At 38.9% G+C, this 44347-nt stretch carries 41 protein-coding genes, 2 tRNA genes and 1 rRNA gene (1 of these 44 running past the window's edge); 6 read left to right on the plus strand and 38 right to left on the minus strand.

Going from position 1 to position 44347, the window contains the following annotated elements:
* Window positions 1-404, plus strand: the 3' end of a protein-coding gene (locus ACFQ19_RS12645; protein WP_379592610.1) for an MFS transporter. Its footprint begins 790 nt before the window's first position; only the last 404 of its 1194 coding nucleotides appear in the window; its start codon lies off the left edge, out of view; the stop codon is at window positions 402-404.
* 244 nt (window positions 405-648) lie between these two features.
* On the opposite strand, the gene ACFQ19_RS12650 is transcribed toward ACFQ19_RS12645, so the two are convergent.
* The 24 genes from ACFQ19_RS12650 to ACFQ19_RS12765 form a co-directional block, all read right to left on the minus strand.
* Entirely contained in the window at window positions 649-1428 is a 780-nt protein-coding gene (locus tag ACFQ19_RS12650; protein ID WP_379592612.1) for a hypothetical protein, read from the minus strand.
* 217 nt (window positions 1429-1645) lie between these two features.
* Entirely contained in the window at window positions 1646-3004 is a 1359-nt protein-coding gene (locus ACFQ19_RS12655) for a GntP family permease (protein ID WP_379592614.1), read from the minus strand.
* Between the two features lie 28 nt (window positions 3005-3032).
* Complete coding sequence (gene dgoD / locus ACFQ19_RS12660; RefSeq protein WP_379592616.1) at window positions 3033-4181, minus strand: galactonate dehydratase; 1149 nt, start codon at window positions 4179-4181, stop codon at window positions 3033-3035.
* A gap of 45 nt (window positions 4182-4226) precedes the next feature.
* Window positions 4227-4856, minus strand: a complete 630-nt coding sequence (locus ACFQ19_RS12665; RefSeq protein WP_379592618.1) for a bifunctional 4-hydroxy-2-oxoglutarate aldolase/2-dehydro-3-deoxy-phosphogluconate aldolase — start codon at window positions 4854-4856, stop codon at window positions 4227-4229.
* A 12-nt stretch (window positions 4857-4868) separates the two neighbouring features.
* Entirely contained in the window at window positions 4869-5822 is a 954-nt protein-coding gene (locus ACFQ19_RS12670) for a sugar kinase (RefSeq protein ID WP_379592620.1), read from the minus strand.
* Window positions 5823-6584, minus strand: a complete 762-nt coding sequence (locus ACFQ19_RS12675; protein WP_379592622.1) for an IclR family transcriptional regulator — start codon at window positions 6582-6584, stop codon at window positions 5823-5825.
* A gap of 1336 nt (window positions 6585-7920) precedes the next feature.
* Complete coding sequence (locus tag ACFQ19_RS12680; RefSeq protein ID WP_379592624.1) at window positions 7921-8901, minus strand: C-terminal binding protein; 981 nt, start codon at window positions 8899-8901, stop codon at window positions 7921-7923.
* A gap of 190 nt (window positions 8902-9091) precedes the next feature.
* The gene (locus ACFQ19_RS12685; protein WP_379592626.1) at window positions 9092-10114 is read right to left on the minus strand and encodes a GNAT family N-acetyltransferase; all 1023 of its coding nucleotides are present in this window, start codon (window positions 10112-10114) and stop codon (window positions 9092-9094) included.
* A complete protein-coding gene (locus ACFQ19_RS12690; RefSeq protein WP_379592628.1) occupies window positions 10111-10986 on the minus strand; it encodes a MurR/RpiR family transcriptional regulator in 876 nt (291 codons plus the stop codon). Before ACFQ19_RS12690 ends, ACFQ19_RS12685 begins: the two co-directional genes overlap by 4 nt.
* 136 nt (window positions 10987-11122) lie before the next feature.
* Window positions 11123-12274 carry an exo-beta-N-acetylmuramidase NamZ family protein gene (locus tag ACFQ19_RS12695; protein WP_379592630.1) on the minus strand — a complete coding sequence of 384 codons (1152 nt, stop codon included), beginning with the start codon at window positions 12272-12274 and terminating at the stop codon, window positions 11123-11125.
* Between the two features lie 18 nt (window positions 12275-12292).
* Window positions 12293-12910 carry a YesL family protein gene (locus tag ACFQ19_RS12700; RefSeq protein ID WP_379592632.1) on the minus strand — a complete coding sequence of 206 codons (618 nt, stop codon included), beginning with the start codon at window positions 12908-12910 and terminating at the stop codon, window positions 12293-12295.
* Between the two features lie 43 nt (window positions 12911-12953).
* Window positions 12954-13841: a carbohydrate ABC transporter permease gene (locus ACFQ19_RS12705; RefSeq protein WP_379592634.1), complete on the minus strand. Its 888-nt coding sequence runs from the start codon at window positions 13839-13841 to the stop codon at window positions 12954-12956.
* Window positions 13842-13854: 13 nt separating this feature from the next.
* Window positions 13855-14802 (minus strand): ABC transporter permease, encoded by a 948-nt coding sequence (locus ACFQ19_RS12710; RefSeq protein ID WP_379592636.1) that lies wholly within the window; start codon window positions 14800-14802, stop codon window positions 13855-13857.
* 78 nt (window positions 14803-14880) lie between these two features.
* Window positions 14881-16500 carry an extracellular solute-binding protein gene (locus tag ACFQ19_RS12715; RefSeq protein ID WP_379592638.1) on the minus strand — a complete coding sequence of 540 codons (1620 nt, stop codon included), beginning with the start codon at window positions 16498-16500 and terminating at the stop codon, window positions 14881-14883.
* A 72-nt stretch (window positions 16501-16572) separates the two neighbouring features.
* A complete protein-coding gene (locus tag ACFQ19_RS12720) occupies window positions 16573-18186 on the minus strand; it encodes an extracellular solute-binding protein (protein ID WP_379592639.1) in 1614 nt (537 codons plus the stop codon).
* A 207-nt stretch (window positions 18187-18393) separates the two neighbouring features.
* Entirely contained in the window at window positions 18394-19983 is a 1590-nt protein-coding gene (gene nagZ / locus ACFQ19_RS12725) for a beta-N-acetylhexosaminidase (protein WP_379592641.1), read from the minus strand.
* Window positions 19984-20015: 32 nt separating this feature from the next.
* The gene (locus ACFQ19_RS12730) at window positions 20016-21893 is read right to left on the minus strand and encodes a beta-N-acetylhexosaminidase (protein ID WP_379592643.1); all 1878 of its coding nucleotides are present in this window, start codon (window positions 21891-21893) and stop codon (window positions 20016-20018) included.
* A 397-nt stretch (window positions 21894-22290) separates the two neighbouring features.
* A complete protein-coding gene (locus ACFQ19_RS12735) occupies window positions 22291-23019 on the minus strand; it encodes a YqjF family protein (RefSeq protein ID WP_379592645.1) in 729 nt (242 codons plus the stop codon).
* Window positions 23020-23133: 114 nt separating this feature from the next.
* Window positions 23134-24042: a DMT family transporter gene (locus ACFQ19_RS12740; protein ID WP_379592647.1), complete on the minus strand. Its 909-nt coding sequence runs from the start codon at window positions 24040-24042 to the stop codon at window positions 23134-23136.
* A 591-nt stretch (window positions 24043-24633) separates the two neighbouring features.
* The gene (locus tag ACFQ19_RS12745) at window positions 24634-25467 is read right to left on the minus strand and encodes a sulfurtransferase (RefSeq protein ID WP_379592649.1); all 834 of its coding nucleotides are present in this window, start codon (window positions 25465-25467) and stop codon (window positions 24634-24636) included.
* Window positions 25468-26264: 797 nt separating this feature from the next.
* On the minus strand, window positions 26265-26468 hold the full coding sequence (locus ACFQ19_RS12750) for a hypothetical protein (protein ID WP_379592651.1): 204 nt from the start codon (window positions 26466-26468) through the stop codon (window positions 26265-26267).
* A 554-nt stretch (window positions 26469-27022) separates the two neighbouring features.
* Complete coding sequence (locus ACFQ19_RS12755) at window positions 27023-27403, minus strand: retropepsin-like aspartic protease (protein WP_379592653.1); 381 nt, start codon at window positions 27401-27403, stop codon at window positions 27023-27025.
* Window position 27404: 1 nt separating this feature from the next.
* Complete coding sequence (locus ACFQ19_RS12760; protein ID WP_379592655.1) at window positions 27405-27653, minus strand: hypothetical protein; 249 nt, start codon at window positions 27651-27653, stop codon at window positions 27405-27407.
* A gap of 130 nt (window positions 27654-27783) precedes the next feature.
* The gene (locus tag ACFQ19_RS12765; protein WP_379592657.1) at window positions 27784-28146 is read right to left on the minus strand and encodes a hypothetical protein; all 363 of its coding nucleotides are present in this window, start codon (window positions 28144-28146) and stop codon (window positions 27784-27786) included.
* A gap of 876 nt (window positions 28147-29022) precedes the next feature.
* Between ACFQ19_RS12765 and ACFQ19_RS12770 the strand changes: the two genes are divergently transcribed.
* Window positions 29023-29190: a transposase gene (locus ACFQ19_RS12770; RefSeq protein WP_379592659.1), complete on the plus strand. Its 168-nt coding sequence runs from the start codon at window positions 29023-29025 to the stop codon at window positions 29188-29190.
* Window positions 29191-29598: 408 nt separating this feature from the next.
* On the opposite strand, the gene groL is transcribed toward ACFQ19_RS12770, so the two are convergent.
* A complete protein-coding gene (gene groL, locus ACFQ19_RS12775; protein ID WP_379592661.1) occupies window positions 29599-31236 on the minus strand; it encodes a chaperonin GroEL in 1638 nt (545 codons plus the stop codon).
* Window positions 31237-31318: 82 nt separating this feature from the next.
* A complete protein-coding gene (gene groES, locus ACFQ19_RS12780; protein ID WP_379592663.1) occupies window positions 31319-31600 on the minus strand; it encodes a co-chaperone GroES in 282 nt (93 codons plus the stop codon).
* A 253-nt stretch (window positions 31601-31853) separates the two neighbouring features.
* Here groES and ACFQ19_RS12785 point away from each other — a divergent pair, with 253 nt between their 5' ends.
* Together ACFQ19_RS12785 and ACFQ19_RS12790 are read left to right on the plus strand one after the other, a co-directional pair.
* Entirely contained in the window at window positions 31854-32558 is a 705-nt protein-coding gene (locus tag ACFQ19_RS12785; RefSeq protein ID WP_379592665.1) for a CPBP family intramembrane glutamic endopeptidase, read from the plus strand.
* 1 nt (window position 32559) lies between these two features.
* Complete coding sequence (locus tag ACFQ19_RS12790) at window positions 32560-32754, plus strand: YdiK family protein (RefSeq protein ID WP_379592667.1); 195 nt, start codon at window positions 32560-32562, stop codon at window positions 32752-32754.
* An 80-nt stretch (window positions 32755-32834) separates the two neighbouring features.
* On the opposite strand, the gene ACFQ19_RS12795 is transcribed toward ACFQ19_RS12790, so the two are convergent.
* Window positions 32835-33470 (minus strand): redox-sensing transcriptional repressor Rex, encoded by a 636-nt coding sequence (locus ACFQ19_RS12795; protein WP_379592669.1) that lies wholly within the window; start codon window positions 33468-33470, stop codon window positions 32835-32837.
* 290 nt (window positions 33471-33760) lie between these two features.
* Between ACFQ19_RS12795 and ACFQ19_RS12800 the strand changes: the two genes are divergently transcribed.
* Window positions 33761-35695: an ABC-F family ATP-binding cassette domain-containing protein gene (locus ACFQ19_RS12800; RefSeq protein WP_379592670.1), complete on the plus strand. Its 1935-nt coding sequence runs from the start codon at window positions 33761-33763 to the stop codon at window positions 35693-35695.
* Between the two features lie 110 nt (window positions 35696-35805).
* Window positions 35806-36960 (plus strand): CBS domain-containing protein, encoded by a 1155-nt coding sequence (locus ACFQ19_RS12805; protein ID WP_379592671.1) that lies wholly within the window; start codon window positions 35806-35808, stop codon window positions 36958-36960.
* Window positions 36961-37056: 96 nt separating this feature from the next.
* Here the strand turns inward: ACFQ19_RS12805 and ACFQ19_RS12810 are convergent, their stop codons facing one another.
* The 11 genes from ACFQ19_RS12810 to rrf form a co-directional block, all read right to left on the minus strand.
* Window positions 37057-38229 carry an FtsW/RodA/SpoVE family cell cycle protein gene (locus ACFQ19_RS12810; RefSeq protein ID WP_379592673.1) on the minus strand — a complete coding sequence of 391 codons (1173 nt, stop codon included), beginning with the start codon at window positions 38227-38229 and terminating at the stop codon, window positions 37057-37059.
* Window positions 38230-38381: 152 nt separating this feature from the next.
* Window positions 38382-39392 (minus strand): tRNA (adenosine(37)-N6)-threonylcarbamoyltransferase complex transferase subunit TsaD, encoded by a 1011-nt coding sequence (gene tsaD / locus ACFQ19_RS12815; RefSeq protein WP_379592675.1) that lies wholly within the window; start codon window positions 39390-39392, stop codon window positions 38382-38384.
* A complete protein-coding gene (rimI, locus tag ACFQ19_RS12820; RefSeq protein ID WP_379592677.1) occupies window positions 39389-39871 on the minus strand; it encodes a ribosomal protein S18-alanine N-acetyltransferase in 483 nt (160 codons plus the stop codon). The genes tsaD and rimI overlap by 4 nt, the downstream gene beginning before the upstream one ends.
* A complete protein-coding gene (gene tsaB, locus ACFQ19_RS12825) occupies window positions 39835-40539 on the minus strand; it encodes a tRNA (adenosine(37)-N6)-threonylcarbamoyltransferase complex dimerization subunit type 1 TsaB (RefSeq protein ID WP_379592679.1) in 705 nt (234 codons plus the stop codon). The genes rimI and tsaB overlap by 37 nt, the downstream gene beginning before the upstream one ends.
* Window positions 40540-40549: 10 nt before the next feature.
* Window positions 40550-40996, minus strand: coding sequence for a tRNA (adenosine(37)-N6)-threonylcarbamoyltransferase complex ATPase subunit type 1 TsaE (gene tsaE, locus ACFQ19_RS12830; protein WP_379592681.1), 447 nt, complete (start codon window positions 40994-40996; stop codon window positions 40550-40552).
* 12 nt (window positions 40997-41008) lie between these two features.
* Window positions 41009-41968 carry a thiamine-phosphate kinase gene (gene thiL, locus ACFQ19_RS12835; protein WP_379592683.1) on the minus strand — a complete coding sequence of 320 codons (960 nt, stop codon included), beginning with the start codon at window positions 41966-41968 and terminating at the stop codon, window positions 41009-41011.
* Between the two features lie 288 nt (window positions 41969-42256).
* Window positions 42257-42333 (minus strand) — tRNA-Asp (locus ACFQ19_RS12840).
* 54 nt (window positions 42334-42387) lie between these two features.
* Window positions 42388-42464 (minus strand) — tRNA-Met (locus ACFQ19_RS12845).
* A 219-nt stretch (window positions 42465-42683) separates the two neighbouring features.
* Entirely contained in the window at window positions 42684-43283 is a 600-nt protein-coding gene (yidC, locus tag ACFQ19_RS12850; RefSeq protein WP_379592685.1) for a membrane protein insertase YidC, read from the minus strand.
* 128 nt (window positions 43284-43411) lie between these two features.
* Complete coding sequence (locus tag ACFQ19_RS12855; protein WP_379592687.1) at window positions 43412-43786, minus strand: hypothetical protein; 375 nt, start codon at window positions 43784-43786, stop codon at window positions 43412-43414.
* Window positions 43787-44008: 222 nt separating this feature from the next.
* Window positions 44009-44124, minus strand: a 5S ribosomal RNA gene (gene rrf / locus ACFQ19_RS12860).
* Window positions 44125-44347 lie beyond the last annotated feature (223 nt).

The following is a 44347-nucleotide window of genomic DNA, read 5'->3' on the forward strand; positions in this document are numbered from 1 at the left end:
TTCAACCAGAAGTGCTGACAGAACGCTTGATTTTAGCTATGGCTATTTTAGGAACTGTACTGATCAGTTTTACGTTCTTGCTGGCAAACCCATTTTTCACTTATATTGCCTGCTTTTTATTTGGCGCTGGAACATTCGGAACAACTCCTATACTGAATGCCAAGATTATTCTGGCAGCAACCGAAGCACCTGCTTTGTCCGGCACCATTGCTGCGTCCGTGTTTAACTTAGCAAACTCTATTGGTGCGACTTTAGGCAGCATCTTATTGACAAATCATTTTTCATACAGAGAAATTACTTTTGTGGCGGGCGGTATGATTTTCTTTGGAGTTATTCTTATGTTTGTTACGCATAAAATTGAAGATAAATCTTTATTTCGAGCTGCCGAAAATGCATATGATTAATACATTCTGTTAACCCCTCGAATGCAATTGGCAAGCAAATGCTCTTATTTAGGGATGAAACAAAGGACAAAGCTTTTACGCAACTCACTCAAAAGCTTTGTCCTTATTTTTCCCTTGAAAATAGTGTAAAAAAACAGCTGTACTTAACTTTATTCGTTCAAATGTGTATACTTTCTTTAAGTGAAAAAAAAGACGATTTCCTAAGATCGTCTTTTTTTCATAAAGAAATGCGGGTTAAATTGTATTACCAATCAAAAAAGTATTTTAACATCAAAACAATCAGTGAATATCCTATTGCCCCTGTTAAAAACCATTTAAAGTGCGCTTCTCTTTCCGCCGGCATTTCATATTTTATCACGTTTAAAATCATTGCACCTGAAATAAAGGAGAAAATAATAGCAAGAATAAGTGTATCAAATGTTACAAATGAGCCTACCAGCCAGCCAATAACGATTCCTGCCGCTAGAACATACCGCCCGTATTTATTATACATTTCTGAATTTTCTCTCCACATATCATGAGCTACTGCAAAAAAGTGAAGGCCGATAGCTGAAGAATAAAAAGCAACTTGAATTCCTTGTACCTGAGACTGAATAACCACAAATGAAATTAACATATTATAAATGCTGAAAAAGAAAATTTGCACCCAAAAAACGCGTCTTTCTATCACTTCTATCTCAGATTCATCTGATTTTTTCTCTGATCTATTCAACGAACGATTGACTACATTTTGAATACCAAAAAAAAGCAGCATACCAATTAACCCGACGAAATATAACTCGGATTCCATGGCCAATCCGTCTGTATCTTCCAAACTTGCCTGTTCTTCATGGAAAGCTGGAAGCACATAGACAAATATATATGCAGCTGCAATCCCTCCAGAAAACGATAGCCAACGATCTCTTTTTATCCGGTCAGAAGGAAGAATCTGGTTTGTTAATAAATGAATTGTAATCAATATAACCCCAACAATAAACGCTCCTAAAGTCACCTTACACACTCCTACACCTTTAAAAGTCTTCATTTCCTTCTATCACCTATACCCTTATTTATTTGCTGAAAAACTAAGGAGAGCCGGGAAGTATGCTTTGTAATCAGTGGGAGTTTTACAAAAATCCTTCGATGAGACGAGTAAACACAGTGCCAGTCCCAGCTAGTTATTCTGCGATAAAAAAAAGCACTCTCCCTAATTACAAAGGAGAGTACTCTATAAATTGATAACCTTTTATTTATGTTGTTGTTTATGAAATAAAAAAGCTTATAATGAATACAACGAGGAAACCGATTCCTCCAACAAGCGTTTCCATCACGGTCCATGACTTGAGCGTATCCTTTTCAGACATTTCGAACAAACGGTTAACAAGCCAGAAGCCGGAATCGTTCACATGGGAAAGAACCGTTGAGCCAGATGCAATAGCGATTGTAATTAATGCCAACATTGGTTGAGATGGGTTAGCCATTTCCAGGATAGGTGATACTAATCCTGCTGCTGTAATCATTGCGACAGTTGCAGACCCTTGAGCGACACGGACAAATGTCGCAATAAGAAACGCAAGCAGTACAAGCGGGAATCCGGATGCGGCCATGATTTCTCCCATTACATCACCGACACCGCTTTCAATCAACACTTCTTTGAAAACACCGCCTGCTCCCGTAATCAAAATAACAATTCCTGCAGGTTCAAGCGCTTTTGTTGTCATGGATTGCATTTCATTTTTCGTCATACCGCGCCGTTTACCAAGGAAATACATCGATAAAAGTGTAGCTATGATTAAGGCAACAAATGGATGTCCAATAAACGTAATGACTTCTTTGAAAATACTATCATCCAGTAAAACATCGCCTGCTGTGTTGAATAAAATCAAAACTAACGGCGAAAGGACTAAGAAACAAATTAAACCAAAGCTGGGGAGAGACCTCTTCTCTTCACCGGCTTCTTTTCTTGCTGCTTCTTCCTTTGCAATGTGTTCAGGAACGTTAACGTGAACTCTTTTTCCAATATAACGACCAAATAACGGCCCGGCTATAATCATAGATGGAATACCGGCAATAATCCCAAATAACATTACCCAACCTAAGTCGACACCAAGTACAGAGGCCACTGCAATCGGGCCAGGCGTCGGCGGGATAAATGCATGGGCTACTGCCAATCCGGCTAAAAGCGGAATTCCGTAGTAAAGCAATGACTTTTTTGTACGCATTGCCAAACTATAAAGAATAGGAATCAAAATAACCAGGGCAACATCTAAAAATACGGGTATAGCTACAATAAATCCTGTTAACCCCAGCGCCCACTGAGATCGTTTTTCACCAAATTTATCAACAAGGGTAAAAGCGAGACGCTCTGCACCTCCGGAGGCTCGGAGTACTTCTCCGAACATAGCACCAAGACCGACTACGATAGCTATAAATCCTAAAGTGCCTCCCATTCCGTCTTCCATTACTTCTAGCAGGAAACTCGGTTCCATTCCTGTAAAAATACCAATGAAGATACTAGCAATTAGCAGCGCTAAAAAAGCCTGCATTTTAGAGTGCATAATTAAATATAGTAGAACAGCAATACCTAAAATGGTTATTAATATTAAACCGGTTGAAGACATTTATTTTCCTCCCTTTTGTATTTGCTCCTTACCACTCCGCTACACTATTATCTGGATGACGCCAAATCGGATTTTTCCAATTATGTCCTTGTTCCGCCATCTCACGTACATGCTCCTCGTTGATTTCAATTCCTAAACCAGGTCGGTCGGGAATATCAACATAGCCATCTTTATATTTGAATACGCTGTCATCTTTTAAATAATCTAATAAGTCAGAGCCCTGATTATAATGAATACCCAAACTTTGCTCCTGAATAAATGCATTGTGACAAGTTGCATCTACCTGTAAACATGCCGCTAAGGCAATCGGACCTAAAGGACAATGCGGTGCAGCCGCTACATCAAACGCTTCTGCCATCGATAAGATTTTTTTGTTTTCTGTAATGCCGCCAGCATGCGATAGATCCGGCTGAATAATGTCTGCATACCCATCTTTTAATAGATTTTTAAAATCCCATTTTGAATACATTCTTTCTCCCGTAGCTATCGGAATGACGGTGTGATTAGCAATATCACGCAATGCTTCATTATTTTCTGGTAAAACTGGTTCTTCAATAAACATCGGGCGGAATGATTCCAACTCTTTTGCCAATACTTTTGCCATAGGCTTATGAACGCGTCCATGAAAATCAATCCCTATTCCAATATATGGGCCAACTGCTTCACGAATAGCGGAAACATTTGCTAGGACACGATCTATTTTTTCATAAGAGTCAATATATTGCAGTTCATCTGTGCCGTTCATTTTAATAGCAGTAAATCCTTTATCAACTACTTCTTTGGCAGCTGCTCCCACGTCAGATGGACGGTCTCCGCCGATCCAAGAATATACTTTAATAGACTCTCTCGCCTTTCCTCCAAGCAACTGATGGATCGGGACATTCAAATATTTTCCCTTGATATCCCAAAGTGCTTGATCAATACCTGAAATAGCACTCATTAATATCGGTCCGCCCCGATAAAAGCCACCACGATACATCACATTCCAATGATCTTCAATCTGCAACGGATCTTTTCCAATTAAATACTCCATGAGTTCCATGACTGCTGTTTTAACAGTAGCAGCTCGTCCTTCAATCACCGGCTCTCCCCAACCAGTGATTCCTTCATCTGTCTCTATCTTTAAAAATAGCCATCTTGGTTGTACTTGAAACAATTCATAGTTTGTCATTTTCATAACTGTCTACCATCCTTTTGTGATTATCTGTATGACAAAAATCTTTTATTCTGCAGATACTTCCTGAACAAATACTTTGGCTTTTTCGGTCAGTTTCTGCACATATGCTTCATTTACTTCCGCTTTTGTATTCACAAGAGAGCTGCCAATTCCAAACGCAACTGCTCCAGCCTTTTGAAAGTCACTAATATTATTTTCATCCACTCCTCCAGTTGGTACTAAGGGGATATGGGAAAGCGGCCCGCGGATATCCTTTATATAACCCGCTCCAATACTTGCTGGAAACACCTTTACTAAATCTGCTCCTGTTTCATAAGCTGTTAAAATTTCTGTCGGTGTAAATGCCCCGGGTATACTTACTTTTCCATAGCGTTTTGTTATTTTTATGGTTTCTTTACTGACTGTTGGTGATAAGATAAAATCTGCTCCTGCATCGATAGCAGCCTTCGCAGACTCCGGATCTAAGACCGTTCCAGCACCGACTTTCATTTCTGCTCCAAATGTTTCCTTCAACTGTTGAATTCCTTCGATTGCACCCGGGGAGTTTAATGTTACCTCAATCAGACGCACACCTCCTTCTTTTAGAGCTGCTCCAATTTGTAACAAATCTTCTTTCTTAGCTCCGCGAATAATCGCAATAATTTTATGATGATAGATTGTCTCAAGCGTATTCATAAAGATTCCTCCCTATCGATTGACATCATCCTGTAAATTAGCTCCCATAAATTCCTGTAATTGTTTTCTAGTCGGCAACCCTTCAATATCACCATCAACCTGCGTTACTAAAGCACCCATAGCACAAGCTCGTTTCACTGCATCTTTCCAGGATAATTCGTCTAATAACCCTGATAACAATCCTGCTGCAAAACCATCTCCTGCTCCAACCGGATCAACGACATAAGGAACGGCATAAGCATCTACCAATCCATTTTTGTCTTTTGTTTCATAGTATGCGCCTTTTTCTCCCAACTTGACGACGACTGATCCAGCTCCAAGCTCTCTGCATCTTTGACTAATTTCTGCCGTCTCCGTTGTGTTAAATAAAAAATCACCTTCTGATTTTCCTGGAAGCACAATATCCGATAAGCCGATAATTTTTTTAATTTGTTCTGCGCCACTCGTTTTACTGTGTAATTTTTTCCTGATATTCGGATCGAAAACAATGGTTACTTTTTCTTGCTTCGCCTTATGGAGAAGTGCAAAAACCGCTTCTTCACAAGACTGGCTCAAAGCAGGAGTAATCCCTGTTAAATAAAGATACTTTGTATTGGAAACATGGATGTTTTCCATATCCTCCGATGTCATGTTGCTGGCAGCAGAGTCTTTTCTATAATAAAAAATCGAACTTGTTTGCGCATTTGTTTTTTCTTTTAGGAAAAGTCCAGTAGACGCTTCCTTATCTTGTTTGACATACGTTGTATCTACACCTTCTCCTCTTACAGCGCTTACAATTTTCGCGCCGAGTTCATCATCCCCTACTCGGCTGATCCAGCTGGTCTGATGACCAAGCTTTGCCAGACCTATTAACGTATTTGTTTCTGCACCAGCAATTCGTGCAGAAAAGTCATTTGCATAGCGCAATTGTCCACTTGTTTTTGGAGAAAACAATACCATTGTTTCCCCAATGCTTAAAACATCCATTTACACACCTTCCTTACTCACATATCCAAGCTTTGCTGAAATAGCTGCTGCTTTTTGTTTTAAATGCTTTATAATTCTCTCTTTCTGTCTTAGCATTCTTTCTTTTGGTCCAGCCACGCTAACCGCTGCCTGGATTTCACCATTCATATCAAATATTGGAGCTGCTAAACAGTAAAGACCATCCTCATTCTCCTCGTTATCAATGGCGTACCCTTGCTGTTTATATGCTTGCAGTTTTTTTTCTAATTCTTCTTTATCTGTAATGGTTTGATCGGTAATCGTTTTCAATTCAACAGTATTTAAATAATTTACCCGATCAGCTTCATTCATAAATGCAAGGTAAGTCTTTCCAAGCCCTGTGCAATATAGCGGCTTCTGCCCGCCCGGATAAGCAGAGGTTTTAATGGAGCGATTGCTGTCAATCTTCGCAACATAAACCAATTCTTTATCTGCTAATACTGCCATAAACACTGTCTCTTCTACTAATTCCATTAATTCTTTTAAAGATGGATAGCCTAAAGAAGATATATCTAAAGATTCCATTGCTGCATTACCAATCGGAATCAGTTTCGGTCCTAAAGTAAAACGATTTTGCTGATTAACAGATAAGTAATTTTCATGAAGCAGTGTTTTAATTAATCCTGATGTACTACTTTGTGGCAACTGCAGCATTTCACTAATTTCTTTAATTGTCATTCCATCCATATTTGCACTTAATAATTCAAAAATCCGTAAAACACGTTCTGCCGATTTCACTGACATACATTCACCTCTAATCACATATGTGATTTTAAATCTTGTATATGATTTTTATAACTAAACTTTAACACGTCTTTTTTTAAATAACAACTATAAAATGAAACTTCATACAGTGGGAGTTTTTCGAAACACAGCTCTTTATTTTGAGACGGGAGTTTTACGGACGGTTCTCCATAATAAATTTATTTCCATCTGTCATACAATCTAAAAAGTGGCTTTCTACTTCAAAATGTAGAAAGCCACTTTTTTATCATTCTAGTGCGTGTTCAAAACCCCCATGACTTACCAGACACCGCAATGAATGAAAATCCCATTTTCGTATAAAAGTTCGATAAAAAGGACCAAGTCGGCTAAGTGCGCAACGTCCTGGAGCCTTAGATTACTCACCCCACCGAAGTGCGTTGTCTCAGGCGCCGACACTAGCACGTCGTGTGCGTCGGAAGTTCAAGGCGACTAGCAAATTCTAAACGGACTTACGCGTGTTGTGATGACTTCTGTTTTGTCCACAGGACTTGGACGTTCTTAACAGAAGTTCCTTCGTGCTTTATAATACGTGAGTAACGGTTTTAGTGGGGCGAGTAATCGCAAAAGCTCTTCGATGGGACGAGTAACCGCAGCAGCGGTTTTAATAGACCGAGTAATCGCAGGTCTCAATGTTGTCAGGTTAATGAATTTTGTGAAATTTACTCAAATTATGCGCTTAAGAATAAGCATATAATCCTTGCTGTTTTAGGATAAACATGCTCTCTATTATTATGCTTGCTTTTGGTTAGAGCCCCCTTCTATTTTTTGAACAAGATATGGTGTATAGCTTCCGCTCCGGCCAACCACTACGCTTTCCATGGGGACGGCTTCAGCTAACTTGAAAAGAAACCCGCTTTTCAAGTGGATCTTCAGCTCGCCCTGTTCCCATAGGAGTCTACGTGGTTGGCCTGCGCTCTGATGGGATGCTACAGCTTTTGGAAGAAATAACATCCTAATGGAGTTAAATGATTTTATTTGTTCAACTATTTCATGTATAGAACATCCCACTAGCGGAGGCGGACCGTTTTGACTCCTGAGGGATCAGCACCATCTGAAGATCCACTTTTGCCAAGCGATCTTCTTGGCAAAAGTTAGCTGAAGAGCGTGCCCCTAGGAAAGCAAAACGGTCCGCCGCAGCGGTTATACTAACCTGACAACATTGGTAACCGCAGTCCCAGCCCCATTGGAATTTGCTAGTCAACGCACTTCCGCAGGATGCGGTGGTTTCTACGCCCGCCACACCGACGTGGGCGTTCTTAGTAGAAGTTCCTTTTCCTGCCGCGTCATTTTTATTGGAATTTTTGAACATCCTCTTCTAGGTATTTTTATTTTTTCGGGGAAGAACAACGTATTTAGGTTCAATCCCTATTAAAACATCTGCCACATTCTGAGCTGTTTTGATTTTTAATTCTTCCTGCGCCTCAACAGAATGCCATGCAGCATGCGGATTAATAAGTACTTGATCCATTTTCAGTAATGGATTATCAGCTGAGATGGGTTCCACTTCTAGTACATCTAATCCTGCTCCGGCTATTTCATTATTATGTAAAGTTTGAATCAAGGCTTTTTCATCAATTAATGCACCTCTGGAAGTATTCACAATAAATGCTTCTTCTTTCATTAATTTCAATTGTTCTTCACCAATCATATGGTACGTCTCGTCTGTTAACGGTGTATGAACAGAAATAAAATCACTTTGGTGTAATAAATCATCTAACTCTACCAATTCAACATTGTATGCTCTTGCTACTTCTTCCGATATAAATGGATCATAGGCAATGACTTTCACACCAAAAGCCTGGCTTTTCTCTGCTACTCTTCGTGCGATATTCCCAAAACTTAATAATCCCAGCACACGATCTCTCAAGCGAAAAATCGGCAGGCCAGCTTTAAAATCCCACTCTCCACCTTTTACTTGTTGATTAAATAAAGGTACTTTTCTAGCTAGCGATAATAGTAATGTCATCGCATGGTCCGATACTTCGTCTAAACAGTAATCGGTTACATTACAAACGGTAATATTTTTCTCAGCAGCTGCATCTATATCAATTGTGTTAAAACCTACTCCATATCTAGCTATAACCTTACAGTTTGATAATCTCTCAATCACTTTGTGGCTAATCGGAGCATACTGATTAATAATCGCATCTACATCTTTTGCTACCTCGATAACCTCCTCTTCTGTTTTACATTGTGCATGAATAAATTCAACATCAGGAATAAATTTTCGAATAATCTTTTCCTCTATTTCTACGGAAGCGTATTCATAATCTGAAAATAAAACTTTGTATATCATTCTATTGAAACCTCCTTAGTAAATCCGATTTATACATATAACTATCACTTATATAATATAATAAAAATGCTTTTTCAAGAAGCAATTTTAGCTGGAATGCATTTTAAGGTTAACTATTTAACAGTAAAAAACTGATTTTCAGACATCTCTTCCTTTATATCTAAGAAGAGGTGCCTGAATAAACACGTACTTACATCTCTTTCTTATAAGCAGCATATGTTTTCCAAATGTCATATCCCAACTTATTATAAAACGCAACCAGCCCTGTCCAATCGATCACAATACGGGAAATACCCCGTCTTCTTAAAAAATAAATTCCTGCTTCAACAACAGCTAAGCCATATCTTTGTCCGCGTTCTTTTTCATCTACCCCTAAAGGTCCAACCCCGCCTAACTTATCCTGAAACAAAGGAGCCCAGTACACATTTTGAGCGATTATATTTGATTCTGCATCATTTATTCGGCAAAACGCAATTATTTTTTGCTCTTTCTTCAGAATCGCAAATTCTCTTCCTGTTCCGCCCTGTTGAAAGTAATGAATCGCTTCATACTCCCATCTTCCCGGGAAACAGCGATGTAAAAATTCAAGAAATAATTCCTTATCCCCTAGCTCTAGAATACTCCATTCTGCACCATCTATATTTGGGTTTTCTATTTCATCATTAATACGATATTTTCGAATCATATCATGTTCTGTACCATTGTTTTTATATCCTTTGCGTTCAAACCAGGCTTTTGTTTCTTCCATTTCCATTGGAATGCCGGGAAAGTAATGCCACGGATCGCGTCCCAGCAGGATTTGATTTACACCCGCCTTTTTTAATTGCGCCTCGGCATTTGCTAATAATGTTGAACCAATTCCTTGATTTCTCTGACCTTGTTTTACAAGAAGCACTTGAATCCATCCGATTTTCTTATTTATACCAACGTCCAGGTTTTCTTGATATCTTTTGGCAACAATAAATCCGACAACATGATCGTTATCATCCACGGCAATAGCTGAAGCTTGTTTACATATATTTTCATCTTTGAAACTATTTTGTTTAAATAACTCTTTTCGCATTGGAAAGTCGTTTCCAATTTCCTGGTTCCATAATTCAACAAGCGCATCTATTCGGTTGTCACGCCACGCCTCTAACTTCAACATCGATTGCTCCCTTCTTTTTAATGATATTGGTATCACAATGATTACAACTGCTACAACACTCTTCATTTTTTTATTTTCTCATTTCCTTTTTTAAAGAAATCAACCGCATCTCTTGTTTCATCCAGGTACTTCACTGTAACAGGATACTGTAATGTAGCGACACTCATAAACACAATATCCATGACCTGCAGCTGCGCTATTCGGGAAGACGTGGCTCCGCTTCGGAAAATCGGTTCTCTTGTCGTCGATGTATATAGTTTGATGTCCGCGTGTTCCGTAACGGGCCATCTTCCGTATTTTGTTAAGCTGATTGTTTTTACTCCTCTTTTTTTAGCAAGATGAAGCATATTAGCAATTTCAATGGTTTCGCCAGAAAAAGAAATGCCGAAAACAACATCGTTTTTGTCCATATTGGCAATGACCGTCGCCGCCATATGCATGTCTTCAAATACATAAGCCTTTTTATTAATTCGAATAAACTTTTGGACCGCATCCCGCGCAATCATGCCGGATGCACCCACCCCAATGAATAAAATATTTGAAGCATCATTTATCAATTGTACTCCTGTCTGCAATTGATCCATATCGATTAAATGCGCTGTTTCTCTGATTGTCTGAATACTGTTATTGGTCATTTTATCAATAATAGATAAAGGTGTTTCATTTGGATCAATATCACGAAAACCGTCCTTTTCATTTCTTTGTAAATCCCCCGCGATGCGGATTTTTAAATCATGGAAACCTTTCAGATTCAATGACTTACATAAACGAATCACAGCTGCTCCGCTTGTTTTGCTGCGTTCCCCAAGCTCCTTTGCAGTCAATGAAATCACTTTTTCCGGGTTTGTTAAAATATAATCGGCTATCTTTTTTTCTGATGGCGGGAGACTTGAAATCATTTCATTAATTCTCGTTATTCCACCGTTTACAAAAGGCAATCGGATCAACTCATTTCTTTTTCTCGCTTCTTGGAAAAATGGCTTTTTATCAAGTATTTAAGAAAAGCAACGAATGCTTCTTATTTATCAGCCAAATCTGTTGGCAAATAGAATCGTTTAGTCCTCATCATCGTTCTTAACGATACAATAAATACTTTTCTCTCGTTTGTTGAAATGCTTCCAATTCGTGTTGACTTTCTTCTAAATAACAAGCCGCTTCTCCTGCTGCAATATATTGTCTTAAACGCTTGGTGCCTGCCAGTAAGTCAAAGAAATACTTGCCATTTTCATTTTGAGTAAACTGGAATTGGTTGGGATAGGCAGTTGCAATTGTTTCAACTAAGGTAACACCTGCTTGTAAAGCATGAAGTGCATCGCGATTTTCAATATGAAGCTGCACACCTCCACAGACTTCCCCTTCATATTTTTGATAGGCAGGAACAAAAGATATTGGCCGGGCAAGCACCCCGGGTATATTTTTATCATTGTATACTTTCGCAAGCTTCTGCCCGTCTATAAAAGGTGCTCCAATCCATTCAAATGGTTTGGTTGTCCCTCTCCCCTCTGATATATTCGTCCCTTCGATAAGACAGGTTCCTGGATATAAGATAGCCATGTCAATGGTAGGGGTATTCGGGGATGGCGGGACCCAGTATAGATTCGTCTCATCAAAATACATCCTGCGTTTCCATCCTTCCATCGGTATGACAGAAAGGTCGCAGAAGTAAGCGAACTCCTTTTGAAATAATAATGCCAATTCTCCAACCGTCATGCCGTGACGATTTGGAATTGGGAGTAAGCCGACAAAGGAACGCACATCTGGTTCTACCAAATTCCCCTCTATGTTCACCCCGGAAACCGGGTTGGGCCGGTCAAGAACAATCAGCTTCTTTCCATATTCCTTACATGCCTCCATGACACTGGCCATCGTATAAATATACGTATAATATCTGGAGCCAATATCCTGTAAATCAAATACAAGCACATCCACATTTTCTACCATTTCTGCACTTGGTTTTCTCGTTTCTCCATACAAACTGTATACTGGCAGTCCCGTTACGTTATCAATAGAAGAGGATACTTTCTCTCCTTCTTTTGCATCTCCGCGAATACCATGTTCCGGAGCATATAAAGCAACCAGGTTCATTGCCGGATGTTCCGCAAACAAATCAATAGATGGTTGAAGCATTTCGTTTACACCTGTCATATTCGTAACCAGGCCAACTCGCAGGCCTTCCACCTGTTTATATCCTTTTTCTAAAAATACATCCAGACCTAAACGTACCAATATGGACACCTCCATTTTTTATGCAAGACTTTCTTCCATTTTCGCAAATGTTAAATGGACTCCCCACATGAGAATATATGCAATCACGCTGCCGCCAAAGAAAAAGAGTAAAACAGGAATAGTTATCAACGAAAGGTAGATAAGCGCAATGACGATGCCAAGAAGAAATACCGTTAATAAAGGATGCCCGATTCCAATAAGCAGTGCCCATTTGATATAGTCCAGCGGTCGTAATTGAAAATGGGCAAAAAGCGGAAAAAGATAAAGCGCAATCACAGCTAATAACAAAAATAAACCAACAACTGCAAAGCTTGCCATCGTATACGCGATATGTTCCTGTGTCCGTAAAATTTGAAATTCCATTGTCATGAGATAACCCGTTCCAGCCAGCATATAACCCAACACATTAATTTTCAAAAACTCTTTTTTATAAGACTTCCAAAAAACCTGGAAGACAGGAATATCTTTCTCCCCTTGAACCCACTTGCGCACCACAGCAAACATCGCTGCCGTAGCCGGAAAGAATCCAAACAGACCCAATCCAAGCAGGGAGAATGCAATCCATAATAAATTGAGATAAGCAAATCTTGTAATCCATAAAGCAAAACGATAATATCCGGCAACAAAACCATTCATCGCTATCCCTCCCGTCTATCTCAAAAATTATTTCCAGTTTCATTTATTCTTTAATAGAGCCTATTAACACACCCTGTACAAAAAAGCGTTGCACAAATGGATAAATTAATAATAATGGCAGCGACGATACAATAATTACTGCATATTTGATCAGACCGGCTGTTTTCACCTGATCCACCAGCGATTCGGCTGACCCGCCCGGATCATTCAATTGCATTTGGTTTACAACAAGAATCTCTCTTAAAATCAATTGCAATGGATACTTATCCCGATCTGATAAATAAATCAAAGCGTTAAAATACTGGTTCCATAAATTAACGGCATGAAACAGTGCCATAACCGCAATAATCGGCAAAGACAGCGGTAATACAACTCGCATAAAAATATAGAAATCCGAAGCGCCGTCAATTTTAGATGCTTCTACTAATTGATCCGGTATGCTTTGCTGGAAAAAAGCTCTTGCAACTAGAATGGACCAGGCTCCTACTACGTTCGGAATAATAATTGCCCACATCGTATCGAGCATCCCCAGTGATTGGACAACAAGGTAAGTAGGAATTAAACCACCGTTAAACAACATCGTAAATAAAATAAACCAGAGGATAAGTTTTTTAGCCATTAATTCTTTACGTGACAATGCATAGGCACAAGGCAATAAAACAAATAAGTGAATAGCCGTACCTACCGCCGTGTAAATAATAGTGTTTTTATAGCCGAGCCAGATGGCATCATTAGCAAAAACACGTTCATATCCTTTAAACGTAATATCGACCGGCCAAAGCCACATTTTTCCAGAACTGACTGCTTGCGGATCACTGATAGAGGCACTTAGAACAAAGATTAAGGGATAGACAATCAATACTAAAATAATCAGAAGAAATATCGTATTGATTAGATCAAACCCTCTATCTGACAGCGTAAATCTTTTCATTTTCTACACCTCCTTACCATAGACTGTTGCCGCTTACCTTTCTGGCTGTATAATTAAACACGACTAACAATGCAATATTGATTGCTGAATCGAACAGCCCGATTGCCGCCGCAAAGCTGTATTGTCCTTCCAGCAGACCTGTTTGATACACAAATGTCTGGATGACATCGGATGTCTTGGCATTTAAATCATTTTGCATCAGCAGCACTTTTTCAAAGCCGACGGTCATAAAGCTGCCGATGTTTAAAATGAATAACACAACGATTGTCGGCAAAATGCTTGGGATATTAATATGGAAAATACGCTGCAGCCTCGATGCACCATCTACCTTAGCCGCTTCATGTAATTCCGGATTAACACCGGATAATGCTGCCAGATAAATAATCGAACCCCATCCGAGCGTTTGCCAGACACCAGACCATGTGAAAATGTGTCGGAACCAGCTTGGGCTCGTCAGAAAATCAATCGGATTTCCGCCAAAAACAACAATAAGGCGATTGACTAATCCTGTAGTCGGATCTAAAAAGATAACAATCATCCCTACAACTACGACGACGGAAATAAAGTGCGGCGCATAGGTTAATGTCTGGGCCCACTTTTTAAATACAGTATTCCTAACCTCGTGCAGAGAGAGTGCCAGAATAATAGGCAATGGAAATAAGATTAACTGATACGCACTTAAAACCAATGTATTTTTAAGCAGTCTCCAAAAATAATACGAATTAAAAAAACGCTCAAAGTGATCGAATCCTATCCAAGGGCTTCCCCAGATTCCAAGGTTGGCAAAAAAGTTTTTGAATGCAATCTGTACACCGTACATCGGTATATAATGCAATATGATAAAATACGTAACCGCCGGAAGCAGGAAGACATATATTTGCCAATTGCGGGCGAAGTTCTTTTTCACTTGATAAAATTTACTTTGGGCTGGGACCGAAACGTCATTTTTAACTCCCTTCATTCTTTAACCCCCTATTTATCGGTGTTTGAACTCCCCCAAACACCGATAAATTCAACTTCTGTTCAGGATGATAACCCGTTAATTTTCTTTATAGCGCTCATAGGCAGCCTGCTGGATTTCCATATATTCGTCATAGCCCATCTCTTGAATGGTTTCTACATAAGCATCCCATTCAGAGAAATCATTTTCTCCCGTAATAAAACCAGCCTGCATCTCTTCTACATATTTTTGTAAATCGGTTTCTAATACAGCGATACGATCATTTTCTTCTGCTGTATACGTAAATGCCGGCCAAATTTCATCAATCAAATACGGATCCAGCTGTTCCGCAGCTTCGACATCTGCCGGCGCATTTTCTGAACCGGTAAAGTATTCATCTGTAACGATGACCGGGTGATTACCGCCGGGATTGATAATATAGTTGGCAAGTGCCTGGGTCAGCGTTAAGCCGTCGGGATTATTTGTTATTTCTTCTGTTAATTCCGGTCCATCCGCTGTTTCTTCATAGGTTTCTCCTTCGATACCCATAAAGAACATCTTTTGGCCTTCTTCACTCCAGAAATAATCAATCCATCTTAACGTCGCTTCTGGATTTTCGTTTTCACTTGTGATTAGAAAGTTTCCTAATGAAAGAACCGGAGATGTTATTCCTGTATACATTTTTGTACCGTCTGGACCTTCTAATGCATTACCGGGGATAAACTGTTCCCCTACTTCTGTCCCGTATAATTCCATCGGGTTATAGAATTGTACAGCACCATAACGGTCATCTGCCGCACTTGCTAAATGTTGATCAACCTCTAAGGAATAAATATTTTGTTCAATCAGCTCTTCTTCGTAAAGTTTATTCAGATACTTCAACATTTCTTTATATTGGTCATCAATGGGATAGAAACGGATATCGTCTGTATCTGGATCGCTATCAATTAAGGTATGCAGCTGTCCGCGATTTTGAACGCCAAATGCTCCAGAAATCCAGTGAATGATACGGGACATTTCCGCTACACTGCTTAATGGAATTTCATCATTTTCTCCATTTCCATTTAAATCGGTTTCTTTCACCGCTTTTAAATATTCATAGAATTCTTCCGTTGTTTCTGGATTATCCATATCTAACTGTTCCAACCAGTCTCCATTTACCCAGCCTTTAGCACCAATTAATAAGGATGAAAAATCTGGTGAATATACAGTCGGAATGGAATAAATATTTCCATCCGGGAACGTTATTCCTTTTCGGATATCCGGGTTTTCATCCAACACTTTTTTAACGTTCGGTGCATACTCTTCAATCAAATCATTCAAAGGGATAAATGTACCTTGACTCCCATAGGTTTGAACATCGGAAATAGGCAAGTTGGCAGCATAGAAAACATCCGGCAAATCGCCGCTGGCAAGCGCCAGATTCCTTCTTTCTTCCAACCCATCTGCCGGCACCATATTCCATGTGATATCCATATTTGTCATTTCTTCATATTCATTCAAAAGTAAAACATCATTCCAATCATCCGCTGTTGTTGCTGCTTTTCCGGCAAATATTTCTAATTCAACCGCATCTTCCACAATGGGCATGCCATCTGTATTTAAGTTTTTTAACGCTTCTTCACTGCCGCCGACATCTTCCTTATCATCGTTATTACAAGCTGATAAAGCAATTAGTGGCACAGCCGCTAAGACAATGAATTTCTTTTTGATTTCCACAGGAAATACCTCCTTTTAATAAGGCGGAAAGAGGGAAGATTTCTTCCCTTTTCCACTTGTGAGGCTATTTATTTACTGTCCCTCTTCATAACGTTGAAGCGCTTTCTTTTGAATTTCCATATATTCATCGAGGCCCATTTCTTCCAGTGTTTTTACATAATTGTCCCATTCCTCAAAAGATGTTTCCCCTGTAACAAATTGTGCTTCCATCTCAGCAACGTACTTTTGAATATCTGCCCCTAAAGAATCCAAGGTTGCTTGCTCCTCTTCTTCATAGAAGAAAAACGGCCATGGTTCTTCAATCAAATAAGGAGCCATGTTTTCTGCGTTTTCGAGATCTTCCGGCTGAAATTCAGGCGCTGTCGAATATTCCGGATTTTCAATCACCGGATGTCCTCCGCCCGGATTAATGATATACGATGCCAACGCTTCTTGAACCGTTAACCCATTGGGATTATTGGTAATTTCTTCTGTTAACTCTGGGCCATCCGGCGTTTCTTCATAGGTTTCTCCCTCTAATCCCATGAAGAACATCTTCGCTCCTTCATCACTCCAGAAATAGTCAATCCACCTTAACGTTGCTTCCGGATTTTCATTCATATTTGTAATTGAAAAATGCCCCAAACTATTCACAGGTGAAATCACAGAAGTAAACTGCTTATCTCCATTCGGCCCTTCCAGCGCATTCCCAGGAATGTAACGGCCGCCCACTTCTTCTCCAAAATAGTCTTTTGGATTGAAGAAGTTCATCGCTGCGTATTTTCCTTCTATTCCATTTGCCAGAAAATGATCGACTTCAATCGAGTAAATATTTTGTTCAATCAAACCTTCTGTATACAGTTTGTTCATATATTCCAGCAATTGTTTATACTCATCCGCTGTACGGTAAAAACGCAGTTCTCCTGTGTCCGGATCTTCATCAATGGAAGGATGTAAAATTCCTTTATTTGATACACCAAATGCACCAGTAAGCCAATGAAATAAACGGTCCATCGACACACTGCTTAATGGAATTACTTCATTGCCATCAACGGATAATTCTTTTGCTGCTTTTAAATATTCATAGAATTCATCCGTCGTTTCCGGGTTATCCATCCCTGTTTCCTCCAGAATCTCTTCGTTTATCCACGGCTTATCATCCATCAAGGATGTTGGAGATTCCGGATCTCTCAATCGGGGGATGGCGTAGATATTCCCGTCTGGAAACGTGATTCCTTGTTTAATTTCTGGATATTCTTCCAGATAAGCCTTGATATTAGGGGCGTATTCATCAATCAAATCGTTAAGAGGGACAAAAATCCCTTGCTGGCCATATTTATATAAATCAGAATTAGGCATATAAGAACCATAGAAAAGATCGGGTAAATCACCGCTGGCAAGTGCTAAATTTCTTTTTTCTTCCAAACCATCAACCGGAACTTGATTCCAGTTCATATCGATATTCGTCATTTTTTCATATTCATTTAAAACAGGTACATCATTCCAATCATCTGCCGCTGAAGCTGCTTTTCCAGCAAATACATCGATTGTGATTTCTTCCTCTACAATTGGCATACCGTCTTGATTCAGATTTTCGAGCGCCTCTTCATTTCCCCCGGTACCTTCTTTTTCATCTTTACTGCACGCAACCAGCACGAATAAAAATGAGATACATAATAGAAATAAGATTCTTTTATTCTTTTTCACTCAAAAACCTCCTCGCATTATTTTTTATTTTCAAAAATCTCCGGCCAAGAAAAGCGCAGGACCCTACTGCTACTACACTTCCCCCATTCTGATGCGATAAACAACAGCTTTGGACTCCCCGCATCCCTATTCAGATCACCTTCCCCTCCCCCCCTTTCGTATTTCCTCCTTCACAGCTGATAAACAATGCAAGTTACTATGTTACTATCAAATATGGACCGGCAGCGTACCTTTCGCTTCTTCCCTGCCAAAAATCGCTCCAGCAGCAACCTGTAATGCAGGATAATTCCATTCATAGGTATTGATAAAGGCTTGCAGCTTGTTTAGATACTGAAAATCATATGGATTCCGCATACCGACTCCAACAATGTTGCTATTTTCTTTTACCAATTGATCAACAAGTGCGATAACGGGGCTATTTTTTGTGACGGTTACTGTCCCTAAAATGATATAATCCACCTGTTTAGCAGTGTAAATGAGTTCTTCCATTTCATGCTGCTGTATATTCTCGTTATAAACTTTCACAGATGCTTGAGGAACGTATTCTTTTATAGTTGAACCAAGTGATTTCTGTTGTGTATTTTTATCTTCTACTTGTGCCATAGGCCCATGAACTGGTTCCAACACAAGAATGTTTAACGGCTTCTCTCCTTTTAACGGCAATAACTGATCATTATGAACGATGGTGATACTTTCTCTATATACTTTCCCGGCTAACTGATGATGTTCCTTTGCCCCAACCATTTGTAAGGCGTTTTCTTTATTGGATAACGAGGCATCTTTCCAAGTTGTATACTTTTCTTTTAATAGCTGAATACGCTGAAACGAGGCTTCGATACTGGAAGTTGACAATGCTCCTCTTTCAACAGCAGCGGTAATTTCTTCTATCGTTCTTTTTTGCACTGGATACGTATGAGACACCATGACAAAATCAGTCCCTGCCTGTAACGCTTTTACGGCACCTTTTTCGGTTCCAATGGTATTGGATATTGCCTTCATCTCCATGCAATCTGTCGTAATCGCCCCTTGAAAGCCTATCTTTTCACGTAAAAGGTTTACGTAAACTTGCTTTGATAAGGTTGCAGGCGTATTTGCTTGCGGTTCAATTGCCGGAAAATAAACATGGGCAGTCATAACAGAATCCGCGCCAGCTTGAATACACGCCTGAAATGGAACTAATTCCACGTTTTCCAACTGGTCCATCTCATGGGATATCACTGGTAAATCTAAATGGGAATCGACACTTGTATCCCCGTGACCCGGAAAATGCTTTAACGATGTCATCACTCCGGCATCCTGTAGCCCTTTCATCATTGCTTCTCCAAATGCTGCCACCTTTTGAGGATTTTCATTGAAAGAACGGACACCAATAACTGGATTCTGTGGATTATTATTCACATCTAAGACCGGTGCCAAATTCCAATTAATCCCCAGCGCTTTTAACTCTCTTCCAGTGGCTAAACCGACCTCATAAGCATATTGTGGTTTATCCGTTGCGCCCAGTGCCATCGCCCCTGGAAAAGTTGTCATCCCTTGATGTATTCTGCTGACAACGCCATTCTCCTGATCCAGACAAATCAATAAGGGCTTCTCATATCCGGCAGCTTTTGCTTCTTTTTGTAAGCTGGATGTTAATTGAAGAACTTCATCCGGGTTCCCAATATTTCGGCTGAACAAGATAATGGAGCCGATATGATAATCATGAATCAATTCTTTTATTTCAGGTGTTATGGTTTTTCCGTTAAACCCGACGACGAGTAACTGACCTATTTTTCTTGCTAAAGCTTGATTGCTCACAAAACTTCCTCCTTCATTCTATTTCACAGAAATTATGATAAATTACCAGCTGTGACAATACGATGATATAAATTCCTTCCTAGTGACCCTGTCTGCATCGGATATGGGCCTTCAAAATAGAGCCGTTCTTCTTCCAGTTCATCGATTTTATTAATGTCTCCATCGATGTATTGATTGAGGCGGTACATCACTGTTTCTATCCGTGCGAGTACACCGCCATACCGAATCTCTATAATCTCCCAGCCGAAGGGTTTATTGAATGAAAACCATAAGGTGCGATGTGTTTTTCGCAATGTGTCCACACGTTCTTTAACTTCTTCTAAAATCGGAATCATTTCTTGAAGCCTCTCTCTATTTTGTTTATCATACGTTTCTTTTAAGTTCCTGCCTAATTCCGCTTTGATACTGAGTACATGGGATAATTGCCGGTAAAAATAAAATAATAAGCTCCAATCCGTATTTCTTTTTGCTGCTTGCTCCAATTTGGCTGCCAAAATCGCATAATGTTTGTTTAAGGAGAGACCTTTGATATTCTCATCATATAAACCAATCAATATATCTTGCCATAATAATAGCTTGGATGGATTAGAAGTCTGTAGATTATCTTTATCCACTCCAGGTGTTTCATCCAATTGATTAAAAAGCATAAAATCATCCAAATGAGCTCCTGTACAAAAATGAAATCGTTTCTGCAAATGCTCCTCTGAAAAAGTTGTATGATAAGCATGTTCGGCGAATAATTGTAAGACTGGCAAAGCGGTCATCATGGGTGTTTCTGCCCCATTATCGCCCCACATTGTCACGAAAATTTCCTGAACCTTCTCCTTTTTACACGCACGTAAAGCCGCTTCCGTTGTGACAAAAGCTTTGCCGTAGTTAGGTGAGATACCATTCCACGTCCACACGCCTCCTGCAAAAACGGGATTATCTTTTAACGCTTTATGCTTCCGAATAAATGTACGATAAAATTGTTCATCATCGTGATAATAATCCCAGTAGACAAGCTGCGTGTTCGGAATCGATGATACAACCGACTCTGGAATTTCCGATTCGACATCATAATATCCTCCATGCTTGGAACCAAGGCGAAAATACATATCACTCCAAATCATTGGCTGCAGTTTTTTGCTTTCTGTAATAGCTGTTACTTCTTGCAAATGTTTATTCATAATATCGAAGCGCTTTTCATATCCATGTTTATCCAAATACTTTCCTAACCCCAACTGGTGTGCTTCATCCATACCGATATGAATCCGTTTTGACTGAAAAGGGCGGCTTGCAGCTTCAATAAGGTGTTCTAAAAACGTATACGTAGCCTTGGCTCCCGCCAATAAAATATCTGCAGTATCCCGGATAGGAATAGCGTAGTTCCATTTCAAAGCTTCTGTTAAATGAGCCAGTGTTTGAATGCATGGAATCATTTCAATTCCTAAATTCGCTGCATACTGGTCACATTCTTTTAACTCTTCTTCTGTATATCTCCCACGCATATAACCAAAATAAGGATATTCCTTCACCGTATATGTATCTTCTGTATATACCATTAACGTATTTAACCCCATCATGGCTATGTTTCGTAATAGATTTTTTATCCCGTCCACCGTCATCACTGCATTTCGTGAGGAATCCAGCATCGCACCCTGCATCGTAAACTGGGGATATTCAACAAAGTTAAAATCTTTTTCTGCAGCAAAATGTTCCAGCCATAATCCAAGACCTCTAAAAAAGTGAATTTTTTCTTGAAATAAGATTTCACCTTCCTGATTTTCATTCTTCACAGAAAGAGGTCCTTTTCTTTGACTTACTTGAATGCGGTGTCCTTCTTTTGCTAATTCAATCCCCAAATCCTTTAAAAGCTGCTCTAGTCCTTTTTCCACTTGCGATATATCACCTGTTAAATGAAGTTTCATACCCGAACCAACCTCGCTTTTCTTTCATTTGGCATTTATCCGTTTCAGAACTTTATCGTACCTAGCTGTACTTCCCAAGCTGTTCCTTTTGGTTTGTATTAGAATATGCTACTGAAAATTGAAATAGAATATCAGATTTTCATTCAAAAAATTGTTATTCTGTTTTATCCTGAATAAGTGTTTATAAAATCTCAAGGGAATATAAATCGTTTCATGATTAAATGAAACGTATCCAAAAGATACGCCAGGTAACCTGCCGAAACAATAAAAAAGATGGCAGGATACGTTCCTGCCACCTTCATTTTCGTTGATTCAGATTTAAATGGTTATGAAATTCATGTATGGCTTACGTTTTAAACGTAAATGAGCTGTTCAAAATAATCTCCTGATCCATTCCTTACTTCACCTTTTTTATCATTCCATTGCGTGCAATTTTAGAACGGGCATAATGGATAACTGGATTCTCACCAATAACCGCTTGGGATAAAAAGGAATACAGAGCAAGCTTTTCTATATTTACCTTTGCATTTCTGACTTTCCACCGTTCATGCTGAATATCTCCGCGATATAAATGCTTCTTCTTATATGTCCAGAAAACATAGCGTTCCAGCAGCCAATAATCAAGACTCTGTCTTTCTGGGTAAAAAGCCTCTCCAACAGGCGTATAGCTTGCATGAAATACTGCAGGCAGGTTTCCTTTACGTAAGCTGTCTAGATGATAGGTATCTGCTGATTGTTTCATCTTCATATCTGCATGGAGAAAAGGAGCTTTTACTATTTTCCCTCCAAAAACAACAGATAATTTATTCGTATCCATCGTAAAAAAATAAACGCCTTTTTCCCCTTTTCGCTTCACATACGTCCTTACATTCAGCTGCAGCATCGGATGCTGATAAGGAATGGCTGGCAAAAAACGAAAACGGTTCTTACTTACTTTTAAAGCAACGATACTGATCCACGCCTGGTTATCGTATGTATCCAGCTCCAGCCCAACTGGAATCTGGCTTTCCAAAGCAACAGGCGATACTGGCAGATGAATAAATAATAGATGCTCCCATTTTTGAAGCAGAACCCATGGGGAAAGAAGAGAAGTACCTGCTTTTTGGTTTGTTTTTTTAATGATCATATGGATTTTTTCCTGTTCATGTTTTTTTGGATATATGCATACATTCCTTATTCTAAACAGCTTTGTACTCCATTATTCGCCTGCTTCAAAAATAGTACATCAGGATGCCTCAACCTACTTAGCAACAAACTTCCCTCTTCGCTTTAATAATACATACTCCAACGTTCCTGTTCCTACAAATATCCCGCACAGAATGAAAACAAATCCAATGACATGAAATAATGTTAGGCTTTCATTTAAGAACAGTACAGAACCAATTATCGCAAAAAGCGTATTCAGGTTCATAAACAGCGTAGTTTCTGCAGGCCCAACCTGCTTAATCGCTAAATTATAAATGATATGTCCAAAGGCCGTACATAACAGCGAACTAAAGAGAAATACCAGCCCCAGTTTCCATGAGAACAGCGGCGTTAAATCAGAAACGGGATTATCAAAAAACTGACTTGTCAGGAAGATAAAACCGGAGCCAAGGAAAAGCATAAAGCCTGTGCTCAGTATCGAATCGAAATCCTCATGGTATTTTCCAATTAAAATAAAGCTGAAGGCCTGCACCAAGACAGCCAAAAAGACAATCACATCTCCTATTGCTACACTGTGAAAACCGCCTCCTGAGCTCGTTGTAAGGAAAATACCAGCAAATCCTAAAACAAATCCAAATAAACGTAATTTCGGAACACGCTGTTTTAATAATAAAATCGCTAATAAAACGGTTAATAATGGTCCTGTTCCTAAAATCAAGCTGCTGTTCACACCAGAAGTATACTTTAACCCGACACTTAGCAGCGTATGGTGGAGGACAACATTAAATATACCGACATAAAGGATAACCTTCCATTCTTTTTTATTCGGCCACCGGAACAGACCCATAAAGAAACAAGTTAGCAGTACTGCAGCACCCGCAACAAAAATCCGAAGAGCGGTCACTAGAATCGGATCGATATCGGTCACTAAAACTTTAATAGCGGAGAGGTTAAATCCCCAAAATAGCATGACAATAAATAAAAGAATATGTATTTTTTTCAATTCAACACCTGTTTTCTATGTAAAATACAGAAAATTTTTAAACAACTATATCTTCTATTAAACTATCATATTAGGTGAGGAATTTCAAAAGGAGTATTTTTGATTTTCTCATTCTAAAATAAAGATTTACATCTGTATAAATTGAAGTAAAGATTTTGCCTTCTGGTATTCGCTCCGTATAAACACAACGCTTTCCATGGGCTTGCGATTAGCAAGCTTGAAGATAGATGGATCTCCTAATTTTTTATAGCCTTTCTGAACCCTTCCATCGTATTCGGAAACATTCCTATATAACGAGGATTCTTTTCCGCTATTTACCACAGTTACTGCAATTTTTTCTTAGAAACGTCTTAACCTACATATTTTGTGTTATAATCTATAGTAATGGCTCCTTTCGTATTATAGCTCTGTTTTAGTATTTCTACTAAAACAATCTACGATGCTACGAAATGGGGCCAGTTTTGTTTATAATAACTCCTCAAAAATAAGAAAAGCTAACAAAAGATAATCCAGTCGTTTGCATTATCTTTTGTTAGCTTGATAGATATTGAGATTAATCCCAATAAAAACACCCTTCTTACTTGCTAAGAATTACTTTTCGATAGGTACGCCAATCATGCTTCCCCATTCTGTCCAGGAACCATCATAATTTCGCACATTTTCATAACCAAGCAATTCATGCAGGACGAACCAAGTGTGTGCTGAGCGTTCTCCAATCCGGCAATAAGTGATTACGTTTTTATCGGGAGTTATTCCTTTCTCATTGTATAAATTCTTGAGCTCATCAGCTGATTTAAACGTACCATCCTCGTTTGTTGCAAGTTTCCAAGGAATATTGACAGCGCCTGGAATGTGTCCGCCTCGTTGCGCCGTCTCATTCATTCCCTGAGGTGCAATCAACTCACCAGAGTACTCTTGCGGAGTGCGGACGTCGATAAGAGCTGTGGTTGTATGAAGCGCTTCAGCCACATCAGATTGCAGCGCACGTTTGGATGCATCAGCTGTATTTACAGGATATTCAACAGGTTGGATTGTAGGAACTTCTGTTGTATAAGAACGGTTTTCTTCCTCCCATTTCACACGGCCTCCGTCAATCAACTTCAATTTAGAATGACCAAACATTTTAATTTGCCAGTAAGCAAAGGCTGCAAACCAGTTGTTATTATCCCCATATAGAACAATGGTAGTATCTGGGGTAATTCCCGATTGCCCTAGAAGATATGCCATTTGTTCCGGAGAAAGTATATCTCTGCGTACTTGGTCATTCAGTTGCGTCGTCCAATTCCATGCAATCGCAGTTTGGATATGCCCCAATTTATAAGCACTATTATCTTCATCCACCTCAACAAGCTGTACATCCGAATCCTCTTTGTGTTGATCTGCCCACTCTGTGGAAACGAGTGCATTCGTTTGATACTCTGCCATTTCTAAAATCCTCCTCATGTTTTGCAGTTATCTATAACATATAGTTTCGTCATCGATCTCTAAGAAACCTCCCAGGGTTAATTATTCAGAACGAAGGTGCGGCATCATGTTACCAATCAATTGACTCCCTGAAAAGTTGATTCCTTCTTGTCTGTCGATGTCAGCGAACCTGTGATGCTTACTTCCTTATACTGCTATTTACTTGTTATATATGTAATTCCACAAAAATGGAGTGTATAAACGCTTTGCCGTGGAAAACGTTGGGTATAGCAACGTATAAACGTGATGAAAATATATACGTATGTAACGAAGGAGGAATTCGGGGACAGCTATCACGACTAGAAATTTATACTTGTTAATTGGAATAATTATTATAGATATCCTAATATCCTCAATTGATCGACTCACGAATGAAACGACTTCTAAAGAAACTAAAAAAGAGACTCCGAAAAATTCGGAAGTCTCATGAATAACTTGCTTGATTTTTAGTAGAAGGCGGTCAAAATGCGGTCATTTATTTTTTACCGCTAAGACAATTGTTGCAAAGGGGCTTGAGCGAATGATTTACATCATTCCGCCTACAATCCAAACAAATCCACAGATTTTCAAAATGCCATTTCTTGTAGAAACTTTAAGTGATGATTAATTACTTAAAGTAAATTTATTTTCGTGTATATTCACAGTTGAATGCATTTTTTGTTAGTTTTAAAAACTAACAACACGTAACCTTTTGACCATTATAGTAAAAATACTTATTATTCCAGAAACCCACCCTATAACGTAATAACACGTGTAAATTAATTTTCTTGAGATTTTGATATGAAGTAATTTAAAGGTCCAGCAAAAATTAATCCTGCAGCAACACTACCTAAGAAAACTGCCGAATATGAAATTAATTCAATGTCACGACCTAAAAAGTAATCTGTAATAATGCGAAGGAAGGTAATAATAACTGGAAATCCTAGTGACCAAAATAACATTATTTTCAAACCTTTAGTCATCACACTGTCCCCTTATTTAATCCCTTTATATGTATCAACTCTGATAGACGCCTTCTCCCGCGAATACGCCCTTTTATTGGATAACGGCATCTTTATTTTATTTGCCTTCAACATCTTTCTTCTTACGCCTTCTAATTACTACAAGTGTTAAGAAAGTAATAACGAATATAACTATGTAACCAGTTATAATAATTCCAATCCCAAGCCAGATACCATTCTTCAAAGAGGCGAACAAACCCTCTTGCGGGTGGGATTAGTCTGAATACTAACTTAATAATAACAATAGCCAAAGCTATCATCGCAGCGTCCCTTACATTTCTCATTGATACACCGCCTTACAATACAGCAAAAACATAGTTCATTTCTGTTTATTTTTCAACTAAATAACCCAATACTGGCATAACACTGTTCGATTAACGCGCCCGTTTGCTTAAGATGCTTTATAGTCATCCGAATGTTAAACAAAAAGAGTTACCCCTGAAATGTATAACGTGAAGAAGACTTCAACAAGCTTTCTACTCTAAAAATAAAAGGAACCCCCTTTAGGATTCCCTTCAACCCGTTCTATTCATTTCAAGCTGTAATAAGTCTATAGTAAATCCTGCATGCATCAACAAATCTAATCCAAGTAATTCATTAATATCCTCATATCCAAAATCATTAAAATCGATTTCGATGTTTTCAATCGTATAATCACTGATTTGGATACTATCCACATTCTTTCTAAATGCATATTCTTTTCCACCAATTCCATAATAAGTGACAATCTTATCATGTGAATCAACCTGCATACCTATATCATCTACTGCGTTTTGTGAAATAAGTGTTCGAGCAGCTCCTGTATCAACTACCAAATTTTCGATCACTTTATTTTTCCCATTATACATTAGCGTCATATCCACTAGTAACAATCCATGTTTGTATTTTATTTTCATGTTAGTAGTATCTCCTTAATCCTACATCTTGTCGGAATTCAAGCACAATATTTTCATGGGAAGTGTGATAAACTAAATCTTCATCTTTTGATTTTAAAAGTTCTTTTGTTGCTGATTCATCTGCTAGAGGTCTTATAACAGCCACATCTTCAATAATCTCTTGATAGTTTTCAATATGAGACGATAGTACTTTCAGTTTAACAAATTGATCCGGGTACATATTTCTAACTTCTGGCCATTTCAATTCCACCGCCCCTTTCATTTAACATTATTATATCACTATTTTGACATTTACCATAGAACTTCATAATAAATATTGTCGCAAATCCTTTTTAGGGAAAAACGCCCTCTTCTGGAATAGTAAAAATCGACAAACAGAATTATTTAAGACGGTTGTCCAGGGAATCAATTGCCAGTTTAATCGCAGTTAGACGACGCTCATTTACTGTTTTTTGAGGACTACCTTTTTTCGCTTTAGCTATCTGTTTTTCGATAGATGGAATGATACTTTGTAAAATATCTTTAGAAGTCGAAATGATTTCTTTATCATAGAAAAATTCCCTTTCATTCCAAGCGTTTTCGAGGCTTTCTAAACCGACTTTCACAGCATTTCGTCTCTTTTTGACAGGGATTGTATTAGAACCTTTCTCGGTTATACTTTTATATGCATTTGAAAGTTTATTGAAGGTCGACTCCAAGGATTTAATGGACAAATCTTGAACTTCTCGGCTTACAGTCTTCATATACGATTCACCTTTTTAAAAATAATCCAACTGTTAAATATTTCTAATTAGACAATCTGGCCCGATTGTTGAAATAAAAGAAACCAACATATCTGCATAATTAAATCATACTTTATTTTAAAGAATAAACCAGCTAAAATAATTATGTAAACGAATAGAGATTTTATGCACTTTTTTTTTTTGGGTTTTAAAAGCTAATTCACAATCTTTACAATAAAGGTAACGAAAAACCCTTTCTCTTCATTTAAAGCCTTGCAACATGTAATCCGTCTTCCACACACGAAGACGTAATGATCTTCACATTGCAGAACCTATCGTTTATTTTGTAAAGTTTTCTCTATCAGTTAACGTACAAATGACAACAATATGTTATAATAAAATGTAATAGACTGGCTTCGCGTGAGGGGTTGGGCAGCAAGTCGCTTGTCGGTAGTCTTTGGGTCAATGGGAGACTTCCCGGGGAGGGAGGTGCTTGCCTATGGATATTGAAAGTACGTTAACGCTAATGATATCTTTCGGGATGTTAGTGGCGATTATCGTTTCTGATAATAACCATAAAAAATAACCCCTCCAATGCGTTCGCTGCGCGCTGAGGGATTATTTTTTCTGATGCCGCCTAGCCCCTCTTGTTGGGGTTCAGTCTATTCGGCCGCTCATGTAACAGCATGGGCGGTCGTTATTATTTTATGACTTTCTATATTTATTATACCACATTTTTAACAAATGTACACTTTTACATGCTTAACTAAATATTCAAAAACATTTGACACCTCATTCATTTGTACATAGTCACGCTTTACTACTTATGAAGCTGGTTATATAACGTATCCGTAGGCTTGGACAATAAAATTCAATTAATAAAATAATACTAATGCCATGAGTAAAAAAAGAAAAAGATACAGTTCATCAGAAAAAGCACAGGTCATTTTGGAAATATTAAGAGAGGACAGCACTATTAATGAAATTGCACAAAAGCACGGTATAAGCCCACACTCCAAACAAATACGTACATTTTCAATAAGCCATTTTCTTGTATGGTATTAAGTAATTTTAATTACTGAAAACTAACTTATTTTCGTATATATTCACAGTTGAATACATTTTTAGTTAGTTTTTTAAAACTAACAACAAAACCTTTTACCTATCGCAGCAAAACGACTTATTATTCCAGAAACTTGCCCAAATCTTGAATAGTCTAGTAAAAACTCTTTACATTTATTAAACAATCGCGCCTGATTGCGGTATAGTTATGCTATATTTTTGAAATGGCTAACACAGCCTTATTTTAAGGAGATACCTCTAGCACATCAAAAACAACTATATCATCTTTATAAATACATTTGAATATCAAAAAAGCCCGCCTCTCATTATTCAAACAAGAATAACAAGAAGCGGGCTTCTCTCTATAAGTTAATTATAATACGAGAGATGGATGCTTTTAGGGTGAATGCCTTACATCATGCCAGGCATTCCACCGCCCATTCCACCCATATCAGGCATTCCGCCGCCGCCTTCATTTTCATCCGGTCTATCTGCTACAACGGCCTCGGTAGTCAAGAACATTGCTGCAACAGATGCTGCGTTTTGAAGTGCATAGCGGGTTACTTTTGTCGGATCTACAATACCAGCTTCAACCATGTTTACCCATTCGCCGGTTGCTGCGTTGTAGCCGATACCTACTTTTTCACTTTTTAGGCGTTCTACAATGATAGAACCTTCCAAACCAGCATTGTGGACGATTTGACGAACTGGCTCTTCTAATGCTCGCAGTACGATGCTTGCACCAGTTGCTTCATCGTCGGTCAAGGTAAGCTCGCTTACTTTTTCATAGATATTTACGAGAGCTGTACCGCCGCCTGGAACCATTCCTTCTTCTACACCTGCACGAGTTGAGTTCAATGCATCTTCAATGCGAAGTTTACGTTCTTTAAGTTCTGTTTCTGTTGCTGCACCAACTTTAACAACAGCAACGCCGCCAGCTAATTTTGCCAGGCGCTCTTGTAATTTTTCTTTGTCAAAATCAGAAGTTGTTTCTTCTGCTTGTGCACGAATTTGTGATACACGGCTGGAAATTGCTTCTGGATCTCCAGAGCCTTGTACGACAGTTGTGTTATCTTTTGTTACGACAACTTTAGAAGCACGTCCCAATTGTTCAATGGATGTTGATTTAAGGTCTAAACCAAGATCTTCTGTGACAACTTCTGCACCAGTAAGAACTGCAATATCCTCAAGCATTGCTTTACGGCGGTCACCGAATCCTGGAGCTTTTACAGCTACCGCATTAAAGGTACCGCGTAATTTGTTTACAACCAATGTAGCAAGAGCTTCGCCTTCTACATCTTCCGCAATCATCAGAAGCGGTTTACCTTGTTGCACAACTTGTTCTAAAACAGGCAATACGTCTTGGATATTTCCAATTTTCTTATCTGTAATGAGAATATAAGGGTCTTCCAGTACAGCTTCCATTTTATCCTGGTCGGTAACCATGTAAGGAGAAGCATATCCGCGGTCGAATTGCATGCCTTCTACTACTTCCAGTTCTGTGTTAAATCCTTTTGATTCTTCCACAGTGATTACACCATCATTGCCTACGCGTTCCATCGCTTCTGCAATTAACTGTCCGACTTCATTGTCGCCGGAAGATACAGATGCAATTTGCGAAATAGCCTCTCTGCTTTCAATTGGCTGCGAAATATTTTTCAACTCTTCTACTGCCAAAGCAACTGCTTTTTCAATACCACTGCGGATTCCTACCGGATTAGCACCGGAAGTTACGTTTTTTAGCCCTTCTGTGATCATTGCCTGCGCAAGTACAGTTGCTGTCGTTGTACCGTCACCGGCAACGTCATTTGTTTTGGATGCTACTTCGGATACTAACTGTGCACCCATATTTTCAAATGCATCTTCCAGTTCAATCTCTTTCGCAATGGTTACGCCATCATTTGTGATTAATGGAGAACCGAATTTTTTATCTAAAACGACATTACGGCCTCTTGGTCCTAATGTTACTTTTACTGCGTCTGCCAGCGTATCTACACCTCGTAGCATTGCACGGCGAGCGTCTTCACTAAATTTAATATCTTTAGCCATTGTTCAATTCCTCCTTCAAATTGATTCACGGTTTCATTTCATTGGTTGAATTTACTTGTAAAGATTCATCGTATATTTTGAATCAGTTAATAACTGCTAAAATATCATTTTCACGAAGAATTAAGTATTCCGTACCTGCATAATTCACTTCGGTACCAGCAAATTTAGAGAAAATAATGTGATCTCCTTCAGAAACTTCCAGGGTCACTCTTTCTCCATTTTCCACACGTCCAGCTCCTACTGCAATGACTTCACCTTCTTGCGGTTTTTCCTTTGCAGAGTCTGGAAGTACGATTCCGCTTGCGGTTGTTTCTTCTTGTTCAACAAGTTTGATAACAACACGATCTCCTAATGGTTTAATCATGTAGAATTGCCTCCTTAATCCCAAATCATTTTTTTATTTTTATTAGCACTCTGCACACCCGAGTGCTAACTCCAATTCTTATGATAATTAATTTTTGGAAAAAATGCAAGTAGGATGCTGTAATATTTTTTTAAAATAAGATATTGGGTTTTTTATTGCTTCATGCATGATTCTTTGTACTTCTGATTATAATTTTCAATAGCAGTTGTGTTAGAATATACTTTATGATGATTATACTAGAAGGAGCGTTTTTATGACCCGAAGATATATTTATGTCATACTTACATACATCATTATGCAATTCTCGGTTTTTCTTGCAGCCCCGCTGCTCGCATTTGTATTTAATACCGATCTTGCGCTGGCCAGTATTTATTGGTCTGTATTCAGTTTTGCTGCTGGTATTGTTATTGTGCTTTGGCTGTTAAAACCGGAAATGCAAACCCAGGCTCATCGTGATGCAGCAGGCCCCGGCGCAATTATCGGCTGGTCTGTTTTGGGTATTATTTTAGCCCTCCTTGCCCAAGGGCTGGCAGCCACGATTGAATTGGAAGTTTTCGGAATAGATCCTGGATCGGAAAATACACAAGGAATCATGAATATGGCCCGGGCTGTCCCGATCTTTGTTGTTCTTCCGGCTATTTTCGCCCCTATATTGGAGGAAATCATTTTCCGGCAGATTATTTTTGGATCCCTTTATAAAAAAATGAACTTTTTCTTCGCAGCCATTATTTCTGCTATTATATTCGCCGTGATTCATTGGGATTTCTTGCATCTATTGGTATATATGGCAATGGGATTTGTTTTTGCTTTCCTATACGTACAGACAAAACGGATTATTGTGCCTATTATTGTACATGCAGGCATGAACACACTTGTTGTCATAGCTCAGCTTTCATTGGATCCGGAAGAAATTCAACGGCAGATGGATCAATTACAACTTATATTCTTTGGAGGTTAACATGCATCGTCCCTATTTAATTAAAGCCATTTTTTATATTTTATTTGGTGCTTTATTCATTTATATTGGAGTTCTCAGCAAAGGAGAAACAATCTGGAATACGGTGACCATCCTGTTCGCCGCTATTGCAGCACTTACTTTCTTTGCCGGCTTCCGTATGTTGCGATACTACTTTAAAGTAAAGAATAAAAAATAAGAAAAAACTAGCTCTCATTCCGCTTTCTTTTTTAGAAAAGCTTTTTTGGGAGCTAGTTTTTTTATCAATAAATAAACCGTTTATTCTGCTTCTAAAGGATAATGCTTTAAAAAGTATACAAGTGATTGCAATTCCACTGTTAAATCAATATGATGCACACGGATATTGCTTGGAACGGTAATACGCGCCGGGGTGAAATTCAGGATGCCTTTAATTCCTAAATCAACCAATCTGTTTGCAGCAGTATCCGCTTCTTCTGCAGGGATTGTTAAAATGGCAACTTCAGTTCCCTCTATTTTATCTTCTAATTCATCTACATGGTAAATAGGCACACCGCCAGCTTCTTTGCCGGCTTTCGATTCATCTGCATCAAAAGCCATAGTAATACGGATATTGTTATTTTTTAAGAAATTATAATGTAAAAATGCAGTTCCGAGATTTCCAACCCCAATTAAAGCAACATTCGTGATTTCATGCTGATCCAACGTGCTTTTAAAAAACCCTAATAAATATTCAACATTGTATCCATATCCTTTTTTCCCAAGGGCTCCAAAATAGGAGAAATCTCTGCGGATGGTGGCAGAATCCACTTTCACAGCTTCACTCAACTCTTTGGAAGAGACACGCATCTTCCCTTGTTGATATAGATTATTGAGAAATCGGTAGTATAAAGGCAACCGTTTTGCTGTTGCCTGCGGAATTTTATTTTGTTCCATTTGAAACGGCCTCTCTTCAGATTCTAAGTATAGGAAAATGTATCATTGAACCCTTTTCATTTTCATATTCACGTTTAATTAATCACATACTCTTTACTATACAATTTTAACAGAAATACTGCCAACGTGGCGAACTTTAGCTAATTTTATTGTCGCTTCTATTGCAATACGTTACACTTATATAAGGTATGATTTCCTTGAACAGGATGAGTGAATAAGAAAGCCGGTAAGCAGATAATGCTGCAGCCTGCTGGCTCAGGCTTTTTTCTAACTTAGAAAGGATGGCAATGATGATTTTAATGCAATTAAATGGAATCTCGAAATCTTTTGGAGCAGAAGAGATTCTTTCTAATATAAAAATGGAAATTAAAGAAAATGAACGAATTGCAATTGTCGGCCGGAATGGATCCGGTAAGTCAACATTACTTAAAATAATGGCAGGTGAAATGCCTTTCGATGATGGTGAAATATTCAAACCGAAAGATTTAACATTCGGGTATCTCTCCCAACATATGATGTTAGAGTCTGGAAAAACCATTTGGAAAGAGATGTTGGATGTATTTTCCCCGCTTATATCGATGGAAAATAAATTGCGGGAAATGGAAGCACAGATGGCGGATTCTTCTGGTATGGACGACGCAGCTTACCAACAGCTGCTCGAGAAATATGATAAGCTGCAAAATGATTACGAAACAAGCGGCGGATATACGTATCAAGCAGAAATAAAATCTGTACTCACTGGACTATCCTTTGGGGATTTTGACTTCGATACGTTAATTACCGATTTAAGCGGCGGGCAAAAAACAAGACTGGCTCTTGGAAAGCTCCTGTTGCAAAAACCGCAATTGCTGATTCTTGATGAGCCGACCAACCATCTGGATATTGATACCCTTACCTGGCTGGAAGGTTATTTAGTCAATTATCCGGGCTCCATCGTTATCGTTTCCCATGACCGTTACTTTTTAGACAAAACGGTATCGATTGTCTATGAGATTTCCAGACATCATTCTAAAAAATTCCATGGAACCTACAGCAACTATTTAGATCAAAAAGCGTTTGAGTATGAGCAGAAGAAAAAAGAATTTGAAAAACAACAGACGGAAATCAAACGTATGGAAGACTTTATCCAGCGAAATATAGCACGCGCTTCTACGACCAAACGGGCACAAAGCAAACGGAAAAAACTTGAAAAAATGGATCGCCTCGAACGCCCTGCAGGGGATGAATCCTCAGCATCTATTTCCTTCCAAATAAACCGCCAGAGTGGAAATGATGTAATAAAAATAAAAGACTTAACCTTTCAATACCCGGATACCGACCAGCCGATTTTTGAAGACATTACCTTGCACGCTAACCGCGGTGACCGTATCGCATTAGTCGGACCGAACGGGGTCGGTAAAACGACGCTATTAAAAAATATTGTCGGTAAACAGCAGCCTGTTCAAGGAGAAATTCAACTCGGAACGAATGTTCAAATTGGTTATTATGATCAGGAACAGGCAACCCTCAATTCGAATAAAACTGTTTTGCAAGAGTTGTGGGACGATTATCCGCTGATTAATGAGAAAGATATTCGTACCATTCTCGGGAACTTTTTATTCTCCGGAGAAGATGTCCTAAAACCTGTTTCCTCCTTAAGCGGCGGTGAAAAATCCAGACTGGCACTAGCGAAACTGAAAATGCAAAAATCTAATTTGCTGATTCTTGACGAGCCGACAAACCACTTGGACATTGACAGTAAAGAAGTTTTGGAAAATGCTTTAATAGATTTTCCGGGAACGATTATTTTTGTTTCCCACGACCGTTACTTTATCAATCGAATTGCAGATCAAGTTGCAGAGATGCAAGCAAGTAATGTGAAAATGTATCTTGGTGACTATGATTATTATTTAGAGAAAAAAGCGGAAGAAGAGGAATGGCGTCAGTTAGAAATGCAAAAAAATCCGCAAGAAGCAGCTGAACCAGCAGTTTCTGCCAAAAAGCTCAGCTTTCAGGAAGAAAAACAACGGCAGCGGGAAGAGCGCAAACGGCAGCGGCGGATTGAAGAATTAGAAACTGCCATTGAACAAAAGGAAGAAGCGATTGCAAACATTGAATTAGAAATGACCAAACCGGATGTATTTGATGATCATGAAAAGACAATGGAGTTAACCGATCAATTATCGGTTTTAAAAGAAGAACTGGATCATTACATGGATGAATGGGCAACGCTGGAAGAGAATTAAGCAATTGATATAATTTTCAGATTGTTGTATACTAAAAAGCAAACAAAATGATTGTCTGCTTTTTAGTATACATGAACTCATTCAAAGTGATTAATGGAGGTAGTTATCTCGTGGGGATACCCGTCGTTACTTTTTTATTTTTTATTCTTGTCAGTTTGATGTTCTATGCTGTCAAAAAAACAACGTTAGCGCAATCATACAGGGAGGAATCCCGCTTCCACTCTCTTTCCTTTATACTCCTGTTTATCGGCCTGTTTAGCAGCTCATGGCTTATGGTGGCTGTTACCATTCCGCTCGCCCGGCATTTATTTGATTCTGTTTTCCCTTTTTCACAGCCTGTCGATACATTGATCACGGTGCTGCTTTCCAGCTTATTGTTATTTGGCGTATGGATCAGTTTAGGATACCTTTTGCCGAAGCAGCTGGCAGCAAAGCATCCGCATTTTATCATGAAAAGATTTCCCCGATTCTTTCCGGATGCATTTTCAAAAACAGATACACCGGAAGAAATCCAATCAGAGGGGTATCAGCGAGAATCTCAAAATATTATCGAATTTAGCGGCAATGATGTAGGTGAAATTGCGACACATCGTACAGATTTGACTGTTTTACAAATAGATGCTTCGCTGGAAGACGTATTTTCTGTTTTACAGGAAACGGAGTTCACCCGAATTCCTGTTTTTAACGAAGATATTGATGAAATTGCAGGGATATTACATGTGAAAGACTTTTTCCATAGTTTAAAATCAGATGCTTCTCCTGCTTTCTTTTCCTTGCATCATCTTATTCGCCCTGCAGTTTATGTCCAGATGAATCAAGAAATGGATGCTGTTTTTAAAGACATGCAGGAAAGGGATTATAGTATTGCGATTGTTTTGGATGAATTCGGAGGCACTCAAGGGTTAGTTACATTAGAAGATATTATCAGGGATATTACGAAAGATTTATTAGGGGATTACAGTCCGGTAACCTCAGAGACAAAAGATATTGCTCCGCTTTCCAGTAACCGGTATCTGGTCAACGGGGCTACTAACTTATTTATATTGGAGGGCTTTCTAGGTGTAATATTTCCAATGGATACACCACACCAAACATTACGTCATTTTTTAGCCGATTTAATCGAGCGGCAGCCTGAGAATCAAAAAAACACCGCATATTATAAGCATCTTTCATTTACAGTACGTTCTTTAAAAGATAACCAGATTGAATCGGTTATTATTACCGTGCTTGATGAAGATGTAAAGCATCATCAATTTATTGGCTGAACATATTCGTAAATAAAAACGCATGGAGATACTCCATGCGTTTTTATTCGTTCGCCATTATTTTGCTGAACTGGAAACTCCCGTAAAGGAAGCATTTTATTTAAATAGGTAATCATTTTGTATGGTTTCTTCCACAGCAACTCTATAAACCACTGCGACACCTAACATCGTTGACATCACGGAACTGCCTCCGTAACTTAATAAAAGCAATGGAATCCCTGTAATCGGCATAATTCCAATCGTCATTCCGATGTTTTGAAAAATATGGACAAGCATTAAGCTTAAAAATCCAAAACAGAAATAAGCTCCAAATGGAGAATGTTTATAAATGTTTAACCCGAGTGTTACCAATTTATATAACAACATAAAATATAGCAGAACAACAAAAGCACTTCCGACAAATCCAAAACTTTCCCCTATAACAGAGAAAATAAAGTCCGTATGAGCTTCCGGATAGTTCACTTCGACACTGCCCATTCCTTTTCCAAATAACTGTCCTGAACCAAGTGCCATTTGCGAGCGTTCAAATTGGAAATTAGCATCTTGTGATTGCTGTGCCGGATCAAACCAAGTCATTACACGGTCAATTTGATATGGCTGTATCCCAAGTGTTTCTTCTGCAAACCCAGGAAACTCTATCACTATAAAGAAAACAGCTCCAATGATAGTAATTCCTGAAAGTATCAATGAAAAGATTATTTTCCAGTTAATACCGGATAGAATAATCAGTACACCAGCAATAAACAGATATACCATAGCCGTACCAAAATCCGGCTGCAGCATAATCAAAAATACTGGTATGACAGCGTATATGATTAATTTGAAGAGAAGTTGAATATCTGTCTTTAATGTACTTCTTTGATATTTTTCTTTATGTCTGCTGATAACTGCTGCTAAAAATAAAATAGTAGATATTTTTACAAACTCTGCCGGTTGCAATGTCAATCCCGGTATAAGCGTATACCAGCTTTTTGCACCATTGATTTCTCTGGCAACAAATTCCGGGCTGATAGGAAGAAATGCAAGCAGCAAAACGCCGGCTATATAAATGTAAAGACTGGTTTTATACAATTGCTCCAGATCTAGAAACTGAACAGCTGCAATTAATCCAACTCCTACTGCATAAAAGAACATTTGCTGAATTAAAAAATTGGTATCATACTGTTCCAGCTGCTGCGCACTATAAATAGATACAAAACTGATAATTGCAAACCCCAGCAGTAATAATATTAAATCAGTTTGAAAGTAATAATTTTGTTTTTTATTCATCGGATCCCACCAATTTTCCCATGCCGCTCCCTAAATGTTCATGTCATAAGCGTATATCACATTCATCACGGGCGGTAATTTCATCATAGACCGTTATGTTATCAGATGCATTTTGTATGTTAACAAATGGTAAGCTTTTACGGCTATCAATCCTATTCTAACATTAATGAAGGATTTGCGTTTAAATCAAGCGCGGTAAATTTTTCTTCTTCATATAAAATCGTTCCAGCAGCTGCAATCATCGCTGCATTATCTGTACATAAGTGAATGGGCGGAATATACAAATCAGCTTTGTCCCCACGAAAGCGATCCTTTAAGCTTTCCCGCAAACCTTTGTTTGCTGCAACCCCGCCCGCTACAATAACCTGTTCCACCTGATATTCCTGTGCGGCGCGATACGTTTTTTCTGTTAATACGTCTATAACACTTTGCTGGAAACTTGAAGCTATATCTGCTGGTTCCAAAGTTTCACCGCGCTGCTGGGCATTATGAAGTTTATTAATAACGGCTGATTTCAAGCCGCTGAAACTAAAATCATAACTTCCCTCTTCCAGCCAAGCACGCGGAAAGTCAATCGTTGCCTCTCCTTCCGCACTTAAACGGTCTATTTCCGGACCGCCTGGGTAAGGAAGCTTCAACATTCTGGCGACTTTATCATACGCTTCTCCTGCAGCATCATCTCTTGTTTCGCCAATTAATTCAAAAGAATAATGATTTTTCATCAGTACAAGCTCTGTATGACCTCCAGAAACGATTAACGCCAGAAGCGGAAATTCAAATTCATTTTCCAAACGGTTTGCATACACATGGCCGGCAATATGATGTACGCCGATAAGCGGTTTATTTTTGGCAAAGGCCAGTGCTTTTGCGGCATTGACACCGACAAGCAGTGCTCCTACTAAGCCTGGGCCTTCTGTAACAGCAATCGCATCAATGTCATCCCATGTTACTTCGGCTTGCTGAACTGCTTCTTCCAAAACCATAGTAATTTGTTCCACATGATGCCTGGAAGCAATTTCGGGAACAACCCCGCCAAAACGTTTATGGCTTTCAATCTGGGATGCAACCACATTAGAAAGTGTGTCGCGTCCGTTCTTCACAACCGATGCAGCTGTTTCATCGCAGCTTGTTTCTATGCCTAATATTATTGTATCTTTTTTCATTTTATACTCACCCACATTACAATAGCATCTTCAAAATTATCCGTGTAATAATGCTTTCGAATTCCGCCGGGCACAAGGCCGAACTTCCGATATAAAGACTGTGCTGTCGTATTGGAGACACGTACTTCTAAAGACAGCCGTTCTACCCCTCTGCCCGCCATAAAGGTCATGACATAACCAAAGAGTTTCTCACCTATTTTTTGTCCGCGTACATCTGGATGAACAGCAAAATTCGTAATTTGCCCATCTTCAAATACAACCCATGTACCAATGTAGCCAATTATTTTGTTATCCAGACAAGCTACGAAATAATAAGCATGGTCATTTTCACAGAGCTCTTTATAAAAAAGGTCAGCGTCCCACGGCCCTGTAAATGTCGCTTCTTCTACTGCCACTACTTCTGGCACATCTACCAAATCCATCTGACGAATCACAAACGCACTCATAGGTTTGTGTTTTCCTTCTGTTGTTTTTGCCAATTTGCTTCTGCCTCTGCTAAACGAAGGTAATTAGGAACAAGCGCATGCACAGCGTCCGCTTCTTCGTCTTTTCCTAACAGTGCCAAGTGAGACGCTCGCGGAAGCTGCAGCGACGAATCAGCAAAAACAGCCTTCTCTTGCAGCTGCTCTGTAATCATTGCTTGAAAAGAATCTGTATCCTGACTTAAAAATAAGACATTTTCTTTTGTTGCTTTCAACTTGGCAAGCCACTCTGTCATTAAAATATTTTCTTCTTCCATTACTGTTTTAAGTTGATGGTTTTCACTTTGAAAAGCACCTGTATAAACTAAACCGCGTCTGGCATCAAAAAATGGACAGATAATGCCATCAAATAACATGCCCTGGTAAGCCAGCACCTCTAAACTGGAAACACCGATAACCGGTATATTCAGCGCCCAAGCCATTGTTTTAGCTGTTGCTAAGCCGATACGGACGCCTGTATACGATCCTGGCCCTTTCGCAACAACAATACGGTCTAATTCAGATGGGCTGACATGGACATCCTTCATCAGCTTTTCCACTGCCGGCATCAAGCGTACAGAATGATTTTTAGCTATATTTGTGGTGATCTCACCAATGATTTGTGTATTATCTAATAATGCCACACTTAAAACTTGATTGGAAGTATCCATCGCAAGTATTTTCATAAAAAAACTCCTACCTCCATGCTTTAACAACTTGTTCAAAATGCTCCTCGAAAGGAGTAAGTATGATTTCACGCTGATTCGCATTCTCCGTATAATTCAACTTGATATCCAGCCGTTCCTCCGGGAGAAAGTCTTCAATAAAACTTGCCCATTCAATCACAGTGACGCCGCCCCTGAAGAAATAATCATCAAAGCCGATATCCTCCATCGCATTTTCCAGACGATACACATCCATATGATATAGCGGCAAACGTCCACGGTATTCCTTTACAATCGTAAAGGTCGGACTCGTAATATTCCGCTGAATACCAAGTCCTTTCGCCAGTCCTTTTGTGAAAGCTGTTTTTCCGACGCCTAACTGTCCTTCCAGGGTCAAGACATCATTCGGCTGTAATTTTTCCGCCAGCCGATACGCAAAATCCTGCGTTTCCTCTTCAGTGTTACATACCAATCGCAACAATCCATCCACCTACTTTAAATGGGTATACCCGCTTTTCGTTAATCGTTTCGTTTCCTCGCGCAATTGAATCAACACACGCGGCTCTTCTGCTTCACGGACATAGCCTATCTGCTGGACAGGTGTTTCCGTTTCTGCAGCAAGTTCCTGTACTTTGGGCCAATTCGCTACTGACACGGTTCCTAAAAGTTCAAAATCCTCTCCGCCAGAAAGTTTCCAATCATACTGCTGTTTTTCAGTAAACTGATGAAAACTTTGAGAAACAGGAACTTTTTCTTCTATTATCGTAAGTTCTATACCGGAAGCTTCCGCAATTTCATTTGCTTCACTTGCTATACCATCACTGATATCGTTTAATGCTACACGGTCCAGTTCCTGTAAACCTAAAGCCAAAGCTACTCTCGGCTCCGGCAGCCGGTGACGCTGTATATAATCATCTTTATCTTTACATTCCTGCCCCTCTAGCAGCATTTCTAATCCTGCCCGGGAATCTCCCAACGTCCCCGTAGCAAAAACAACATCGCCAGGACGGGCATCGCTTCGATATCTGACTTTGTCCTTTGGCACGTACCCCATCGCTGTAATCGAAATCATTAAACTGTCGCCGGACACGGTATCCCCGCCAATCAGATCCATCCGGTGTTTTGCTGCTAGATCACGCATGCCCCGGTAAATTTCTTCTAATGCTTGTTGATTCCAACTTTTCGGAATACACATGGAAACCAAATAAAACGCAGGTTCTGATCCCATTGCAGCTAAGTCACTGATATTTGCAGCCAATACACGATATCCAATATGAAAAGGATCCATCGTTTCTAAAGAAAAATGGATATGTTCCACAAATGTATCGACAGTTGCCACAATATCCGATGTACTGCGAAAAACCGCCGCATCATCGCCAATTCCCTTCACTAATGTTGGCTGTTTATAATCTTTTTGTTTAATGGCGTCAATAAATGAGAATTCATCCATGCTATCACCGTATCCTTTATTTCACATTGGGAAAATGTTTGATTAGTAACAATGTGATAAGTTTAAATGTGTCCAACGAAACGTTTGTGAACCTTTTTAATCTACTACATATCATAGCAAATCAAAGAAAAAAATAAAAATGTATGTTCTTCAAATGAATACATTTAATGACTTCAACATATATTATGTTGTTATTACCGTATCTAAAGGGAAACTTTATAACATTAAAAAAACACATGTTTCTAAGCGGAAACCATGTGCTGTCGATTACTATTATTATTAAAATCATGGCGGTCCGGACGGGACTCGAACCCGCGACCTCCTGCGTGACAGGCAGGCATTCTAACCAACTGAACTACCGGACCCAAGGTATGTATTATTTCTCACCAGTACTTCAATAGGGATGCTGGATTTTAATTTGGTTGCGGGGGCAGGATTTGAACCTGCGACCTCTGGGTTATGAGCCCAACGAGCTGCCAGACTGCTCCACCCCGCGATGTAAAAAATAATATTTTTTAATCCCTTTATTAGGGACAAGAATTATTATATCTCTTTTTAAAAAATAATGCAATACCTACGCAAAACTTTTTTATTGTTCAGGTTAGCCAAAAAAAGGAATATTTATAACTGTTTTATCCTGGACGGCAGAAAAAACTTATAAAACAAACTTCCCCCGCGATAACAAAGGAAGTTTGTTTTACTTAACGTATTTCTTTTAATGTATATATTTTTTTATGATAAGTGTCTGTATAATCATAAATAATCCACTGACAGACCAATACAGCGGCAATGCTGCCGGTACATTGAAAGAGACAATCGCAATCATAACTGGAGATAAAAAGCTCATAACAGCCATTCGCTTTCGCTGAGCTTCATCCAAACCGATAAGGCTGACCCTGGATTGAATAAAGTAAATAAGCACAGCAAAAAAGATAAATGCAATATCTGTCTCTCCCAAGCTAAACCATAAAAATGACTGTTCAGCTATTTCTGGCGTCCGCATAATAGCATAATAAAATCCAATAAGGACAGGCATTTGAATAATCATCGGCAGACACCCGACAGCCATTTTAACTGGATTAAAATCATGCTTTTGATAAAGTTCACTTAGCTCTTTCTGCATACTTACCTGATCTTCCGTACTGCTTTTCCCCTTATATTTTTGTTGAATCTGGTCCATCTCCGGCTTCATCGCTGTCATTTTCTTTTGTGAGTCTTTACTGTTTTTGGACTGCCTGATAAAAAACGGCATTAACGCAAATCGAATAATAAGGGTAATCAATACAATAGCAATCCCATAATTACCTTGAAACAAAGCAGCTGCCTTTTTTATTAACAGAGAGAAAGGGTACACAAAATAATGATCAAAAATCCCTGGAGATGAACTGTCAATAGGTGCTGTATTTACTCCACACCCTCCAAGTACAAAGATAACCAATAACACTAAAATGATAAAACGATATTTTTTAAAGGCTGTGAGTAAGCCATTTCTTTCCGTAATTGTCCTCCTCTTATTTTAAGCTCCTTTTTAAAATAAGAGGATACATTGTCGTTTTTGTCGTCTTTTTCATCTATCCTTTTACATATTATGATAAGCCAGATAATAAAAGGCTCATTGATAACGAAAGTTTTCCCCAGATGACTGATATCAATTTTCGCATTTTGACGTTTGTCACCAAAAACGGAATCATATACAAGCGGATGATTATGGTGAAAATGAACAAAGTACATGATTCCCATCGTCATCAACATAACGCCGAAATACATATAAAAGAAAGAAGAATCTATAAATGCATTTTGAATTAGTTCCAGAAACATGCTTACTCACCTCCTTTGCATTTTAAAATGTGTAACTAAATTTTATTATATCAAAAAATAGGACATACAGATATTTATTGAGCTGCCCCACTTGCTGTATATTTGGCTGACTCGTCAAATTTCTTTTTATACCGCCGCCCAGATGTTGGTTTGGAGTTACTTTGAACTTTTCTTCAACCATTAAAAAAAGAGTAAAGCATTGTACTTTACTCTTTTTGTATTGCCTGGCGGCGTCCTACTCTCGCAGGGGGAAGCCCCCGACTACCATCGGCGCTGAAGAACTTAACTTCTGTGTTCGGCATGGGAACAGGTGTGACCTCTTCGCCGTCGTTACCAGACAATCCATTATGTAACTTGAAGATGTTTCCTGAAAAACAAGGACAAGTTATATTATATGCATTTCAGGATAAAAATGCAACACTTTTTTAAAAGAATTTGTACCCTGAAAACTAAATAAGCGTAAGGCGACATGAAAAAACTTAGATAAGTCCTCAATCGATTAGTATCCGTCAGCTGCACGTGTCGCCACGCTTCCACCTCGGACCTATCAACCTCATCGTC

The organism is Oceanobacillus locisalsi (genome assembly GCF_042675985.1).
GTDB lineage: Bacteria > Bacillota > Bacilli > Bacillales > Amphibacillaceae > Oceanobacillus > Oceanobacillus locisalsi.

Coding starts and splice junctions, on each gene's coding strand:
- ACFQ19_RS12650 (WP_379592612.1), bottom strand. CDS start 1,428: ATGAAGACTTTTAAAGGTGTAGGAGTGTGTAAGGTGACTTTAGGAGCG.
- ACFQ19_RS12655 (WP_379592614.1), bottom strand. CDS start 3,004: ATGTCTTCAACCGGTTTAATATTAATAACCATTTTAGGTATTGCTGTT.
- dgoD (WP_379592616.1), bottom strand. CDS start 4,181: ATGAAAATGACAAACTATGAATTGTTTCAAGTACAACCAAGATGGCTA.
- ACFQ19_RS12665 (WP_379592618.1), bottom strand. CDS start 4,856: ATGAATACGCTTGAGACAATCTATCATCATAAAATTATTGCGATTATT.
- ACFQ19_RS12670 (WP_379592620.1), bottom strand. CDS start 5,822: ATGGATGTTTTAAGCATTGGGGAAACAATGGTATTGTTTTCTCCAAAA.
- ACFQ19_RS12675 (WP_379592622.1), bottom strand. CDS start 6,584: ATGTCAGTGAAATCGGCAGAACGTGTTTTACGGATTTTTGAATTATTA.
- ACFQ19_RS12680 (WP_379592624.1), bottom strand. CDS start 8,901: ATGATATACAAAGTTTTATTTTCAGATTATGAATACGCTTCCGTAGAA.
- ACFQ19_RS12685 (WP_379592626.1), bottom strand. CDS start 10,114: ATGAAGAGTGTTGTAGCAGTTGTAATCATTGTGATACCAATATCATTA.
- ACFQ19_RS12700 (WP_379592632.1), bottom strand. CDS start 12,910: ATGAATGGTTTTGTTGCCGGATATTATCGTTTTGCTTTATGGATTACA.
- ACFQ19_RS12705 (WP_379592634.1), bottom strand. CDS start 13,841: ATGAAAAGATTTACGCTGTCAGATAGAGGGTTTGATCTAATCAATACG.
- ACFQ19_RS12710 (WP_379592636.1), bottom strand. CDS start 14,802: ATGAAGGGAGTTAAAAATGACGTTTCGGTCCCAGCCCAAAGTAAATTT.
- ACFQ19_RS12730 (WP_379592643.1), bottom strand. CDS start 21,893: ATGAAACTTCATTTAACAGGTGATATATCGCAAGTGGAAAAAGGACTA.
- ACFQ19_RS12735 (WP_379592645.1), bottom strand. CDS start 23,019: ATGATCATTAAAAAAACAAACCAAAAAGCAGGTACTTCTCTTCTTTCC.
- ACFQ19_RS12745 (WP_379592649.1), bottom strand. CDS start 25,467: ATGGCAGAGTATCAAACGAATGCACTCGTTTCCACAGAGTGGGCAGAT.
- ACFQ19_RS12750 (WP_379592651.1), bottom strand. CDS start 26,468: ATGACTAAAGGTTTGAAAATAATGTTATTTTGGTCACTAGGATTTCCA.
- ACFQ19_RS12755 (WP_379592653.1), bottom strand. CDS start 27,403: ATGAAAATAAAATACAAACATGGATTGTTACTAGTGGATATGACGCTA.
- ACFQ19_RS12765 (WP_379592657.1), bottom strand. CDS start 28,146: ATGAAGACTGTAAGCCGAGAAGTTCAAGATTTGTCCATTAAATCCTTG.
- ACFQ19_RS12770 (WP_379592659.1), top strand. CDS start 29,023: ATGAGTAAAAAAAGAAAAAGATACAGTTCATCAGAAAAAGCACAGGTC.
- groL (WP_379592661.1), bottom strand. CDS start 31,236: ATGGCTAAAGATATTAAATTTAGTGAAGACGCTCGCCGTGCAATGCTA.
- groES (WP_379592663.1), bottom strand. CDS start 31,600: ATGATTAAACCATTAGGAGATCGTGTTGTTATCAAACTTGTTGAACAA.
- ACFQ19_RS12785 (WP_379592665.1), top strand. CDS start 31,854: ATGACCCGAAGATATATTTATGTCATACTTACATACATCATTATGCAA.
- ACFQ19_RS12790 (WP_379592667.1), top strand. CDS start 32,560: ATGCATCGTCCCTATTTAATTAAAGCCATTTTTTATATTTTATTTGGT.
- ACFQ19_RS12795 (WP_379592669.1), bottom strand. CDS start 33,470: ATGGAACAAAATAAAATTCCGCAGGCAACAGCAAAACGGTTGCCTTTA.
- ACFQ19_RS12800 (WP_379592670.1), top strand. CDS start 33,761: ATGATTTTAATGCAATTAAATGGAATCTCGAAATCTTTTGGAGCAGAA.
- ACFQ19_RS12810 (WP_379592673.1), bottom strand. CDS start 38,229: ATGAATAAAAAACAAAATTATTACTTTCAAACTGATTTAATATTATTA.
- tsaD (WP_379592675.1), bottom strand. CDS start 39,392: ATGAAAAAAGATACAATAATATTAGGCATAGAAACAAGCTGCGATGAA.
- tsaB (WP_379592679.1), bottom strand. CDS start 40,539: ATGAAAATACTTGCGATGGATACTTCCAATCAAGTTTTAAGTGTGGCA.
- thiL (WP_379592683.1), bottom strand. CDS start 41,968: ATGGATGAATTCTCATTTATTGACGCCATTAAACAAAAAGATTATAAA.
- ACFQ19_RS12855 (WP_379592687.1), bottom strand. CDS start 43,786: ATGTTTCTGGAACTAATTCAAAATGCATTTATAGATTCTTCTTTCTTT.